Raw genomic sequence first — 57,671 nt, 5'->3', positions numbered from 1 at the left:
CAGGGTTGAAAGAGGGGTTCATCCTGACGGGCGAAAACACACCGGAAGGGATTGCCGATTTCTATCTGCAACGCGGTGTAAAAGCGGTGGTGATCAAAACCGGTGCCGATGGCGCATGGTTTAAAACCGCCAGCGGAAAACAGGGCGCCGTTGCGCCAGTAAAAGTGGAGAACGTCGTCGATACGGTCGGTGCCGGGGATGGCTTCGCCGTGGGTGTAATAAGCGCCCTGCTGGAAGGCAAAACCATGCCGGAAGCGGTGCGCCGCGGTAACGCCATCGGCGCGCTGGCTATCCAGGTGCCGGGCGACAGCGAAGGATTGCCAACCCGTGCGGAGCTGGGCGCGCTGTAACGCCCCCGCCGCCAAACATGATTTACCGCACTGTACCCTACAAACAGGCGGTTACCACCTCAACCACAGAGGCAACCTTATGAACGCTACAAATTCAACAAAACGCTGGCTGTATATCATGCCGATCGTGTTCATTACCTACAGCCTGGCCTATCTCGATCGCGCCAACTTTAGCTTTGCTTCCGCTGCCGGGATTAACGACGATTTAGGCATCACCAAAGGCGTTTCCTCGCTGTTAGGCGCGCTGTTCTTTCTTGGCTACTTCTTTTTCCAGATCCCAGGTGCGGTGTACGCCGAACGCCGCAGCGTACGTAAGCTGATCTTTATCTGCCTGATCCTGTGGGGCGGTTGCGCGTCGTTAACCGGCATGGTGAGTAATATCCCAATGCTTGCCGCCATTCGTTTTATCCTCGGCGTGGTGGAAGCCGCCGTGATGCCCGCGATGCTTATCTATATCAGTAACTGGTTTACCAAATCCGAACGTTCACGCGCCAATACATTCCTGATCCTCGGTAACCCGGTGACCGTGCTGTGGATGTCGGTGGTGTCCGGTTATTTGATTCAGTCCTTTGGCTGGCGCGAAATGTTTATCATCGAGGGCGTTCCGGCGGTGATTTGGGCGTTCTGCTGGTGGGTGCTGGTAAAAGATAAACCCGCGCAGGTGAACTGGCTGTCGGACAGTGAGAAAACCGCGCTGCAAACCCAGCTTGATAAAGAACAACAGGGCATTAAAGCAGTGCGCAACTACAGCGAAGCCTTCCGCTCACGCAATGTGGTGCTGTTATGCCTGCAATATTTCGCCTGGAGTATTGGTGTCTATGGTTTTGTTCTGTGGCTGCCGTCGATTATTCGCAGCGGCGGTGAAAACCTGGGTATGGTTGAAGTCGGCTGGCTCTCCGCCGTGCCTTACCTGGCGGCGACGCTGGCGATGCTTCTGGCTTCATGGGCATCCGACAAGCTGCAAAACCGTAAACTCTTCGTCTGGCCGCTGCTGCTGATTGGCGCGTTTGCCTTTATCGGCTCGTGGGCGGTTGGGGCAAATCATTTCTGGGTTTCTTACTCATTATTGGTGGTTGCTGGCGCGGCGATGTACGCCCCTTATGGGCCTTTCTTCGCCATTATTCCTGAAATGCTGCCGCGCAACGTCGCCGGTGGGGCAATGGCGCTCATCAACAGTATGGGCGCGCTGGGCTCTTTCTGCGGCTCCTGGGTGGTGGGTTATCTCAACGGCGCCACCGGCAGCCCGGCGGCTTCGTACATTTTCATGGGGGTGGCGCTTTTCGCCTCCGTGTGGCTTACTTTAATTGTTAAGCCTGCTAACAATAAGCAGATCCCGGCAGGCGCACCATCACAAGGGAGAACCGCATGAAGCCATCCATCATCCTGTACAAAGCCTTGCCCGATGATTTGCTGCAACGTCTGGAAACGCATTTCACCGTGACTCGCGTGGCGAACCTGAAACCGGAAACGGTGGCGCAACACGCTGGAGCCTTTGCCAGCGCGCAAGGGTTGCTGGGTTCCAGCGAAAAAGTGGACAGCGAACTGCTGGAGAAAATGCCGCAGCTACGCGCCACGTCGACTATCTCGGTAGGCTATGACAACTTTGATGTGGATGCGCTGAACGCGCGTAAAATCCTGCTGATGCACACCCCGACCGTGCTGACGGAAACGGTCGCCGATACCATGATGGCACTGGTACTGAGCAGCGCGCGCCGGGTGGTGGAAGTGGCTGAGCGGGTGAAAGCGGGCGAATGGACATCCGGCATTGGCGCTGACTGGTTTGGTATTGATGTGCACCATAAAACGCTGGGTATTATCGGCATGGGGCGCATCGGCCTTGCGCTGGCCCAGCGCGCGCACTTCGGTTTCGGCATGCCGATTCTTTACAACGCGCGTCGCCACCACACCGAGGCGGAAGAACGCTTTCAGGCTCGCTATTGCGATTTAGACACGCTGCTGAAAGAGTCCGATTTCGTCTGCCTGGTGCTACCGCTGACGGACGAGACGCATCACCTGATCGGCAAGGCACAGTTTGAGATGATGAAAAAATCGGCCATCTTTATCAACGCCGGGCGCGGCCCGGTGGTTGATGAAGCGGCGCTGATCGAGGCGCTGAAAAACGGCGAGATCCACGCCGCCGGGCTGGATGTCTTTGAACAAGAACCGCTGCCGGTTGATTCGCCATTGCTGTCTCTGCCCAATGTTGTGGCGCTGCCGCACATCGGTTCTGCAACACATGAAACACGCTACAACATGGCGGAGTGCGCGGTAGATAACCTGATCGACGCGCTGAACGGCAAGGTTGAGAAAAACTGCGTCAACCCGCAAGTAGCGAACTAATGCAAAGCGCAATAAAAAAGAGGCGAACATGTCGCCTCTTTTTTTGCCTGCACCAGATTACTGCTGTGTGGCAGCGACGGTTGCCGTCCAGGCCTGGTTGAACGCCTGATGCTGCGCCGCCAGCGGCGCAATCAGCGCGTTATACTGACTGGCCTGTTGCGACGTCGGGAACTGAATGCCGTTGGCAACAAAGCTCACCTGCGTGTCCTGTTGAGCAATAAAATCACCCACCTGAACCAGTTGCTGGGTAAATACCTGCGCCGCCGGGATCAACGGTTGCAACGCATTTGCCGGATTAGTGACCACTTTGGTAAACACCTGATCGTAAATCGGTTTCAGATCGTCAGCCTGCTTTAACGCGGCATGCGACGCATCGGCCTGCATTTTTGCGTTTTGCAGTTGCTGGCTCAGCACGCCCAGCGAACCATTAGCCTGGCGAAGCGGTTCACGCTGCGTCATATAATCCTGCGGCACGCGGATAGCATTAACGCTGTCCACCACCGGACGCAGACCGGAGTCCATCGCCTGGTTAACCTGCTGGGAATAGCCATAAATCACGGCATAATCAGAGACAAACGGGCCAAACTGTTTTTTCTGATCCGCCGTCAGCGCAGGCAGTCGTTCGCTGCTGCGCATGGCCGTATTTTGCAGGAAATCGATAAACGCCTTGCGCTGATCGCCCTCTTTGTCAAAACACCCACTCAGGCTTACTACCATTAATAACGCCGCAAGAGACGCGAACCAGCGAGAGCAGGACTTTCCTGTCGCCATTTTGTTACTCCTTTCACCCATAAAAGCGCATACCGGCACACGCGTGCCTGAAGGCTTACAAGGATAGTCCAGGTCTGCTTCGCAAGATACCCCTTCAATGCATTCTTAAACGCGCGAAACCGACCTGGCATGAAATTTTCCGCGAATCGGTACAGATTATTCTTAATCGAAAATTCTGCTGAAGGTTTACAAAAATATACTGAATAAATACAGCCTGAGAGTAATCAAGCAATTAAGCGATATTCCACTGTCAAAAGGTGCATCTCAACTGCAGCAAAACGTTTCGACGCATAAATAATCACTGGCGCAACCACCACACCAGGAATTTTCACGACTATTCTTAATGAGCTGTATCACGATCCCGCTGTGTGATTTTACGAGGAGTGCTCGATGGAATATAAAGATCCAGAATTTGAGCTGCTAAGCAGCCTGGAACAAATTGTTTTTAAAAAAGACGTAACGCAGCCGGTAACCCTGAGCAAAAAGCCGAATTTCTTTAGTGACTTTGAACAATTGCGACGTGGAACCGGGCTTAAAATTGATGACTTCGCTCGTGCCATGGGAGTCTCAGTATCGATGGTGCATGAATGGGAATCACAACGAATAAAACCCACTGCCACCGAGATGAAACTGATGCGTCTGATTCATGCGAACCCAACGCTCAGTAAGCAGTTAATTGAATAAATAGTGATGGTAGAACCCCCGCTAATCCGGGGGTTAATGTCGACCTTACTCCGCTTCGCAGTACCAGCCCTCTTCCCGCCATACCAGACTGTGCGTAAGCGTTAATCCCTGAAGAAATGACGCATCGTGAGACACGACCAGCATCGCGCCAGGAAATGTCGCCAGCGCCGCTTCAATCGCCTGCGTTGACGCCAGATCGAGGTGGTTCGTCGGCTCATCCAGCAGCAGCAACTGCGTGGCATCGCGCCGCCACAGTACGCACGCCAGCGCCGCTTTTAAACGCTCCCCGCCGCTCAGCGCCGCCAGCGGTAACACTACTTTATCTGCCCCCAGTTGCAGTTGCGCCAGCCGGGTGCGCAGCACCCCCTCCTCCATCGGCGTATCGCCAGCATTGAGATGCGCCAGCACCGACAGCGAGAGATCGAGCTGCGATAAGTGCTGATCAAGGTACGCGCAGGTAACCGCGCGCTGATACAGACCGGCGCGGGGAGCCAGCTCGCCGAGGATCACTTTCAGTAGCGTCGATTTACCGCAACCATTCGGCCCGCGCACCGCTACGCGCATTGGGCCATCCATACGCCAGTTAAGCGGAGGAAGCGCCACGTGCGGCAGCAGCAGATTTTCCATCACCAGCACCTGCTTACCGTCGGGAAGGTGGCTGCCGGGCAGCGTAAACAGCACCGGCATCTCCTCTTCCACCCGTTCACGCGCCTGGTTAACGGCGGTATTAAGCGCCTCATTCTGGTCGCGGTGCTGCTTGCGCCAGCTATCGGGCCGCTCTTTCGCCGCGTTTTTGTATTTCACGCGTTCAAACGAGGCGATATTTAACGAATCGACGGTTCGCAGCGTCTGCGCCGAGCGCCGCTGGCTGGCATCATGCTCTTTTTGCATCCTGCTGCGGGTACGACGACGCTCGTTGGCGGCGTGTTCAAGCATTGCCCGCGCGGCTTGCTGTTCTGCATCGCGCTGGCGCTGGTAGTCGTCATAATTGCCGCCATAACTGCGCAACCCACTGGGCGTGAGTTCAAGAATGCGCGGCATCAGCGCCAGTAGCTCGCGATCGTGACTCGCCACCAACGCACCGCCGTTTCGCTGCGCCAGCTGTGCGTAAAACCACTCGCGCCCCTGCCTGTCGAGGTGGTTGGTCGGTTCATCCAGCAGCAAATAATCCGTACTGGCGATAAACGCACTGCATAACAGTGCCCGCACGCGCTCGCCGCCACTCAGGCTCATGGCCGGTCTGTACGGGTCGAAAGTGGGAAGTCTGGCGTCAGAAAAAGCCGCTGCCAGGCGTTCCGGCAGATCCCAGTAGCCTTCAAGTTTGTCGAGATCGTCGGGCTGGTAAGCGGCCTGTTCGACACGCTCGCGGGCCGCGAAAACACCTGTGTAACCCAGCAGTTCCGCAAGCGTGGTATGCGCAGAAACCGCGTGCTGCTGTGCAACATACGTATGCGTGCCGAAGCGTTCGATATGTCCGCTGGCAGGTATGGCTAACCCGGCAAGCAGACGGAGTAATTGCGTTTTGCCCACGCCATTGCGCCCCACCAGACCGCACAGCGACGGTTCAAGGGAGAGGGTAAGCGGGCCAAAAAGCGTATCGCCCGTCGCAAACTGACAGGTGAGCTGATGCAAAATAAAAGCGGGGATCTGGGCGCAATGAGCCATAAGCACTCCTGAATGAAATCAATACATCCCCTGCCAACGCCTGCGCGTTTAGCAAGGATCCGAGTTCATCAGTCGTGTTTGTTCATTTTCAGAGGGTGCTCCGGTGAGACGAGAGATTCGTCGGGGCAAAGAATAGTCGCATCATCGCCCCTCTTCAAGATTAAATTTTCACCATCTCGTCATAAAGAGGCTAATCATTTGCATGTTATTGCCGATGAATATGGTGACTTAACTAAAAGTAGCAGGCCGTGCGTGTAAACCGGGAAGAGAATTTCACAAAGGAAACAACGAAACAGCGCGTTATGTGAAAACACAACGATGCTGAGGCGTTAAGCCGCATTCATCAGGAAAGAGATCCACCCCGGGCGCTTTACATTGTCCTTTTCAGGCAATGAATCACCAGACGAGAATGAATGATGTCGAAATATATCCTGATTGTCGATGACAGCCGCCTGTCACGCATGATTTCACGCCAGTATGTGCTCAGCCTGCATAAGGACTGGGAAATCGACGAAGCCGGAACGGGCGAAGAGGCGATCGAACTGGCATCGGCGCACACACCTTATGCGATTTTGCTGGATGTAAACATGCCGGGTATTGGCGGCATGGAAACCGCGTCGCGCATCCGCCAGACGCACCCTGGCACGCATATCATTCTGCTCACCGCCAACGTTCAGCACTCCATCCAAACCGCTGCGCAAGCGCTCGGTCTCGGCTTTCTGCCAAAACCGCTGAAAGAGCCGCAACTCCACGCGGTGTTGAACAGCCTGGAGGCACATCCATGAGTGAATTGCCGGATATCAGCGAAATTGAAACCGACAGCCTGATGGAGATCTTCAACATTGGCGTTGGTCAGGCCGCCGCCGCGATGAGCAATATCGTCAATGAAGAAGTGCGTATGTCAGTGCCGACGATCCGCTTTACGCCGCGCTCTGAAGCCGCTGAAGAGCTGGGAGCGGGCATAGCATTATTCGGCATTAGCCAGCACTATCAGGGCGCTTATGCCACCGAAGCGATTTTGATGTTTCCGGAAGCCGCCAGTTTTGAAATTGTGCGCATGATGGTGGGTGACCTGATCCCCGCGCATGAGTTGGGCGAGATGGAACGCGAAGCGATGAGCGAAATCGGCAATATTGTGCTCAACGCCTGTGTCGGGACGCTGGCCAATATGTTCCAGCAAGAGCTGCAAGGTTCGCTGCCCGTCGTTCGCGTGGGCAGCAGCCAGCAGATCCTCAATCCAAATAAAGATGACAACGACCCGCTGGTGATGATGCTGCGCATCGATTTTGCGCTTGAGCGCCAGCAAATTCAGGGATACCTCGCCTTTATCCTTGATATGTCCGCGCTGCGCGACTTACGCGAACAGATCCGGCTTTATATCAGCCGCTTAGAAACCGGCAGTGTTCCAGATGGAATGCATTGAAAATGAAAGATAAGTTGTTGTTTGACGCCTTTTCATCCTTAAGCCTCGGTGTGATCATTGTTGATGCACACTACCGTATCGCCCTGTGGAACGCGTGGTTAGAAACGCACACCGGGCGTGCGGCCTGCGATACGGTTGGCGAGGATTTTTTTAGCGTATTCCCCGACCTGGCGTATCACCGTGTCGGCGATGCGATTCGTCAGGCTATTGGCCACAATTTATCTGCCCTGCTTTCGCAATCTTTGCACCGTTCGCCCTTCCCGCTCTACACCGAACCTTCACGCCCTGGCGCGCGCCTGAGCCAGGCGGTCACCATTGTGCCGTTAGGCGATGCGGAACGTTATTGCCTGATTCAGATAGTCGATGTTACCGCCGCCGTGCGCCGCGAATCCCTACTGCGTGACCAGGCGCATGAGCTTTTATCACAATCGCTGTCAGATGGGCTGACCGGTGTGGGTAACCGCCGTTATTTCGACCTTTGTATTGAGCGTGAATGGCGCGCCAGCAAGCGCAATAACAAGCCGCTGTCGCTGCTGTTGATTGATGTTGATTACTTCAAACTTTATAACGACTGCAATGGCCACCAGCGCGGTGACGAGTGCTTGCAGCAAATCGCCACCGCGATGCGTAGCGCGCTGAAAAACCCTGCTGATGTCCTGTTCCGTTACGGCGGGGAAGAATTCTGCACCCTGTTACCGGAAACCCGCTGCGCCGATGCCGTTGAGCTTGCCGAGAAACTGCGCACCAGCGTACAGTTGCTGGATTTGCCCCACGCCAGTTCTCCAGGTGGTATCGTTAGCGTCAGTATTGGCATCGCCAGCCTCTGTCAGAAAAGCCACTCAGAGTACGGGCAGCTTATCCAGGGCGCCGATAATGCGTTGTATGAAGCCAAGCGCGCAGGCCGTAACAACGTTCGCGTCAACGCCACGTTTACGCCGTTCGTCCCTTACCCCGGTGAGCAAAACAGGCCGTAGCCCTGACGCCAGACATAAAAAAACCCGCCGCAGCGGGTTTTTTATTGTCATGACGATTACTGCAGCAGAGAGATATCCGCAACCTGCAGGAACAGTTCACGCAATTTAGACAGCAATGTCAGGCGGTTGATACGCACGTCTTTGTCGTCGGCATTCACCATCACGTTCTCAAAGAACTCATCCACCGGCTCGCGCAACTGCGCCAGCTCGATCAACGCTTCCTGATAACGGCCTTCGGCGAAGTACGGCTGCAGTTTATCGCGCAGCACCACCAGGTTACCCGCCAGCTTGATTTCCGCCGCTTCTTTCAGCACCGAGGCGTGGACGATATCGTTCAGCGTCTCGTCGGATTTTGCCAGGATATTGGAAACGCGCTTGTTCGCTGCCGCCAGCGCCGCCGCTTCGTCGAGCGTACGGAAGTGCGAAACCGCCTTCATACGCGCATCAAAGTCTGCCGGTTTGGTCGGACGACGCGCCAGCACCGCCTGAATGGTATCCACGCTGTAGCCTTCGTCCTGATACCAGGCGCGGAAACGACCCAGCATAAAGTCGATCACATCATCGACCACTTTCGCGTTGGTCAGTTTGTCGCCGTACAGACGCACCGCTTCTTCGGTCAGGGTTTGCAGATCCAGCGCCAGGTTCTTCTCAACGATAATACGCAGCACGCCCAGCGCCGCGCGGCGCAGTGCGAACGGGTCTTTATCGCCTTTCGGATGCTGGCCGATACCGAAGATCCCCGCGAGGGTGTCCATCTTATCGGCAATCGCCAGTGCGCAAGCAATTGGGTTCGACGGCAGTTCATCACCGGCAAAACGCGGCTGATACTGCTCGTTCAGCGCCACCGCAACGTCTTCTGCTTCGCCGTCGTGACGCGCATAGTGCATGCCCATCACGCCCTGGGTGTCAGTGAATTCAAACACCATGTTGGTCATCAGGTCGCATTTGGAGAGCAGGCCCGCGCGCGTGGCGTGATTTACATCCGCGCCAATCTGCCCGGCAATCCAGCCCGCCAGCGCCTGAATACGATCGGTCTTGTCGCGCAGCGTACCCAGTTGTTGCTGGAACAGCACGGTTTGCAGACGCGGCAGATGATCTTCGAGGCGTTTTTTACGGTCGGTATTAAAGAAGAACTCGGCATCCGCCAGACGCGGACGCACCACTTTTTCGTTACCGGAGATAATCTGCTGCGGATCTTTCGATTCGATGTTAGCGACGAAGATAAAGTTCGGCAGCAATTTGCCGTCATTGCCATACACCGGGAAGTACTTCTGGTCACCTTTCATGGTGTAAACCAGCGCTTCCGCCGGAACGGCGAGGAATTTCTCTTCGAACTTCGCGGTCAGTACCACCGGCCATTCCACCAGCGAGGTCACTTCTTCCAGCAGGCTGTCGCTCAGATCGGCATTGCCGCCAATCTTACGCGCCGCTTCTTCCGCATCCGCTTTGATTTTCGCTTTACGCGCGTCGTAATCGGCAATCACTTTGCCGCGCTCCAGCAGAATTTGCGGGTACTGATCGGCGTTGTCGATGGTGAACTCCGGCTCGCCCATAAAGCGGTGGCCGCGAATCACGCGATCGGACGCAATACCCAGAATGGTTGCCGGAATCACGGTGTCGCCCAGCAACAGTGTGACGGTGTGAACCGGACGGACAAAAGTCACGTCCGACGCGCCCCAGCGCATCAGTTTCGGGATCGGCAGCTTGCCAAGCGAGTTAGCAATCATGTTTGGCAGCAGCGTTTCCACGCTTTCGCCTTTGACATGCGCACGATAGAGCAGCCATTCACCTTTGTCGGTGGTCAGACGCTCGGCCTGATCGACAGTGATGCCGCAACCACGCGCCCAGCCTTCAGCCGCTTTGCTCGGTTTGCCTTCAGCATCAAATGCCTGGGCAATCGCCGGGCCGCGTTTTTCCACTTCGCGATCCGGCTGGGAAGCCGCCAGTTTCGCGACTTTTACCGCCAGACGGCGCGGCGCGGCAAACCACTGCACGTCGCCGTGGGTGACACCCGCCGCATCCAGCTCAGCGGTAACGTTGGCAGCGAAGGACTCGGCCAGGCTGCGCAGGGCTTTTGGTGGCAGCTCTTCGGTGCCGATTTCCACCAGGAAAGTTTTCTCAGACATGGCCGCCTCTTATTTATTTCTGTTACACATCGGGAAGCCAAGGGCTTCACGGGAAGCGTAATACGCTTCAGCCACTGCTTTGGTCAGCGTACGGATGCGCAGAATATAGCGCTGACGTTCCGTCACGGAGATGGCTTTACGCGCATCCAGCAGGTTGAAGCTATGGGCGGCCTTCAGAATGCGCTCGTAGGCAGGCAGCGGCAGCGGGTTTTCCAGCGCCAGCAGCTGCTGCGCTTCTTTTTCATACTGCTCAAAGCAGCTGAACAGGAAGTCGACATCCGCGTATTCGAAGTTGTAGGTGGATTGCTCCACTTCGTTCTGATGGAACACGTCGCCGTAAGTGGTTTTACCCAGCGGGCCATCGCTCCAGACCAGGTCGTAAACGCTGTCCACGCCCTGAATGTACATTGCCAGACGTTCCAGACCGTAGGTGATTTCACCGGTAACCGGTTTACACTCCAGACCGCCAACTTGCTGGAAGTAAGTAAACTGCGTCACTTCCATGCCGTTCAGCCACACTTCCCAGCCCAGACCCCAGGCACCCAACGTCGGGTTTTCCCAGTTGTCTTCCACGAATCGAATATCGTGAATGGTCGGATCCATACCCAGCTCTTTCAGTGACCCGAGGTACAGCTCCTGAATGTTATCCGGAGACGGCTTAATCACCACCTGGAACTGATAATAGTGCTGTAAACGGTTCGGGTTTTCGCCATAGCGTCCATCGGTCGGACGGCGGGAAGGTTGCACATACGCGGTTGCCATCGGTTCTGGCCCCAGCGCGCGCAGGCTGGTCATCGGGTGCGATGTACCGGCGCCCACTTCCATGTCCAGAGGTTGAACAATAGTACAGCCCTGACGAGCCCAATAATCCTGTAAGGTCAGGATCAGACCCTGAAAGGTCCTGGTATCAAACTTTTGCATATTCTTTCGTGCTGGATACGTGTGGATTTAAAGGAAGCGCCCAGTATACCCGCTGGCTGCAAGATATACAGTACGAAACGGGTTTGTTTAAGGAAAATTGGGGAAAGCGCGCGCCTTCAGGCGGGAATCTGGAGGTTTAGCGCATCGAAAGGTGTAAAAATTGGCCTTCCGCGTCAAAAGTGCAGACAAACGCTTCCCGGCGCGGCGTCATGCCTCGCATTTCAAAGCTGCCCTGAAATTGTTCAAAACCGGTGACATCAATTTGTTGTACGCCGGTGTTGTAACGCCGTGCGGCGTTTTGTCTGCACGCGTTTTCCATATCCAGCGAATGTTCGGGGCCGGGTCTGGCTTTTTGCGCTTGCTGCGCTGGAATATCGGCAGAGGCGCTGCAGCCTGCTAATAGCAGCACCAGCGCGGGGGCAATACACTTCATCATTTTTATCACTGCCTGCTCGTGGGCTGTTATTTTTAAAGGTGGGGACGCAAATTTTGCAAATCTGCGCAAAACGCACAAGCAAGAGCGGTAAAACTCAGAATTATCTAATGAGACAGGTAGATAATCTTACAGTCTGAGGGAGTTGTCTTTAACGTGAAAACAGAGGAACTGATGCCGTCGAAAATTTACTGGATAGATAATCTGCGAGGGATAGCCTGTTTAATGGTAGTGATGATCCATACCACCACCTGGTACATCACCAATCCTGCCAGCATTACCACTTTCGACTGGAACATCGCCAACATCCTCAATTCCGCTTCTCGCGTCAGCGTGCCGCTGTTTTTTATGATTTCCGGCTACCTCTTTTTTGGCGAACGCAGCGCACAGCCGCGCCACTTCTTGCGCATCGCGCTTTGTCTGGTTTTCTACAGCCTGATAGCCCTGCTCTATATCGTGCTGTTTACCTCAATTAACAGCGAGCTGTCGTTGAAAAATCTGCTGCAAAAACCGGTGTTCTATCACCTGTGGTTTTTCTTCGCCATTATCGTCATTTACCTGGTCTCGCCGCTGATTCAGGTGAAAGCGCTCAGCGGCAAAATGCTGCTGGCGTTAGTGGTGGTGATTGGCATTGTCGCCAACCCGAACACGGTGTCGCAGAAAATCGGCGGTTTTGAGTGGCTGCCGGTCAATCTTTATATTGGCGGGGATACGTTTTACTACATTCTGTACGGTATGCTGGGGCGCGCTATCGGCATGATGGAGACGCAAAAACGGGCATTAAGCTGGGCCTGCGCCGCCCTGTTTTTAGCCGCGGTATTGGTGATTTCACGCGGTACGCTCAATGAGCTGAAATGGCGCGGCAATTTCGCCGATACCTGGTATCTCTACTGCGGACCGATGGTCTTTCTGTGTGCCATTGCGCTGTTTACGCTCATCAAAAACACGCTGAATAGCCGCACGCTGCCGGGGCTGACGCTGATTTCTCACCACTCGCTGGGTATTTACGGTTTCCACGCGCTGATTATTCACGCCCTGCGCACGCGCGGCGTTGAAATCCACGCGTCACCGCTGCTCGATATCGTGTGGATTTTCACCGCCACGCTGCTGGCAAGCCTGGCGCTGTCGATGCTGGTACAACGCCTCGACAAACGCCGTTTCGTCAGTTAATCGCCCGTTGGCGCGCCCGTTGTAGCTGGCGCGGTGAGGAGAACCCCGCAGCAAGCGCGGCCTGTTCGGTGCCGCGCCCTTGCAGCAGATACTGTTCGGCAATCGCCAGCCGCAACTGCTCCAGATAATCACGCACGCTAATCCCGAGATGTTGCTGGAACAGGCGCGTTAAATGCCGGGGGCTGACGTGCGCCCGCTCGGCAATGTCGCTCAGTTGCCAGGCTTTTTGCGGTTCCGCCGTCAGCGCATCTTGCGCGCGATGCACCGCCGGGTGCAGGTGGTTACGATAGCGCAGCCACGGTGAAATTTGCGGATCTTCCCCGGAACGGCGGAACCAGACCACCATTTCCCGCGCGACCGCCAGCGCCGTCTCTGGCCCGCAAAAGCGGTTAATCAGATGCAGCGCCAGATCGATACCGGAGGTGATGCCCGCACTGGTCCAGATGCTGCGATCCTCAATGAAAATACGGTTCTCTTTGACCAGCGCCGCAGGTGCCGCCGCGCGTAAACGGGCAATGACATCATGGTGGGTGGTGCACTGAATGCCGTTCATCAACCCGGCTTTCGCCGCCAGCACCGCGCCGGAACAGACACACATCAACGTAATGCTCTGGCTGTGGATCAGCGGTTGCAGGCGCATCAGCCAGTGACGCACCGCGTTCGCCTGTGGCGTGTCGAATAACCGTGAGGAATCGGATACGCCAGGCAGAACCAGCAGGCTGCCTGCTGGCAGCGACTCCGGTAGCGGCGCGATATTGCCCATCGTCAGACCTATTGACGTTGACACATCGGGCTGCGGACCAATGTAGTGCAGGCGAAACGCATCCCCCGCCAGCGCGAAGGTTTCCGCCGGGCCAGACATATCCAGCGCCAGCACGCCGGGCAACATCACAAACCAGACATCTGTGGTCATTACAGTTCCAGAATTTCGTGGACGGTTTTAATGGCAGCGAAGCGGCCTTCCAGCACGGTTTCGGTGCGATGGCGCAGCGCGTTGCAGTCCAGCGTAACCCCTTTATGCGTCATCGGGAAGGTCAGTGTCGCTTCGCTGACAAAGGTCACGCGATACCCCAGATCTGACGCGACGCGGGCGGTGGTTTCACAGCACTGTTCGGTGCGAATACCGCAAATAATCAGGTGGTTGATATCGCGGCTACGCAACCAGTGATCGAGCCCGGTATCGGTAAAGGCATTGTGTACATGTTTATGAAATGTCACCGCCGCCTGGTGTTTGAGGAACGGCATCGGCGCGACAAAACCGCTCTCCAGCGCAAACGGCCCGCTGTCGGCGACATGAAAGATATCGACTACCGGTACGCCGCGAGCTTCACAGCCAGCAATAAGCGTGGAGATAGCCTGCTGAAACGCGGCGAAATCCGTCTCTTGCCAGTAGTCACGATGGAAAAAAGATTGCTGTGTGTCGATGTTAATCAGCGCGGTGCGGGACATTTCAGGACTCCTTGCTCAGTAAGGTTAATGCTATTGTGGCAAGGAGTTTTGCGTCCGCTAAGACCAAAAAAGGACAACATCATGGTGATTCCAGCCCACCTGAACAGCGGGCCGGATAAGCAGACGAAATCAGGACATCAGTGGCAGTAGCTGCTGATAGATACGCCGGAACGTTTCGCGTCGTGGCGCGTAATGGGCATGTCGGCCAGCATCCGGTGCGTGTTGTTGCTCAACGGGCAGTTGCGGCAGTAACGTCGTCAAAGGCGTTTGCGGATTGACAGCAATTTGCGCCAGCCGCGCCGCGCCCAGCGCAGGCCCCACATCGCCACCGGTACGGTAATCAAGCTGCAATCCGCTGATATCCGCCAGCATTTGCCGCCACCAGGCGCTGCGCGCACCGCCACCGATAAGCGTAATGCTTTGCGGCGTGACGCCACAGGCGTGGACGACATCCATACCATCCGCCAGCGCGAAACCGACACCTTCCAGCACAGCGCGGGCAAGTTCTTCGCGGCCATGCTGATGCGTCAGACCAAAGAACACGCCTTTCGCCTGTGGGTTGTTATGCGGTGTACGCTCGCCGGAAAGGTAGGGTAAAAACCACAGATCCCCGGCGTTATCGTCCGCTTGTTGCGCGACGTTAATCAATGCCGGAACCGACTCCAGCCCCGTTAACTTCACCGCCCAGTCCAGGCAAGACGCCGCGCTAAGCATTACCGACATCAAATGCCAGCGGCCAGGCAGTGCGTGACAAAAACTGTGTACCGCGCTTTCGGGTTTACTGAGGAACCCTTCGCTGACGGCAAAATAGACCCCGGATGTGCCCAGCGACAACATCGCCTGGCCTGCGTCTGCCATACCGACGCCGACAGCCCCAGCGGCGTTATCTCCGCCGCCCGCGACAACCGGAACGACGGGCATCGCCCAGCGCCGGGCGATCTCGGGTAACAATTCGCCGGTAATTTCGCTACCTTCAAACAGCGCAGGCATGTGCGCACGTGAAAGCGAACAGGCAGCCAGCATGTCATCACTCCAGTCGCGTTTCGCCACATCCAGCCACATCGTCCCCGCCGCGTCGGACATGTCGCTGGCGAATACGCCAGACATTTTCAAACGCAGAAAATCTTTAGGCAGCAAGACCTTCGCCACACGAGCAAATATTTCTGGTTCGTGACGCTGCACCCATAGCAGTTTCGGCGCGGTAAAACCGGGCATCATCAGGTTGCCGGTAATCGCACGGGAATTTTTAACCTTTTCTTCCAGCAGTGCGCACTCTTCGCCGCAGCGACCGTCATTCCACAGAATAGCCGGGCGTAGCACCCGGTTATTTTTATCAAGCAACGTCGCGCCGTGCATCTGCCCGGCGAGGCCCATCGCTTTTACCTGCTGTAACGAATGCGTCTCGCCCAATGCCAGAATGGCGCGGTCCGTCGCCTGCCACCATGCTTCGGGATCTTGCTCCGACCACAGCGGGTGCGGTCGCGACACGCTGAGTTTTTCCGTATGCGAGGCCAACACCTCGCCCTGCTCACCGAGCAGAATCGCCTTCACGCCAGAGGTGCCAAGATCGATCCCGATATACATAGTGACCACTCCTTTTTAGTGCGCCGCGTTATCGGCGGCGCAGAACGGTTTACTTATCAAACAGGTAGTAGTTAACCAGATTTTCCAGTTGTTCCTGGTGACCGCTCTGGTGGCGCGGCGCGATATTCTGCTGTTCAGCGTACTTCGCCAGCTCCGCGAGGCTAAGCTGCCCCTGCAAAATTTGCTGGCCCAGCTCACCATTCCAGCCCGCATAGCGTTTCGCCACGCGTTTATCCAGCTCGCCCTCTTCCACCATGCGAGCCGCCACTTTCAGCGCCAGCGCCATGGTGTCCATCGCGCCAATATGGCCATAGAAAAGGTCGTATTTATCGGTGCTCTGGCGGCGCACTTTGGCGTCAAAGTTCAGGCCGCCGGTAGTGAAACCGCCCGCTTTGAGGATTTCATACATCACCAGCGCGTTCTCTTCGACGCTGTTCGGGAACTGGTCGGTATCCCAGCCGAGCTGCGGGTCGCCGCGGTTCGCATCTACTGAACCAAACAGCCCCAGCGCGATGGCCGTGGCGATTTCATGATGGAAGGAGTGGCCGGCAAGCGTTGCGTGGTTGGCTTCGATATTCAGTTTAATCTCTTTCTCCAGACCAAACTGTTTCAGGAAGCCATACACGGTGGCGGCATCATAATCGTACTGGTGCTTGGTCGGTTCCTGCGGTTTCGGCTCAATAAGCAACGTACCGCGAAAACCGATTTTATGCTTGTGCTCAACCACCATGTTCATAAAGCGGCCAATCTGCTCGCGTTCCTGGCGCAGGTCGGTATTCAGCAGGGTTTCATAACCTTCGCGACCGCCCCACAGCACATAGTTTTCGCCGCCGAGTTTGTGGGTGGCGTTCATGGCGGTCACCACCTGCGTTGCCGCCCAACTGAACACTTCCGGGTCCGGATTGGTCGCCGCGCCCGCACCATAGCGCGGGTTGGTAAAGCAGTTCGCCGTACCCCATAACAGCTTCACGCCGCTCTGCTGCTGTTTTTCCGCCAGTACGTCCACCATCTGCGCGAAATTGTTCAGATACTCTTTCAGTGACGCGCCTTCCGGCGAAACGTCCACATCGTGGAAGCAGTAATAGGGCACATTGAGTTTATGAAAAAACTCAAATGCGACATCGGCTTTACGCTTTGCCATCGCAATGGCTTCACCAGGCTGTTGCCATGGGCGATCGAAAGAGCCCACACCAAACATATCTGCGCCGTTCCAGCAGAAGGTGTGCCAGTAGCAGGCAGCAAAACGCAGGTGATCTTCCATGCGCTTACCGAGCACTAGCTCATCCGGATTGTAATGACGAAACGCTAAAGGATTCGTGGTTTTTGGACCTTCAAAACGAACCCGATCCAGCTGGTCGAAATAAGCTTGCATAATGAGCTCCATTGGCGAGTGTACAAATCTGACATTAATACTGGATTCTCTCTCTGAGTCGCTCAATTACGTTATTTCACACTGCTATTAAGAGAATGCACAAACGTGCGCTGGCTCGCAAAATATTGATATCTGCTGCTGCGAGACGCCTTCCTCTTTTTTATGCAAAATCGGTTTTGCTTTTTTTAAAATAAGATCGCGGTCATAAATCAGCAAATAAACCAAAAAACGTAATGCCCGGATAAAAATCTGTAATTGCCAGAGAGGAATTCTGCGTTAAGAATTTGCTCGTCTATAGCAGTGCATGTTTCTTTTATCTCGCCCTTCACCCTACAAAAGGTATTACTATTATGAAGATAAAGAATCTTTGCCTTACACTCTGCGCCTCCCTGCTGCTGGCAAGCGCTTTCGGCCATGCCAAAGAGGTGAAAATCGGCATGGCGATTGATGATTTGCGCCTTGAACGCTGGCAAAAAGACCGCGATATCTTTGTGAAAAAAGCCGAGTCGCTCGGTGCTGACGTGTTTGTTCAATCCGCAAACGGAAATGAAGAAACGCAGATGTCGCAAATTGAAAATATGATCAACCGTGGCGTTGATGTGCTGGTTATTATTCCCTATAACGGCCAGGTATTAAGTAACGTAATAAAAGAAGCCAAACAGGAAGGAATTAAAGTTCTGGCTTACGATCGCATGATTAATAATGCCGACATCGATTTCTATATCTCTTTCGATAATGAAAAAGTCGGGGAATTACAGGCGCAAAGCCTGGTAATCAAAGTCCCACAGGGCAATTACTTTTTAATGGGCGGTTCGCCGGTCGATAATAACGCCAAGTTATTCCGTGCCGGGCAGATGAAAGTATTAAAACCCTATATTGATAGCGGCAAAATTAAAATTGTCGGCGATCAATGGGTCGATGGCTGGTTACCGGAAAACGCGCTGAAGATTATGGAAAACGCCCTCACCGCCAACAATAACAAAATTGATGCCGTGGTCGCTTCCAACGATGCAACCGCTGGCGGTGCAATTCAGGCGCTGAGCGCCCAGGGTCTGGCCGGGAAAGTGGCGATTTCAGGTCAGGATGCCGACCTCGCAGGGGTGAAACGGTTGATTAATGGCAGCCAGACCATGACGGTCTATAAACCAATCACCCAACTCGCTAATACCGCTGCGGAAATCGCCGTCGAACTGGGTAACGGCAAAACGCCAAAAGCGGACGCTTCACTGAATAACGGTCTGAAAGATGTCCCTGCCCGCCTGTTGACGCCAATCGAAGTCACCAAAGACAACATCGACGCTACTGTCATCAAAGACGGCTTCCATCAGAAAAATCAGCTCTAAAACCGTCGGCGCGCCTGCGGGCGCGTCGGCTGCCATCTCTTTCAGGCGCTGTATATCAGCGAATGACGTGGAGCAGCCATGCCTTATTTACTTGAAATGAAAAATATCACCAAAACTTTTGGTGTCGTAAAGGCGATAGATAACGTCAGCCTGCACCTTAACGCGGGTGAGGTGCTCTCGCTGTGCGGTGAGAACGGTTCGGGTAAATCTACGCTGATGAAAGTGCTGTGTGGGATTTACCCGGCAGGCAGTTACGAGGGAGAAATCATTTTTGCGGGCGAAACCCTGCAAGCGAGCCATATCCGCGATACCGAGCGCAAAGGTATCGCCATCATTCACCAGGAGCTGGCGCTGGTGAAACATTTAACCGTGCTGGAAAACATTTTCCTCGGTACGGAAATCACCCGTCACGGCGTGATGGATTATGACCAAATGACGCTGCGCTGCGAAAAATTGCTTAAACAGGTGAGCCTGTCGATTTCGCCAGATACTCGCGTAGGTGATTTAGGGCTCGGGCAACAGCAACTGGTCGAAATCGCCAAAGCGCTGAACAAACAGGTGCGGCTGCTTATCCTTGATGAGCCCACCGCTTCGCTGACCGAGCAGGAAACCGCCGTACTGCTGGATATCATCCGCGACCTGCGTAACCACGATATCGCCTGCGTTTACATTTCCCACAAGCTGAATGAAGTCAAAGCGATATCGGACACCATCTGCGTTATCCGTGATGGCAAGCATATCGGTACGCGTGATGCCGCCGGCATGAGCGAAGACGACATCATCACGATGATGGTAGGTCGCGAACTGACCGCGCTCTACCCCAATGAACCGCACACGACAGGCGACGAGATCCTGCGCGTTGAGCACCTTACCGCCTGGCATCCGGTAAACCGCCATATCAAACGCGTGAACGATATTTCATTCAGCCTGAAGCGCGGCGAGATACTTGGCATCGCCGGGCTGGTCGGCGCGGGGCGAACCGAAGCGGTGCAGTGCCTGTTTGGTGTCTGGCCAGGGCGCTGGGAAGGGCAAATCTTTCTTGATGGCAAAGCGGTACAGATTCACAACTGCCAGCAGGCTATCGACTTTGGCATTGCTATGGTGCCGGAAGACCGCAAAAAAGACGGCATCGTGCCGGTGATGGCGGTGGGCAAGAATATCACGCTGGCGGCGCTTAACCAGTTTACCGGCGCGTTAAGCAGCCTGGACGACGCCGCCGAGCAGGCGTGCATTTTACAGTCGCTCCAGCGGCTAAAAGTGAAAACATCCTCTCCGGAGCTGGCTATTGGTCGCCTGAGCGGGGGCAACCAGCAAAAGGCCATTCTCGCCCGCTGCCTGTTACTTAATCCGCGCATCCTGATCCTTGATGAACCCACGCGCGGCATCGATATCGGCGCGAAATACGAAATCTACAAACTGATTAACCAATTAGTGCAGCAGGGGATCGCCGTCATCGTTATCTCATCTGAGCTCCCCGAAGTGCTGGGATTAAGCGATCGGGTGTTGGTGATGCATGAAGGCAAGCTAAAAGCCGATCTCATCAATCGTAATCTGACCCAGGAGCAGGTCATGGAAGCGGCGCTGAGGAGCGAACATCATGTCGAAAAGCAACCCGTCTGAAATCAAGTTAACTACCGCCTCACCAGGGGCTTTTTCCGGGCTAAAGTCCCTTAATTTACAAGTGTTTGTGATGATTGCCGCCATTGTGGTGATTATGCTGTTTTTCACCGGCATGACCGATGGCGCCTACCTGAGCGCGCGTAATATCTCCAACCTGCTGCGCCAAACCGCGATCACCGGCATCCTGGCGGTGGGCATGGTGTTTGTCATTATCTCCGCCGAAATTGACCTTTCCGTCGGCTCCATGATGGGGTTGCTCGGCGGCGCGGCGGCGATTTTCGACGTCTGGCTGGGCTGGCCACTGCCGCTGACCGTGGTGGTGACGCTGGTGCTCGGCCTGCTGCTCGGCGCCTGGAACGGCTGGTGGGTGGCGTATCGCAAAGTCCCTTCATTTATCGTCACGCTGGCCGGGATGCTGGCTTTTCGCGGCGTGCTGATCGGCATCACCAACGGCACCACGGTTTCCCCCACCAGCGCGGCGATGTCGCAAATTGGCCAAAGCTATTTGCCAGATGGCGTAGGTTTCGGTGTGGGCCTGCTGGGTCTGGTCGCTTTTGTACTCTGGCAGTGGCGCGGACGCATGCGCCGCCAGACGCTGGGCCTGGCGACCTCTCCCTCCACAGCGGCGGTCGGCCGCCAGGCGCTCATCGCGGTGATCGTGCTTGGAGCCATTTGGCTGCTGAATGATTACCGTGGCGTCCCCACGCCGGTACTGCTGCTGGCGTTTTTGCTGCTGGCGGGCATGTTTATGGCAACGCGCACCGCGTTTGGCCGCCGTATTTATGCCATTGGCGGCAATCTGGAAGCGGCTCGGCTTTCCGGCATTAACGTCGAGCGCACCAAACTTGCGGTATTTGCGATTAACGGATTGATGGTGGCGATTGCCGGTTTGATCCTCAGCTCGCGCCTCGGCGCGGGTTCACCTTCCGCCGGGAACATCGCCGAACTGGACGCCATTGCCGCTTGTGTGATTGGCGGCACCAGCCTTGCAGGCGGTATTGGTAGCGTCGCAGGCGCGGTGATGGGCGCGTTTATTATGGCGTCGCTGGATAACGGCATGAGCATGATGGATGTGCCGACGTTCTGGCAATACATCGTTAAAGGGGCCATTTTGCTGCTCGCCGTGTGGATGGATTCTGCCACCAAACGGCGGGCCTGAAAGTTGTGAATTAAGGCGCGATCACACTGCCGGATCTTTTTTATTCATCAGTTTGGTGAATATGATAATGAGATCGGATGGAAAGTCAGGAAGCAAACCAACATGTTTGAGAAGCGCCATCGCATCACGTTGTTATTTAATGCCAATAAAGCCTACGACCGCCAGGTTGTCGAAGGGGTCGGCGAATATTTACAGGCCTCGCAATCCGAGTGGGATATTTTCATTGAAGAGGATTTTCGCGCCCGCATTGAAAATATCAAAGAGTGGCTGGGCGATGGCGTGATTGCCGATTATGACGATCGGGACATTGAGCGGCTGCTGGCGGATGTCGACGTGCCAATTGTCGGCGTGGGCGGCTCTTATCACACACCGGAGCACTACCCGCCAGTGCATTACATCGCAACCGACAACTACGCACTGGTGGAGAGCGCGTTTTTGCATCTGAAAGAGAAAGGCGTTCACCGTTTTGCGTTCTATGGCCTGCCGGCCTCCAGCGGCAAACGCTGGGCGGTAGAACGTGAGCACGCCTTCTGCCAGTTAGTGGCGCAAGAGAAGTACCGCGGCGTGGTTTACCAGGGGCTGACCACCGCGCCTGAGAACTGGCAACATGCGCAAAACCGGCTGGCGGACTGGCTGCAAACGCTGCCGCCGCAGACCGGTATTATCGCCGTGACCGACGCCCGCGCGCGCCATGTTCTGCAAGTGTGTGACCATTTGCATATTCCGGTGCCGGAAAAACTGTGCGTGATCGGCATCGATAACGAAGAGCTCACCCGCTATCTTTCACGCGTTGCACTCTCTTCCGTGGCACAGGGAACCCGGCAAATGGGTTACCAGGCGGCGAAGCTGCTGCACCGTTTGCTGGATAACGAAACCATGCCGTTACAGCGATTACTGGTGCCACCGGTGCGCGTGGTGGCGCGGCGCTCCACGGATTACCGCTCGCTGAATGATCCGGCGGTGATTCAGGCGATGCATTACATTCGCAATCACGCCTGTAAAGGCATCAAAGTGGATCAGGTGCTGGATGCCGTCGGCATCTCGCGTTCAAACCTGGAAAAGCGCTTTAAAGAAGAGGTCGGAGAGACGATTCACGCGGTGATTCATGCGGAAAAACTGGAAAAGGCGCGTAGCCTGCTGATATCAACGTCGCTCTCGATCAATGAAATCTCACAGATGTGCGGCTACCCGTCGCTGCAATATTTCTACTCGGTGTTTCGCAAAGAGTACGACAGCACGCCAAAAGACTATCGCGACCGCTATAGCGAAATCCTTATCTGATACAAAGAAAAACGCCTTCCGGCTGGAAGGCGTTTACAGGACTGACATTACATATGGGCGGCGATTAACTGCTGATTGTCCTGATACATGGCAAACAGGTAGTTGTTGTAGCTCGCACCACGGGTTGAGTAACCCTTCAGCTTGTGAATCATGTTGGTAGCGGTCACTTCCTGATCCGCTTTACGCAATTGCGCACGGGATTTACGGAATGAGGCATAGGCCGTGTGCGTATTCAGGTTGGTGACGTAAGCATCAACCGATTCCTGCAGGGAGTTGAAGTGAGAATAACCTTTCACTTTGCCAGCCCCGTTTTTACAGGCACCTTTCGCACATTTCATGCCAAACAGATTGTTGTTGGTACGCGCCAGTTTTGACGTTCCCCAACCACTTTCCGCCGCCGCCATGGTAGCAACCATGCTGTCCGGGATAATGTCTACACGCTCCAGCAGGGCGTTCCATGGAATACGACGCGTATTCCCGTTCCAGCTGATTTTGTAGCGTTGAGTAATATCCTTCAGACGCGCGCGCTCGGCCGGCGACCATTGGCTGTTGTACTGTTTTGACAGCAACCAGTTACGCTCGGCGGTAATTGCAGAGTTTTTGCTGGTGATATAAGGCATTACCGTCCGGAGAAACGCTTTTTTCCTTGGTGTTCCGGAAGGGTATTTTCGCAAATCAGGAAGTGAACTACTTTTTACACTATTGCGAGAATACTCTTGTTTACTGCTTGCCTGTTTTTTTACGCTTGCCTTAGTGACGTGGGCTTTGTGACTCGCTGTTTCTGTGTGCGTCTTTGCCAGCACCCCACCTGAAAATATCAAGGTGGAAAACATGAGTATCGTGGCCCCAAGTCGTCGCATGGGTATCGATATCATTAGGTCTCCTGGTCGGATATGAACATTCCAACACCTTCTTTTTTGCATGATTTTGAGAGCTGAATCTCAAATCATACCAAAAATAACCTGCAAGAGCACGTACAGAAATAATCCAATTCTGAAATCATGTCACCAGGAAACTGCACACAAAACGGACAATCTCTTATAAATGTGGCGTTTATCGCAAATCCACATCAACGATATGTGCGCTATCGCTCACCCTGCACCCTCCTCCCTGGCGATTACGACCAGGGAGGAGTTTCCCCGCCAGGCGGAGTGGCAAACTGGCTAAAATCGCCATCACTGGGACATCCGATGAAACACTCCGCACTGTTACTGCTGTTGCTTCCCGGCATCGCTCTCGCCGACTGGTCCGCCGCCGGTTTTCCCCCTTTAACTGACGACGGCACCGGTCTTTGGCGCAGCCAGGTCGCGCTGAAAAAAGGTGAGCATCCGATCGCGTTACAGCAGGGTCAGCAATGCTGGCAGCCCGCCAGCGACATCAAGCTGAACCAAATGCTTTCGCTGAAGCCTTGTAGCGGGCGTACGCCGCAGTGGCGGATATTCCGTGATGGCGATTACCAGATACAACTCGATACCCGTTCCGGCACGCCAACATTGCTGCTAAGTGTCAAAAGCGAGGCCAGCGAAACGCCGGTTAACGTTACGCGCCAGTGTCCGGTGCGCGACAATAAGCCGCTGACCGTGCCTGTTGGCAATACTTTCCCGGAAGGCAGCCTGGTACGCGATTTCTACAGCCAGCAAACTACCACGGTACGCGACGGGAAAATCACCCTGCAGCCTGCACCGGAAAGTGACGGTCTTTTGCTGCTGGAAAAAGCGCAGACGCAGGGCGCAGCCCCCTTTCAGTGGCATAACGCCACGGTCTATTTTGTCCTTACCGACCGCTTCGTGAATGGCAATCCCGCCAATGACAACAGCTATGGCCGACATAAAGATGGCATGCAGGAGATTGGCACCTTTCACGGCGGCGACCTGCAAGGGCTGACCAGCAAACTGGATTACTTACAGCAGTTGGGCGTCAATGCGTTATGGATAAGTTCGCCGCTGGAGCAGATCCACGGCTGGGTTGGCGGTGGTACAAAAGGCGATTTCCCCCACTATGCCTACCACGGTTATTACACGCAGGACTGGACGCGCCTCGACGCCAATATGGGCAACGAAGATGATCTGCGTAAGCTGGTTGATGAAGCGCACCGCCGCGGTATTCGCGTGCTGTTTGACGTGGTGATGAATCACACCGGCTATGCGACACTGGCTGATATGCAAACCTTCCAGTTCGGCGCGCTGTATTTGAAAGAAGAAGAACGCAAAAAGATCCTCGGCGAGCACTGGACTGACTGGCGTCCCGCCGCCGGGCAAAGCTGGCACAGCTTCAATGATTACATCAACTTTAGCGATAAAAGCGCCTGGCAAAACTGGTGGGGCAAAAACTGGATCCGCACCGATATCGGCGATTATGACAACCCCGGTTTTGACGACCTCACCATGTCGCTGGCGTTTTTGCCGGATCTGAAAACCGAATCCACCACGCCGTCCGGGCTGCCGGTGTTTTATCGCCACAAACCGGATACGCACGCACGTGAAATCGCAGGGTTTACACCGCGCGATTACCTCACTCATTGGCTAAGTGAATGGGTGCGCGAGTACGGCATTGACGGCTTTCGCGTTGATACCGCCAAACATGTCGAGCTGGCGGCCTGGCAACAATTAAAAACGCAGGCCACGGCGGCGCTCGCCGAATGGAAAAAGGCCAATCCGCAGAAAAAAATCGATGACGCCCCTTTCTGGATGACCGGCGAATCCTGGGGTCACGGTGTGATGCAGAGTGATTATTACCGCCATGGTTTTGATGCGATGATCAATTTTGACTATCAGCAACAGGCCGCCGACGCAGTATCGTGTCTGGCGAATATGGATACCGTCTGGCAACAGATGGCCGACAAACTGCAAAGCTTTAATGTGCTGAGCTATCTCTCCTCGCACGATACCCGGTTGTTCCGCGAGGGCGGCCAGCAAGCCGCAGCGCTTTTGCTGCTGGCCCCTGGCGCGGTGCAGATCTTTTACGGTGATGAAAGCGCACGGCCCTTTGGCCCGACAGGATCGGATCCACTACAAGGGACGCGATCGGATATGAACTGGCAGGATCTCAACGGCAAAAGCGCCGCCAACCTGCGGCACTGGCAAACACTGGGACAGTTCCGTGCTCGCCACCCGGCGCTGGGCATGGGAAAACAGACCACGCTTACGCTACCGCAGGGCTACGGTTTTGTTCGTGAACAAGGTGAGGACAAAGTGATGGTGGTCTGGGCGGGCGCGGCTCGCCACTGAGCCATAAGACAAATATCAGCACAATATATCGCTCAACTGCCATCGATAAGAATTAAGCGTGGAAAAGGCGCGCCGGCGGCGATTTGCACCTCGTCGTCCGGAGCGCTATGGTTAGCCACTTTGATCCGCAGCCCGACAGAGCAGTAGCGATGACATTTTCACTTTTCGGCGACAAATTTACCCGCCACGCAGGCATTACGCGCCTGATGGAGGATCTCAACGACGGTTTACGCACCCCTGGCGCTATCATGCTCGGCGGCGGTAACCCGGCACAAATCCCGGCGATGACCGATTACTTCCGCAACCTGCTTGCAGACATGGTGGAAAACGGCAAAGCGACTGATGCGCTGTGCAATTATGACGGCCCGCAGGGTAAAACGGAGCTACTGACGGCACTGGCAGGTATGCTGCGTGAAGAGTTAGGTTGGGATATTGAGCCACAGAATATTGCACTAACAAATGGCAGCCAGAGCGCGTTTTTCTACTTGTTCAACCTGTTTGCTGGCCGTCGCGCCGATGGAAGCACCAGGAAAGTGCTTTTCCCGCTGGCGCCGGAGTACATCGGCTATGCCGATTCCGGGCTGGAAGAAGATCTGTTTGTCTCCGCGCGCCCCAATATTGAACTGCTGCCGGACGGGCAGTTTAAGTACCACGTCGATTTTGAACACCTGCATATTGGCGAAGAGACCGGCATGATCTGCGTCTCACGCCCGACCAACCCGACCGGCAACGTGATCACCGACGAAGAGCTGATGAAGCTGGATGTGCTGGCGAATCAGCACAACATTCCGCTGGTAATTGATAACGCTTACGGCGTCCCTTTCCCGGGCATTATCTTTAGCGAAGCGCGCCCGCTGTGGAATCCAAACATCATTCTGTGCATGAGCCTGTCGAAGCTGGGCCTGCCGGGTAGCCGCTGCGGCATTATCATCGCCAGCGAAAAAATCATCTCCGCGATCCGCAATATGAACGGCATTATCAGCCTCGCGCCGGGCGGCATTGGCCCGGCGATGATGCGCGAAATGATTAAACGCAAAGATTTGCTGCGCCTTTCTGAAGAGGTGATCAAGCCGTTTTACTACCAGCGGGTACAGGAAACGATCGCCACGCTGCGCCGTTATTTGCCGGAAGAACGCTGCCTTATTCACAAACCGGAAGGGGCGATTTTCCTCTGGCTGTGGTTTAAAGATCTGCCAATCAGCACTGAGCTGCTCTACCAGCGCCTGAAAAAACGCGGCGTGCTGATGGTGCCAGGCGACTACTTCTTCCCGGGCCTGGATAAACCCTGGCCGCACACGCATCAGTGCATGCGCATGAACTATGTGCCGGAGCCGGAGCTTATCGAAGCGGGCGTGAAAATCCTCGCCGAAGAGATTGAGAAAGCCTGGCAGGAAAACTAAAGCGAACACGCTGAATTAAGCCCTCTGTCGAGGGCTTTTTTATCACTCACGAAAACGGGTGCATCAGTACCGAGTTTGCTCTGCCTGACGTCTGCGGATTTAACGCGCGCAGAACTGGCAGCAGCTTTTCTTTACGGTTGGCGGGTTTTCCGCTGCTTTGCGCCATTCATGCCGATTTGCTGGCTAGAGCCGCTGGCTTTGTAGCCGATTCTCACGAAGCTGCACCGGGTTTATGCAACGCAGCGCGTTGGTCGGGCAAGCGTCGACACAGGCCGGGCCGTTTTCGCGATGCTGGCACAGATCGCACTTCAGCGCCTGCGCCCGATTCTCAACGCGCATCACCTGCATGGCACCAAACGGGCAGGCAATCATGCAGCTTTTACAGCCGATACAGCGCGATTGCTCCACCAGCACCACACCGTTGGCCCGCCCGATCGCACCGACCGGACAGACATTCGCGCAGGGCGCGTCTTCGCAATGATGGCAGGTGACGGCGGAGGAGAAATCGCCGGTTTTCACCACGCGGATGCGTGCGGAAAAGGTCGCGGGCTTCACACCCGAGCAGTCCTGGTTATCTTCATGCGACACCACACACGCTACTTCGCAGGTACGGCAGCCAATGCATTTGGCCGGATCAGCGATAATAAAACGGTTCATTCCCCACTCCACCGGGCACGAAAACGACAAGGGTGCCAGAAAAACCGCCGCAATGCTTTGATCGCAAGCGGGAAAGCTGCCAGTTTTGTCATTTGCCTGAACATTTTTGGCAATTTGTAGCACGCGTTCAAAATGCCACTAAAGGTGTGCAGGAGCCGCTCGCCAGCGCATGTTGTGCCTGCTTATTACGTTCCAGAGAATTCGCACCCGTTGCCGGTTTTTTTGCGCTTAACGGCATATTTTCCGTTGAGTTCTGGACGTTATTGCAGGCGATGACCAGCGCTTCCTTGCGGTAAGAAGGTTTTGCGAGGGATGATGCGGCTGGCGAAAAATCGCCAGCCTGAGCGTTGATCACTCTTTGAGAAATAACGCCTTGTCGCGCAGGATGTGGTCATTACCACGGCGACGGGTAAAACCAATGCGGTCAAAATACTCGAGGATTTGAATCGCCAGTTTGCGCCCCACATTCAACGTATCGCGAAAATCCGCCGCGCTGGTAGAGCCGCGCGCTTCATCAAGATCGCGGATCATGCTCGCAAAAGTCACTATGCGATCGTTGCGGTAATAACGATCTTTAACGATCGCCGTAATCAGCCCCTGCTGCGCCGCCTGACGCAGCAGGCCGCGCATTACCTGTTCATCGACGCCAACTTCACGGGCTAAATCCCGCACCCACCAGGGTTCGTCGCCAAACAGCGGTGCGGTTTTTTGCCAAAGCTGCGCCTGCTCGTCGCTGAAACCGGCTTTATGCTCCGGCAAGTGCAGCCAGCCGTGGTGGCTGTGGATATCGCCGCTCTCACGCATGCGTTCAATCAGCGTTAATACCAACGCTTCATCTTCCATCGGCAGCGCCATGCGTCGCAGGCGTTCGCGCCCTGGACCCGGCTCTTCGCGGTGCTGTTCATGGTAAGTCGCCAGCGTGTCCAGCAACTTACGCTGCCAGCGCGCTGCCACCGGCGCATTAAGCAGGTTATCCCCCGCGCGGATAAAACCGGGGTTATCGAGTAGCGCCGCCAGACCGATGCTGCTTAACTGGCGCGCCCAGCCAAATGCACGCAAATCCACCGCCCCGCGCGATAAATGCACGGCCAGCGCCTGGGCGTCATCTTTGACCTGCGCCAGTTCACCAATCCACGCCAGGTAATCTGCCTTGCGCTTGCCGCGACGCGGTGAGTTCAGCGTCACCACGCGTGCGCCCGCCAGCGTGCTGCGTGCGGAGATATCACGCAGCACCAGCAGGTCGTTATCCGCCAGCCACAGCGGCGTATCAAGCACCAGTTCGGCAAGGCCATTTTCCAGCAGCGACACGCGTCCGGTAACGTGGCTGGCAGCATGGTGAATATGCAATGGCTGCCATTGCGTCAGCGGAACGTGGGTTTGCAGCGCGACAATCAGCCGCTCGGTGGGTTCGTCGGGCTGCTGCGACAACAGCCAGTCACCGCGACTGAGCGCCTCTTTTTCCGCATCACCGGCAATATTCAGTGCGATACGCTGCCCGGCATGAGCGTGCTCGACAGGTTGATTCTGCGCATGCAACCCGCGCACACGCATCGGTGTATTCGCCCCGGTCAGCCACAGCGTATCGCCCACGCGGACATCGCCGGAAAGCGCCGTTCCCGTCACCACCAGCCCCGCACCTTTTACCGTGAAAGCGCGATCGAGCGCCAGGCGGAAACGCTGATGCTCCGGATGCGCGCGTTCCGGCAACTGCAACAGATGTTCACGCAGCTCAGCAATGCCGCGCTGTTCCGTAGCGGCGGTAACAAACAGCGTCGCCTGCGGGTAACCAAAGGCCTGGAGCGTGTTTTGGACTTCCGCGCGCACATCGGCAATGCGCGCCTCATCCACGCGGTCAGCCTTCGTTAGCGCTACCGTCAGCGACGGGTTACCGGTCAATTGTAAAATCGCCAGATGCTCGCGCGTCTGCGCCATGACGCCATCGTCACACGCCACCACCAGCAACGCATGGTCAATGCCACCAACGCCCGCCAGCATATTAGAGAGGAATTTTTCATGCCCTGGCACATCAATAAAACCCGGCACGCGGCCATCCGGCTGCGGCCAGTAGGCATAACCGAGATCGATGGTCATACCCCGTTTTTTCTCTTCCGGCAGGCGATCGGCATTCACGCCCGTAATCGCTTCAATCAGGGTGGTTTTGCCGTGGTCGACATGCCCGGCAGTGGCAATAATCATTTCAGCAACATCTCCAGCAAGCGGGATTCATCATCAACACAGCGACAGTCCAGCCACAGGCGACCATCGTAAATACGGCCAATCACCGGCTGCGGCAGTGCCCGCCACTGCGCGGCCAGCGCCTCTACACGACGCCCACCGCCGTCGCGCGGGGTAAAGGTCAATGCCGCGCCTGGCAGCCTGTCGACAGGCAGCGAACCGCTACCAATTTGTGACAGGCAGGTTTCCACGCGCAACTCAAATTCGTGATAACGCGCCGTCAACGCTGCGCATAAGCGCTGCGCCTGCTCGCGAATTTCCGCCTCCGGGCGGGTTAAGTAACGTAGCGTCGGCAGGTTCTCAGTGAGTTTTTCCGGGTGCAGATAGAGGCGTAACGTCGCCTCCAGCGCCGCCAGCGTCATTTTATCCGCCCGCAGCGCGCGTTTTAACGGATGTTGCTGCAACTGCTCAATCAGCGCTTTTTTACCCACGATAATGCCCGCCTGCGGGCCGCCGAGCAGTTTATCGCCGGAGAAACTCACCAGACTCACACCGGCAGCAATCAATGTCTGCGGCATCGGTTCCTGCGGCAAACCGTAGCGGCTTAAATCGACCAGCGAACCACTACCGAGATCAACAATCACCGGTAGCGCATGCTCTTCCCCCAGCACCACCAGTTCCGCTTCATCCACCGCTTTGGTAAAGCCTTCGATATGGTAATTACTGGTGTGGACTTTCATCAGCAGCGCGGTGTTGTCGTTAATCGCCTGGCGGTAATCTTTCGCATGCGTGCGGTTAGTGGTACCGACTTCGTGCAGCACACAGCCCGCCTGGCGCATCACGTCCGGAATGCGAAATGCGCCGCCAATTTCTACCAGCTCACCACGCGACACCACCACTTCGCGGCCAGCCGCCGTGGCCGCCAGCATCAGCAATACCGCTGCGGCATTGTTATTGACGATGCAGGCATCTTCCGCGCCGGTAAGCTGACAGAGAAGATCGGCCAGGGCGCGATCGCGATGACCGCGCCCCGCGCCGTCGAGATCGTATTCAAGCGTCACCGGCGAGCCCATCACCTGCGCGACGGCATCAATGGCGGCCTGCGGTTGTACCGCGCGGCCTAAGTTGGTGTGTAGCACCGTACCGCTCAGGTTAAACACCGGGCGCAGCGCGCTGCTGTCACTTTGTGTCAGCCGCTGTTGCGCCGCTGCCGCCCAATCCTGGCTCCAGTCGGGCAATGTCTGCGCGTCGCGGATCTGCGCGCGCGCCTCGTCCTGAAGCTGGCGCAGCGTTTGCGCCACGCGACTGTGGCCAAAAGTGGTTAATAAAGTGGCGAACGCCTCGTCACGTAACAGACGATCGGTCGAAGGGATCTGGCTGTAAAGAGTAGTCATGAAAAGGCCTGGCTATGAGTTGCCCCCTCCCGTCAGGGGGTTTGACGTGAGGGGATTGTACCGTGACTTGCTCAGGCGAACATCATGCTTATCAAGCCTTCGGCGGTTCGGTGCGGGCGAAACTCTCGCGCTGGAAAAGATTTTCCACCAGCTTTACCAGCAGTGGGCGATCAACACACCAGCCGGGCGAAACATGGCGGAAATTGAGGTAACTAATCGCGCAGGCGATTGCCACCGTCGCCAGATTCAAGTCATCCACGCTCAGCGTGCCGTCTTTAAGATAGCTTTCCAGCGCGTCCAGACCGCGCGAAACCTTTTCCCGCTGGCGTAACAGTTCAGTCTCCGACTGCTGTTCGACCGGGCGCGCCAGCTCGCGAACCGAGACCAGCGCCGCATCCATAATGCCGTCAGCCAGCGCTTCCAGTTGGCGAATTTTCAGTGCCGCTTTGCGATCGGTGGGCAACATCGCCGGGGCGGTATTTAGCAAATCAATGTATTCCGCGATGATCGGCGAGTCGAACCACACTTCGCCATCATCGGTTATCAGCGCCGGTACTTTGCCAAGCGGGTTGTACTGCGCCACGCCATTCACGGCGTTATAAGGCTGCTCATTGATAAATTCGAAGGTGATGCCCTTTTCCAGCAGGATCACCGAAATTTTGCGTACAAAAGGACTGGTATAGCTGCCGATCAGTTTCATTGCCTTCTCCGTTTTCGCCAACAAAAACCTAAGTATGAACGAGCGGGCGCAGATTGTTTCATCAAGATGAAAACTTCTGCCGCTACTGTGCATATCGCAACAGGCAGTGAAAGGAAGTTACAGGTTCTGCAGGTCGTCAAAAACACAGTTTGCTGGCGATCACATTCGGAAAAGTCCTGACGAAAATATCTTGTGATCTATATCACAAATACATAACAAACCATCGCGCATAAAATGTGAATAACATCACACTTACAGGCTCATAACGTTCAGATTTTGCGCTTTGTTCTTTTTTTACACTGATTTTATGTGACAAATATCACACTAAATGGTGGCATACCCCCTACGTTAGTGTGATCTGAGTCACACAAAAGCACACCATCTGGACAGCTACGCGATTCGGTGCGAGATTTCGCCTCACAGATAACCCAGGTCCGGCTACCTCTGCCGCCACGTTAACAAAAAACCTCGGGCTTCCGGCCTGTGCGATAGCAAACATAAGAAGGGGTGTTTTATGTCATCCGATATCAAGATCAAGGTGCAAAGCTTTGGTCGTTTTCTCAGCAATATGGTGATGCCGAATATCGGCGCGTTCATCGCGTGGGGGATCATCACCGCATTGTTTATTCCTACAGGGTGGTTGCCGAACGAGACGCTGGCAAAACTCGTTGGCCCAATGATTACTTATCTGCTGCCGCTGCTCATCGGTTACACCGGTGGTCGTCTGGTGGGCGGCGATCGTGGCGGCGTAGTCGGCGCGATCACCACCATGGGCGTTATCGTTGGTGCGGATATGCCGATGTTCCTCGGCGCAATGATCGCAGGCCCGCTTGGCGGCTGGGCGATTAAACACTTTGATAACTGGGTCGACGGTAAGATCAAATCCGGTTTCGAAATGCTGGTGAACAACTTCTCCGCTGGCATCATCGGTATGATCCTCGCCATCCTGGCGTTCCTCGGCATTGGTCCTGCGGTTGAAGTGCTGTCCAAAGTTCTGGCGGCGGGCGTTAACTTCATGGTTGCGCACGAAATGCTGCCGCTGGCGTCTATTTTTGTCGAACCGGCGAAAATCCTGTTCCTCAACAACGCCATCAACCACGGTATCTTCTCACCGTTGGGTATCCAGCAATCGCATGATCTCGGCAAGTCCATCTTCTTCCTGATCGAAGCGAACCCGGGTCCGGGTATGGGCGTGCTGCTGGCGTACATGTTCTTTGGTCGCGGTAGTGCTAAACAGTCTGCTGGCGGCGCGGCTATCATCCACTTCCTGGGTGGTATCCACGAAATTTACTTCCCATATGTACTGATGAACCCGCGTCTGCTGCTTGCTGTTATCCTCGGCGGTATGACTGGCGTGTTCACCCTGAGCGTGCTGAACGGCGGCCTGGTTTCTCCGGCTTCTCCGGGTTCCATCCTGGCCGTGCTGGCAATGACACCAAAAGGCGCGTACTTCGCGAACCTGGCGGCTATCTTCGCTGCACTGATTGTCTCTTTCGTTATCTCTTCCATCCTGCTGAAAACCAGCAAAGTGAAAGACGACGAAGACCTGCAAGAAGCAACCCGTCGTATTCACGAAATGAAAGCAGAGTCTAAAGGCGCTACCCCGCTGGCGGCGGGCGACGTGACCAACGACCTGAGCCATGTGCGTAAAATCATCGTCGCTTGTGACGCCGGTATGGGTTCCAGTGCCATGGGCGCGGGCGTGCTGCGTAAGAAAGTACAGGATGCGGGTCTGACCAACATCTCTGTCACCAACAGCGCCATTAACAGCCTGCCGTCTGACGTTGACCTGGTGATTACGCACCGCGATCTGACCGAGCGTGCCATGCGCCAGGCACCACAGGCGCAACACATTTCGCTGACTAACTTCCTCGACAGCGGCCTGTACACCAACCTGACTGAACGTCTTGTTGCCGCACAGCGCCACACTGACAACGAAGCCAAAGTCACCAGCAGCCTGCAAGATAGTTTCGATGCTCCGAATAGTAACCTGTTCAAACTGAGCGCAGAGAATATCTTCCTTGGTCGCACCGCGAGCAACAAAGAAGAAGCCATCCGTTTTGCCGGTGAGCAACTGGTCAAAGGCGGCTACGTTCAGCCGGAATATGTCGATGCCATGCTGGAACGCGAAAAACTGACCCCGACCTATCTGGGTGAGTCCATCGCGGTACCGCACGGCACAGTGGAAGCGAAAGATCGCGTGCTGAAAACCGGCGTGGTGTTCTGCCAGTACCCAGAAGGTGTCCGCTTCGGTGAAGACGAAGATGACATCGCCCGTCTGGTGATTGGCATCGCGGCACGTAACAATGAGCACATCCAGGTCATCACCAGCCTCACCAACGCGCTGGATGACGAGACCGTGATTCAGCGTCTGGCGAACACCACCAGCGTTGAAGAAGTGCTGGCACTGCTCGGCAAGTAATCGGTTTTCCTCCCTCTCCCCACGGGGAGAGGGCTAGGGTGAGGGGAAATATTTGCGGTTCCTCACCCCAGCCCTCTCGGGTAAAAACATTGATGAAGGTTAAGACTATGAAAGCATTGCATTTTGGCGCAGGTAATATCGGACGTGGCTTTATCGGCAAGTTGCTCGCCGACGCGGGGATTGAACTGACGTTCGCCGATGTGAATCAGGTGGTGCTCGACGCCCTTAATGCCCGTCATAGCTATCAGGTGCATGTGGTTGGTGAAAAAGAGCAGGTCGATACCGTCTCCGGCGTTAACGCCGTGAGCAGCATTGGCGACGAGGTTATCGACCTGATTGCGAGCGTTGATCTGGTGACCACGGCGGTCGGTCCGGTGGTGCTGGAACGCATCGCCCCGGCTATCGCCAAAGGTCTGGCAAAACGTAAAGCACAGGGCATTAACACGCCGCTGAACATTATCGCTTGTGAAAATATGGTGCGCGGCACCACGCAGTTAAAAGGCCATGTTATTGCCGCGTTAGCGGACGCCGACAAAGCCTGGGTTGAAGAGCATGTTGGCTTCGTGGATTCCGCCGTTGACCGTATTGTTCCGCCGTCTGCATCCGCTACCAACGATCCGCTGGAAGTGACGGTGGAAACCTTCAGCGAGTGGATTGTCGACAAAACCCAGTTCAAAGGCACGCTGCCGAACATTCCGGGCATGGAATTAACTGATAACCTGATGGCATTTGTTGAACGTAAGCTCTTCACGCTGAATACCGGGCATGCTATAACCGCGTACCTTGGAAAACAGACCGGCCATCAAACCATTCGCGACGCCATTCTGGATGCCAGCATCCGTGCGGTTGTGAAAGGCGCAATGGAAGAGAGTGGCGCGGTGCTGATCAAACGTTATGGCTTCGATGCCGACAAGCATGCTGCGTATATTCAGAAAATCCTGGGCCGTTTTGAAAACCCTTATCTGAAAGACGATGTTGAGCGCGTAGGTCGTCAACCGCTGCGTAAACTGAGCGCGGGCGATCGCCTGATCAAACCGCTGCTCGGCACGCTGGAGTACAACCTGCCGCACGCGAACCTGGTGAAAGGCATTGCCGCTGCTATGCATTACCGCAGCGAGCAGGATCCGCAGGCGCAGGAGCTGGCTCAGCTTATCGAAGAGAAAGGCCCGCAAGCCGCGCTGGCGCAGGTTTCAGGCCTGGATGCTAACAGCCCGGTCGTTAACGAAGCCGTCAGCGCCTATAACGCCAGGGCATGATGCCGACGATGGCGCGGGAAACCCCGCGCCAGTTAACGAAATTGTCAGATATGCAGGCAATAATGGAAAAAACGCAGGCTTTCGAAAACCGTGTTCTCGAGCGTCTGAATGCTGGCAAAACCGTGCGAAGCTTTTTGATCGCCGCCGTTGAGTTACTCAACGAAGCTATCAATATTCTGGTGTTGCAGGTATTTCGCAAAGATGACTACGCGGTGAAATACGCTGTAGAGCCGCTGCTTGACGGAGATGGACCGCTGGGCAATTTGTCCGTGCGTTTAAAGCTGATTTACGGTCTGGGTGTCATCTCCCGCCCGGAATACGAAGACGCCGAGCTGTTGATGGCGCTGCGTGAAGAGCTCAACCACGATGGCACAGAGTACGCGTTTACCGATGATGAGATCCTCGGGCCGTTTGGTGAGCTGCACTGCGTTGCCGCCCTGCCGCCAACGCCGGTGTTTGATACCAGTGACACAAGGCTTTTGGCCATGCAAAAACAGCGCTACCAGCAAGTCGTGCGTTCAACCATGGTGCTCTCTCTGACCGAGCTTATTTCCCGTATCAGCTTAAAAAAAGCATTCCAGAAATAACCTTCGCCATAAATACTGTATCCTTATCGTTTTACTCCCCAACGAATTGAGCCCCATGAAAGAAGTCGAAAAAAACGAAATCAAGCGTCTGAGCGACCGCCTCGACGCGATTCGCCACCAGCAGGCGGATCTCTCCTTAGTTGACGCAGCGGAAAAATACGCGGAACTGGAAAAAGAGAAAACCACGCTGGAAAGCGAAATCGCCCGTCTGCGTGAGCAGTACACGCAAAAGTTGAGCAAAGAAGCGCAGAAACTGATGAAAATGCCGTTTCGCCGCACCATCACCAAAAAAGAGCAGGCCGACCTCGGCAAGCTGAAAAAAAGCGTCCGTGGTCTGGTGGTTGTCCACCCGATGACCGCGCTGGGCCGCGAAATGGGCCTCGATGCAATGACCGGCTTCGCCAACAGCGAGTTCTGATCCTCGCTTTAACAACCCTGGCCGCCTGCTAGCGCCAGGGGTTGTTAAATTGGCCCTACCAATTCCTGCTGTTCCTTTCTCTGGTTCACAAATCCATCAAATCCCGTCACAGATATATTGCTTGTCGGCAACATCTGGATAACCATTCGTTATCACAACCCCTACACAACCCAACTGGCAGGACCACTTTTACAAAACATGTGACGCAGAGCTAAGCGCAGACTTGCCGCTCGCCGGTTTTGTTGTGGTTCTCAGGAGACCTGCATGAATCTCTGGCAACAGAATTACGACCCGGCTGGCAACCTTTGGCTTTCCAGCTTAATTGCCTCGCTACCGATCCTGTTTTTCTTTTTTGCGCTGATAAAGCTCAAACTGAAAGGCTATGTCGCTGCCAGTTGGACTGTCGTTATCGCCCTTGGCGTGGCGCTGCTGTTTTACCGTATGCCGCTCGATCACGCGCTGGCCTCGGTGTTTTATGGTTTTTTCTACGGATTGTGGCCGATTGCGTGGATCATTATCGCCGCCGTTTTTGTCTACAAAATCTCGGTCAAAACCGGGCAGTTCGACATCATTCGCTCTTCGATTTTGTCGATTACCCCAGACCAGCGTCTGCAAATGTTGATTGTCGGCTTCTCTTTCGGCGCGTTTCTGGAAGGGGCTGCCGGATTTGGCGCGCCGGTCGCCATTACCGCCGCGTTGCTGGTGGGTTTAGGTTTTAACCCGCTGTATGCTGCGGGCCTGTGTCTGATCGTTAACACCGCGCCGGTCGCCTTTGGCGCAATGGGCATTCCAATTCTGGTGGCCGGGCAGGTTACCGGGCTGGACAGCTTTGAAATCGGCCAGATGGTTGGCCGCCAGTTACCGTTCCTGACCATTATCGTGCTGTTCTGGATCATGGCGATTATGGATGGCTGGCGCGGCATAAAAGAGACCTGGCCGGCGGTGATTGTCGCGGGCGGCTCGTTTGCTATCGCCCAGTATCTGAGTTCCAACTTTATCGGCCCGGAACTGCCGGACATCATCTCGTCGCTGGTTTCGCTGGTCTGCCTGACGTTGTTCCTCAAGCGCTGGCGTCCGGTGCGCATCTTCCGCTTCGGCGATATGGGCGCATCGCAGGTCGATCTCGATTTGAAACGTACCCAATACAGCGGCGGGCAGATCCTGCGCGCCTGGTCGCCATTTCTGTTTTTGACCACTACCGTGACGCTGTGGAGCGTGCCGCCGTTTAAGGCGCTGTTTGCCCCTGGCGGTGCGCTGTATGACTGGGTATTCACCATTTCTGTACCACACCTCGACAAGCTGGTCGCGCGGATGCCGCCAGTGGTTAGCGCCGCTACGCCTTATGCTGCGGTGTATAAATTTGACTGGTTCTCCGCCACCGGCACCGCCATTCTGTTCGCCGCCATTTTGTCGATTATCTGGCTGCGCATGAAGCCGAAGGATGCCGTCACGACGTTTACCAGCACGCTGCGTGATCTGGCGCTGCCGATTTACTCGATTGGTATGGTGCTGGCGTTCGCCTTTATCTCTAACTATTCCGGGCTGTCATCCACGCTGGCGCTGGCACTGGCGCATACCGGTAGCGCCTTCCCGTTTTTCTCGCCATTTCTCGGCTGGCTGGGGGTTTTCCTGACCGGTTCAGATACCTCATCCAATGCGCTGTTCGCCGCGCTGCAAGCCACGGCGGCGCAGCAAATTGGCGTGTCGGATGTGCTGATGGTGGCGGCGAATACCACCGGCGGCGTTACCGGCAAGATGATTTCGCCGCAGTCGATCGCCATTGCCTGTGCGGCGGTGGGGCTGGTGGGTAAAGAATCCGACCTGTTCCGTTTTACTGTTAAACACAGCCTGATTTTCACCTGCATGGTGGGGGTGATCACGACACTTCAGGCCTATGTACTGACCTGGATGATCCCATGAAAGTGTTACCCAGACGCCTGACAGACGAGGTTGCCGATCGTGTGCGGGCGCTGATTGCCGAACAACAACTGGAAGCGGGCATGAAACTGCCCGCAGAACGCCAGCTTGCCGTACAGCTTGGCGTGTCGCGCAACTCGTTGCGTGAAGCGTTATCGAAACTGGTTAGCGAAGGCGTGCTGCTCAGCCGTCGCGGCGGCGGTACGTTTGTGCGCTGGCAGCATGATGACTGGTCGGAGCAAAACATCGTCCAGCCGCTGAAAACGCTGCTGCATGATGACCCGGATTACAGTTTCGATATTCTTGAAGCGCGCCACGCCATTGAAGCCAGCACCGCCTGGCACGCGGCGATGCGCGCCACCGAGGCCGATAAAGAGAAAATTGTGCTGTGCTTTGAGGCCACACAATCCGACGATCCGGATCTCGCTTCGCAGGCCGATGTGCGTTTCCATCTCGCCATCGCTGAGGCCTCGCATAACGTGGTGTTATTGCAAACCATGCGCGGGTTCTTCGACCTGCTGCAATCCTCGGTAAAACAGAGCCGCCAGCGCATGTATCTCGTTCCCCCCGTTTTTTCACAACTGACCGAACAGCACCAGGCGGTGATGAACGCCATTCTTGCCGGAGACGCCGATGGCGCGCGCCAGGCGATGATGGCGCACCTCGGTTTCGTGCATACCACGATTCGCAAATTCGATGAAGATCAGGCTCGCCAGGCACGCATCACCCGCCTGCCCGACGAGCAGCACACTCACCCCAGGGAGAAAAAAGCATGATTATTTCAGCAGCCAGCGACTATCGCGCGGCGGCTAAACGCATTTTGCCGCCGTTCTTGTTTCACTATATCGATGGCGGCGCGTATGCCGAATACACCCTGCGCCGCAACGTTGAAGACCTGTCCCAGGTGGCGCTGCGCCAGCGGGTGCTGAAAGACATGTCTGAACTGAGCCTCGAAACCACATTGTTTAATGAAAAGTTATCGATGCCGGTGGCGCTGGCCCCGGTTGGCTTGTGCGGCATGTACGCCCGGCGCGGTGAAGTGCAGGCGGCGGGCGCGGCAGATGCGAAAGGCATTCCGTTTACGCTCTCGACAGTTTCCGTCTGCCCGATTGAAGAGGTCGCGCCGACGATTAAGCGCCCGATGTGGTTCCAGTTATATGTGCTGCGCGATCGCGGCTTTATGCGTAACGCGCTGGAGCGGGCGAAAGCCGCCGGCTGCTCCACGCTGGTATTCACCGTGGATATGCCAACACCTGGCGCGCGCTACCGCGATGCCCACTCCGGTATGAGCGGCCCGAATGCGGCGCTGCGCCGTTACCTGCAATCGGTGCTGCATCCGCAGTGGGCGTGGAATGTCGGCGTTAATGGCCGCCCGCACGATCTAGGGAATATCTCCGCCTATCTCGGCAAACCGACCGGGCTGGAGGATTACATTGGCTGGCTGGCGAAGAACTTCGATCCGTCGATTTCGTGGAAAGACCTGGAGTGGATCCGCGAATTCTGGGATGGCCCGATGGTGATCAAAGGGATCCTCGACCCGGAAGATGCCCGCGACGCGGTGCGCTTTGGCGCAGACGGCATTGTGGTTTCTAACCACGGTGGCCGCCAGCTCGACGGTGTGCTCTCTTCTGCCCGCGCGCTTCCGGCGATTGCCGATGCGGTGAAAGGCGATATCACGATCCTGGCTGACAGCGGCATCCGTAACGGGCTGGATGTAGTGCGCATGCTGGCGCTTGGCGCAGATTCCGTCCTGCTGGGCCGCGCGTATCTGTATGCGCTGGCGACGCATGGCCGCCAGGGTGTGGCGAATTTGCTCGATCTGATTGAGAAAGAGATGCGCGTGGCGATGACGCTGACCAGTGCGAAATCGATTCGCGACATCAGCAAAGATTCGCTGGTCCAGGGGCTGAACCAGTTACCTGCCGCGCTGGCACCGTTGTCGCATGGCGACGCCGCCTAGAGAGTGCTATTCTGCCCCCGCTATTAAGGGGGCAGTATGTTAAACATCGTTTTATTCGAACCTGAAATCCCGCCAAACACCGGGAATATCATCCGTTTGTGCGCCAATACCGGTTTTCGTCTGCATATCATTGAACCGATGGGCTTCACCTGGGACGACAAGCGTCTGCGTCGCGCAGGGCTGGATTACCATGAGTTTGCTGCGGTAAAACGCCATCATGATTACGCCGCCTTTGTCGACGCCGAACAGCCGCAACGCTTATTTGCTCTCACCACCAAAGGCACGCCAGCACACAGCGCGGTGAGCTACCAGGATGGGGATTATTTGATGTTTGGCCCGGAAACGCGCGGCCTGCCAGCGGCTATCCTTGACGTGCTGCCGCCGGAGCAAAAAATCCGCATTCCGATGATGCCGGACAGCCGCAGCATGAACCTGTCGAATGCGGTGTCGGTGGTGGTGTATGAAGCCTGGCGCCAGCTCGGTTACCCGGGCGCGGTGCTGCGTAGCTGAAGGGGAATAGACGGATGACGGTGACACGTTAATCCGCCCTGCGGATAACGATGCCTGCCATGACGGACGCATTTATTTTTCTACGCTACTGGCGAAACGAGCAGCGCGGTAAACCGGCGCGAACACAAAATCCAGAAGGATTATTCGCTTCGCGCCTCCAGCTGGTGCTCAACACGCTGTCGCGTCTTGCTCGCAGCCCTGACTCAGACTGGCGAGCAAAATAACCAGGCAATTAAATCCCGTCGCCGTACTCGAACCCGTGATTTATCCCGTTGAAATGCTGATCCATATCCATTGACGGTTTATCGCTTTCTGGCTTACCGACAATGCGCGCCGGAACGCCTGCAGCCGTGGTATGCGGCGGCACCGGTTGCAAGACCACCGAACCCGCGCCAATCTTCGCGCCGCGACCCACTTCGATGTTGCCGAGAATTTTGGCACCGGCGCCAATCATCACCCCTTCGCGGATTTTCGGATGGCGATCGCCGCTGGTTTTGCCGGTCCCGCCGAGCGTGACCGATTGCAGAATCGACACGTCATCTTCAATAACTGCCGTTTCGCCCACCACGATGCCGGTGGCGTGGTCGAGCATTATCCCGCGGCCAATTCGCGCCGCCGGGTGAATATCCACCTGGAAACTGACCGACACCTGATTTTGCAGGAAAATCGCCAGCGCCTCGCGCCCCTGCGTCCACAACCAGTGCCCAATGCGGTATGCCTGTAGCGCGTGGAAACCTTTCAGATAGAGCAGCGGCGTTGAGTATTTATCCACCGCCGGGTCGCGCGTGCGTACGGCCTGAATATCACAGGCGGCGGAGGCGATCATTTCCGGGTCCGCGGCGTAGGCTTCTTCGACAACTTCACGAATGGCGATCGCGGGCATAATCGGCGAGGCAAGTTTGTTCGCCAGCATATAGCTCAGCGCGCTGCCCAGGTTTTCATGCTTGAGTAATGTCGCGTGGTAAAAACTGGCCAACATTGGCTCGCACTCCGCCAGTGCCCGGGCTTCGGCTTTGATATTTTTCCAGACCAGATCCAGTTCTTCACACGGCATTGCTTACTCCAGACGTGATAAGACGACAGGCTGGTCTGCGCCAGCCTTATCGTGAGTTCAAAAAGAGTCCCTGCGACTAAGGGGTTAGTGCTCTTCCTTGCGGGCACGACCTAATAGGGTCAATGCTGCCTCGCGTGCATTTTTTCCGCAATACAATACCTGATAAATTTCCTCGGTTATTGGCATTTCGACGCCAAACCGATGCGCCAGCGCGCGCACTTCTTTGGTATTGCGGTAACCTTCAACCACCTGGCCAATCTTGTCCTGGGCGCTTTGCACGTCCATGCCCTGGCCAAGCATCATGCCAAAACGGCGGTTGCGCGACTGGTTGTCGGTACAAGTCAGCACTAAATCGCCTAAACCCGCCATGCCCATAAAGGTGGCAGGATCGGCGCCCAGCGCGGCACCGAGACGTGACATTTCAGTCAAACCACGGGTGATCAGCGCCGTACGCGCATTGGCCCCAAAGCCAATGCCGTCGGACATGCCCGCGCCAATCGCAATGACGTTTTTCACCGCGCCGCCCAGTTGCACGCCGATGAAATCCGGGTTGCTGTAGACACGAAAACTTTTGCCGCAGTGAAGGAGCTGCTGTAAATCTTCGGCGAACTGGGGATCAGCAGAAGCGAGGGAGATCGCCGTTGGCAAACCCGCCGCCAGCTCTTTGGCAAAGGTCGGGCCGGAAATCACCGCCAGCGGAATATCCGGACCTAACACTTCACGCGCCACCTCTTCAAGCAGACGCCCGGTTTCGGCTTCCAGCCCTTTTGTCGCCCAGACGATACGCGCATCATCGCGCATGAGCGGCTTGATTTGTGCCAGCACATCGCCAAAGACGTGGCTTGGCACCACCACCAGGATATTACGGCTGGCGGAAAGCGCGCGGGCAAGATCGCTCTCTAATTGCAGCGTATCGGGGAAAGGCACATCGGGGAGGAACGCGGCGTTGCAACGGTCGTGTTGCAGGGTCGCGATATGTTTTGGGTCATGGCCCCACAGCACAACCGGGTGGCCATTTCTTGCCAGCGTGATGGCAAGAGCGGTGCCGTAAGAGCCGGCACCGATCACAGTCATTGCAGCATTAAGTGCGTTCATCAGGCATCCTGATGTTGTTCGGCACCTTCGCCAGTCTGCTGTTGCAGGTAGTTCATGAACAACGCATCAAAGTTCACTGGCGCAAGGTTCAGTTGCGGGAAAGTACCGCGGGAAACCAGGCTGGTGATGCACTCGCGGGCATACGGGAACAGAATGTTCGGGCAGTATGCACCCAGGCAGTGCGCCATCTGCGTTCCTTCGATACCGTCGATAGAGAAGATACCGCCCTGCTGTACTTCGCACAGGAAGCCAGTTTCTTCGCCCAGGGAAGCGGTCACGGTAACGCGCAGAACCACTTCATAAACACCTTCCGCCAGCTGAGTGGAGGCAGTGTCGAGATCCAGTTTCACTTCCGGCTGCCACTCTTTCTGGAAGATGTGTGGCGCATTCGGCGCTTCGAAAGAGATATCTTTCGTGTAGATACGCTGAATCTGGAAAGTCATTTCGGTGTTGTTTTGTTCAGACATGAGTGAATAACCCTTAAGTGTTGTAGTGCTCTAAAAGCATTAACGCAACAGCGGATCCAGCCCGCCACGCGCGTCCAGCGCATATAAATCGTCGCAGCCGCCAATGTGCTGCGCATCAATAAAAATCTGCGGAACCGTCGTACGGCCACTACGTTGAATCATCTCTTCACGTTTTACCATGTCGCCGTCGATCGGCAGCTCAGCAAACGCGACACCTTTGCTTTTCAGCAACGCTTTTGCGCGGTGGCAAAACGGGCAAGTCGCTTTCGTGTAGATCTCAATATTGGCCATATCTCTTCTCCGATGTTTACCCGTGGGTAAATTATTTACCGCGAACTAACGGCAGGTTTTCGCCCATCCAGCCAGAGATACCGTCTTTCAGCACAAAGACCTTCTCGAAACCGGCTTTCACCAGCTCGTTCGCCGGGGTCTGGGCCTGCATGCCGGTACCATCAACAACGATAATCGGCGCGCTTTTGTGTTTTTCAAGCTCACCTACATTATTGGCTTTGATCTCGTTTGGCAGCAAATTCACCGCGCCTGCGATGTGACCTTTACGGAAATCATCACGCTGACGTAAGTCCACTACCACGGCATCTTCTTTATTAATGAGGCGCGTAGCTTCGCCGCGAGAAATCACTTTCACTTTAGACGCAATGCCCTTGAAAGTGGTAAACAGCACAGCACCGAATAACGCAATCCAGGCGATACACAGGATTGGGTTGCGGCCAATAAATTGCATAATTTCTTGCATCTGGGGTTACAACTCCGGACTTAGTGATTAAAAACCAGCAAGGAGTATACCTGCGCAGTGTGGCAAATACAGCCAGCGAGCATGACGGAATGCATTTTCTGCGGAGTGTTACAGAAAAAATTAAAGACTCGCGGCGCAAACAAGGGGCTGGTCAGCCGCTTTCTTTGATCTTCTGCGGCTATTTTATCGATTCAGCTGTAGTAAAATTACGCAAATTTTTTTGTCTTCTGAGCATGAGGTTGTCGCAATGTCGGTTTCTAAAAAACCTATGGTACTGGTGATTCTGGATGGCTACGGCTACCGTGAAGACCAGCAGGATAACGCTATTTTCAACGCCAAAACCCCTGTAATGGACAAACTGTGGGCAACCCGCCCGCATACGCTGATTGACGCGTCAGGTCTCGAAGTCGGCCTGCCGGATCGCCAGATGGGCAACTCCGAAGTCGGCCACGTCAACCTGGGCGCAGGGCGTATTGTTTACCAGGATCTGACTCGCCTGGATAAAGAGATCAAAGAACGCACGTTCTTTAGCAACTCGGTGCTAGCCGGTGCGGTAGACAAAGCGGTTGCCGCTGGCAAAGCGGTGCACATTATGGGGCTGCTCTCCGCAGGCGGCGTGCACAGCCATGAAGACCACATTCTGGCGATGGTGGAGCTGGCTGCGGAACGCGGCGCGGAAAAAATCTATCTGCACGCTTTCCTCGATGGTCGCGACACACCGCCGCGCAGCGCAGAATCTTCACTGAAAAAATTCGAAGACAAGTTCGCCGCACTGGGTAAAGGGCGTGTTGCGAGCATTATTGGCCGTTATTTCGCCATGGATCGCGACAACCGCTGGGAGCGCGTGGAACAAGCTTACAACCTGATGACCGAGGCCAAAGGCGAATTCACCTTTGATAGCGCCGTTGCGGGTCTGCAAGCGGCTTACGCTCGCGATGAAAATGACGAGTTTGTAAAAGCGACGGTCATCCGCGCCGCAGGACAGCCCGATGCGGCAATGGAAGATGGCGACGCACTGATTTTCATGAACTTCCGCGCCGATCGCGCACGCGAAATTACCCGCGCATTCGTTAACGCAGACTTCGACGGTTTCGCGCGTAAGAAAGTGGTTAAGCTTGGCGATTTCGTCATGCTGACCGAATATGCCGCCGACATCAAAACCGCCGTCGCCTATCCACCGGCCTCTCTGGCGAATACGCTCGGTGAGTGGATGGCAAAACACAACAAAACCCAGTTGCGTATTTCCGAAACGGAAAAATATGCCCACGTCACCTTCTTCTTTAACGGCGGCGTAGAAGAGCCGTTCCCGGGCGAAGACCGCATTCTGATCAACTCGCCGAAAGTGGCGACTTACGATCTGCAACCGGAAATGAGCTCCGCAGAGCTGACCGAGAAACTGGTGGGTGCGATCACCAGCGGTAAATACGACACCATTATTTGTAACTACCCGAACGGCGATATGGTCGGTCATACCGGCGTATTTGAAGCCGCTGTCGCCGCTGTTGAAGCGCTGGATCATTGCGTTGCCGAGGTGAGCAAAGCGGTGGAATCCGTCGGTGGCCAGATGCTGATCACCGCCGACCACGGTAACGCGGAACAGATGCGTGACCCGTCAACCGGTCAGGCGCACACTGCGCATACCAACCTGCCGGTGCCGCTGATCTATGTCGGCGACAAAGCGCTGAAAGCCGTTTCCGGCGGTAAACTTTCCGACATCGCGCCGACAATGCTGACGCTGATGGGCATGGAAATCCCGCAAGAGATGACTGGTAAGCCGCTGTTCATCGTGGAATAATCGCTCCCCATGAGGGGAAAGGCGATTTTTTCAATTACATGGGTCGGGATCCGACCCTTTCTTTGCGCCAGCGCACTCAGCGCTGGCGCATTGCTGTGCGCCGTTTCCGCCCATGCGGATGACCGCGATCAGCTCAAATCGATTCAGGCCGATATCGCTGAAAAAGAGCGTGCGGTACGCCAGCAACAACAGCAACGCGCGGGCCTTCTTGCCCAGTTAAAGGCACAGGAAGAAGCCATCTCTGCCGCCACTCGCCAACTGCGGGAAACGCAAAACACCCTCGCTCAGCTCAATAAGCAGATCGCCGAGATGAACGCCTCGATTGCCAAACTGGAACGTCAGCGCACCACGCAGGAACACAACCTCGCGGCGCAGCTTGATGCGGCGTTCCGCCAGGGGCCACATACTGGGATCCAGCTGATTCTAAGCGGTGAAGAGAGCCAGCGCGGCCAGCGTTTGCAGGCCTACTTTGGTTATCTCAACCAGGCGCGCCAGGAAACCATCGCTCAGTTGAAGCAGACGCGCGAAGAAGTCGCCACGCAAAAATCTGAGCTGGAAGAGAAGCAGAGCCAGCAACAAACGCTGCTGTATGAGCAAAAAGCGCAGCAGGCCAAACTTGAACAAGCACGCAGTGAGCGGCAGAAAACCCTTTCTGGTCTGGAATCCTCCATTCAGGAAGGCCAGCAACAGCTCAGTGAAATGCGCGCCAACGAATCCCGGTTGCGCGATCGCCTCGCCCGCGCGGAAGCGGCAGCCAAAGCCCGTGCCGAACGTGAAGCCCGCGAAGCGCAAGCCGTGCGTGACCGCCAGAATGAAGCCAGCCGTAAAGGCACCACCTATAAACCTACCGAGAGCGAACGCTCGCTGATGTCCCGCACCGGCGGTTTAGGTTCGCCGTCAGGTCAGGCCGTCTGGCCGGTTCGCGGCCCGTTGCTGCATCGTTATGGCGAACAACTGCAGGGTGAGCTACGTTGGAAAGGGATTGTTATCGGCGCGTCGGAAGGCAGCGAAGTGAAAGCTATCGCCGACGGGCGCGTGATCCTCGCCGACTGGCTGCAAGGCTATGGCCTAGTGGTGGTGGTTGAACACGGCAAGGGCGACATGAGTCTTTACGGTTACAACCAGAGCGCGCTGGTAAGCGTAGGCACCCAGGTTCGCGCCGGTCAGCCGATAGCCCTCGTAGGGAGCAGTGGCGGTCAGGGCCGGCCTTCACTCTATTTCGAAATTCGCCGTCAGGGTCAGGCGGTCAATCCACAACCGTGGTTGGGAAGATAAGGTTTGCTTCAATTTCGTCGTATTGTTTTGACGCTCGCCAGTGTGCTGGCGTTTTCCGCTCCGGTATTCGCCGGGAAACTGGCCATCGTGATCGACGATTTCGGCTACCGTCCACAAACTGAAAATCAGGTGCTGGCCATGCCGCAGGCGGTTTCCGTCGCGGTGCTGCCCAATGCAACGCATGCGCGGGAAATGGCGACCAAAGCGCACAACAGTGGCCATGAAGTGTTGATCCATCTTCCAATGGCACCTTTGAGTAAACAGCCGCTGGAAAAAGACACGCTGCGCCCGGAAATGAGTAGCGCAGAGATAGAGCGCATCATCAGCGACGCCGTCAACAAAGTGCCATATGCAGTCGGGCTGAATAATCATATGGGCAGCGCCATGACGTCAAGCCTGTTTGGCATGCAGAAAGTGATGCAGGCGCTCGAGCGCTATAACCTCTATTTCCTTGATAGCATGACCATCGGCAATAGCCAGGCACTGCGCGCCGCTTCCGGCACCGGAGTGAAAGTCATTAAGCGTAAGGTGTTCCTCGACGATACGCAAAACGAAGGCGATATCCGCCGTCAGTTTGACCGCGCCGTACAGTTAGCGCGCCGCAACGGGTCCGCCATTGCGATTGGTCATCCACACCCCGCTACCGTTCGCGTATTACAGCAAGCACTCTCCAGCCTGCCTGCCGATATTACGCTGGTGCGCCCAAGCAACCTGCTCAATGAACCGCAGACAGATACCTCAACGCCCAACGCCACGCCGCCGGGTGGCACTGTTCAGCCACCGCGTAATCCGTTCCGCGGCGTAAAACTGTGTAAAGCGAAGCGCAAACCGGAACCGGTGTATGCCAGCCGCTTCTTTAGCGTAATCGGTGAAAGTGTGGGTGAAAGCACGCTGGTGCGTTATATGCAGAATCAGTGGCAAGGGTGGAAAACAACCCACCCTTAAGCATTAAAAAGGCGCCCACTGGCGCCTTTTTCGTCATTAATCCCAGCGCAGAATCACTTTGCCGGACTGTCCTGAGCGCATCGCGTCGAAGCCCTGCTGAAACTCATCAATGCTGAAACGGTGGGTAATGATCGGGGAAAGATCCAGACCAGACTGGATTAACGCCGCCATCTTATACCAGGTTTCAAACATCTCACGGCCGTAAATCCCTTTGATAAACAGCCCCTTGAAGATGACTTTAGTCCAGTCGATAGACATATCGGATGACGGAATCCCCAGCATCGCAATACGGCCACCGTGGTTCATGGTGTCGAGCATCGTACGGAACGCAGGTGGCGCGCCGGACATCTCCAGACCCACGTCGAACCCTTCGGTCATGCCCAGGTCTGCCATCACATCCGCCAGATTCTCTTTGGCGACGTTAACCGCGCGGGTCACACCCATTTTGCGCGCCAGATCGAGGCGGTACTCATTCACATCGGTGATCACTACATGGCGTGCGCCAACGTGTTTTGCCACCGCCGCCGCCATAATCCCAATCGGGCCTGCGCCGGAGACCAGCACATCTTCGCCGACTAAATCAAAGGAGAGCGCCGTGTGCACCGCGTTACCAAACGGATCGAAAATCGACGCCAAATCATCAGAAATATTGTCGGGGATTTTGAAAGCGTTGAACGCCGGGATCACCAGGTATTCAGCAAAACACCCAGGACGGTTGACGCCCACACCCGTGGTGTTACGGCACAGGTGCGTACGCCCGGCACGGCAGTTACGGCAGTGGCCGCAGGTAATGTGGCCTTCGCCGGAAACGCGATCGCCAATTTTAAAGCCTTTCACTTCCTGGCCGATGCCCACCACTTCGCCGACATATTCATGCCCGACCACCATCGGCACAGGAATGGTTTTTTGTGACCAGTCGTCCCAGTTGTAGATATGCACGTCAGTGCCGCAAATCGCGGTTTTGCGAATTTTAATCAGCAGATCGTTATGACCAACGTCCGGCTCCGGTACGTCGGTCATCCAGATGCCTTCTTCCGCTTTCAGTTTGGATAACGCTTTCATCTCACGCCCTCAGGCAATCACACCCAGTTGTTTACCAATGCGGGTAAAGGCAGCAACCGCACGCTCAATTTGTTCAGGCGTATGCGCCGCAGACATTTGTGTGCGGATACGCGCCTGACCTTTCGGTACCACCGGGAAGAAGAAACCGGTGACATAGATCCCCTCTTTTTGCAGTTCGCGTGCGAAGTTCTGCGCCACTACCGCATCACCCAGCATCACCGGGATAATGGCGTGGTCTGCACCTGCCAATGTGAAACCTGCGGCGGTCATTCTTTCGCGGAACAGACGGGCATTTGCCCACAGGCGATTGCGCAGCTCAGCGCCGGATTCCAGCATTTCCAGCACTTTAATAGACGCAGCAACAATGGCTGGCGCCAGTGAGTTGGAGAAAAGATACGGGCGGGAACGCTGACGCAGCCACTCCACCACCTCTTTACGCGCCGCGGTGTAACCGCCGGACGCACCGCCAAGCGCTTTGCCCAGCGTGCCGGTGATGATGTCCACGCGCCCCATCACGTCGCAATATTCATGTGTACCGCGACCATTCGCGCCAACAAAACCGACCGCGTGAGAATCATCGACCATCACCAGCGCGTCATATTTATCCGCCAGATCGCACACGCCTTGCAGGTTAGCGATCACGCCATCCATGGAAAACACGCCGTCAGTCGCAATCAGCACATGACGCGCCCCCGCTTCACGCGCCTCTTTCAGGCGGGCTTCCAACTCCTGCATATCGTTGTTGGCATAGCGGTAGCGCTTCGCTTTACACAAACGTACACCGTCGATGATGGAAGCATGGTTCAGCGCATCGGAAATGATGGCGTCTTCCGCGCCGAGCAGCGTTTCAAACAGGCCGCCGTTCGCATCGAAGCAGGAGGAGTAAAGAATGGAATCTTCCATACCGAGGAAGTCGGCCAGCTTCTTCTCCAGCGCTTTGTGGCTGTCCTGCGTGCCGCAGATAAAGCGCACTGAGGCCATACCGAAACCGTGACTGTCCATACCGGCTTTCGCGGCAGCAATCAAATCAGGGTGGTTGGCAAGGCCAAGATAGTTATTGGCGCAGAAGTTAATGACATGGTCACCATTGGCCACGGTGATATCAGCCTGCTGGGCCGACGTAATAATGCGTTCTTCTTTAAACAACCCTTCCGCACGCGCGGTTTCCAGGTCGTTCGTTAACTGTTTATAAAAATCCCCACGCATCGCAATTCTCCAGACAGGGCAAATTTCGGCACATATTACCGAAAGGTATACGGTGATACGAGATGACACAGCATCCATTCTTCATTTTGTAGCATAAATCACGCATAGCCATATCGTTCACTGGGTGAATGGCTGAAGGGTCGTCAATGTGATGATATGATAAGAGACATTAGTGTCTGAGATCGTCTCAACGCTCCACTTTTCAAAGGTACAGTTATGATCATCGTGACCGGCGGCGCGGGTTTTATCGGCAGCAACATCGTTAAGGCCCTGAATGATAAAGGCATCACCGATATTCTGGTGGTGGACAACCTGAAAGACGGCACCAAATTCGTCAATCTGGTCGACCTGCACATTGCCGACTACATGGATAAAGAAGATTTCCTGATCCAGATTATGTCTGGTGAAGAGTTCGGTGATATTGAAGCCGTATTCCACGAAGGTGCGTGTTCATCCACCACTGAGTGGGATGGCAAGTACATGATGGATAACAACTATCAGTACTCCAAAGAGCTGCTGCACTACTGCCTGGAGCGCGAAATCCCGTTCCTGTACGCGTCTTCTGCCGCGACTTACGGTGGCCGTACTTCGGACTTTATCGAATCCCGCGAATACGAAAAGCCGCTTAACGTTTACGGCTACTCAAAAATGCTGTTCGACGAGTATGTGCGCGGCATCCTGCCGGAAGCGAACTCACCGATCGTCGGCTTCCGCTACTTCAACGTGTATGGTCCGCGCGAAGGGCACAAAGGCAGCATGGCGAGCGTGGCTTTCCACCTCAATACCCAGTTGAACAACGGCGAAAGCCCGAAACTGTTCGAAGGTAGCGAAAACTTCAAACGCGATTTCGTCTACGTGGGCGATGTTGCGGCAGTGAACCTGTGGTTCTGGGAAAACGGCGTTTCCGGTATCTACAACCTGGGCACCGGTCGCGCAGAATCTTTCCAGGCTGTGGCCGATGCGACGCTGGCTTTTCACAAAAAAGGCAGCATCGAATACATTCCGTTCCCGGACAAACTGAAAGGCCGCTACCAGGCGTTTACCCAGGCGGATCTGACCAACCTGCGTGCGGCAGGTTACGACAAACCGTTTAAAACTGTCGCCGAAGGCGTAACCGAGTATATGGCCTGGCTGAACCGCGACGCGTAAGTATGAAAATTTTGGTCATTGGCCCGTCCTGGGTCGGCGACATGATGATGTCGCAGAGTCTTTACCGCACGCTTAAAGCGCGCTTTCCCCAGGCGATAATCGATGTGATGGCACCCGCGTGGTGCCGTCCACTTTTGTCACGCATGCCGGAAGTCAACGAAGCGATCCCGATGCCGCTCGGCCACGGTGCGCTGGAAATTGGCGCGCGCCGTAAGCTGGGCCACAGCCTGCGCGAGCGCCGTTATGACCGTGCCTACGTGCTGCCTAATTCGTTTAAATCCGCTCTGGTACCGTTCTTTGCCAACGTGCCGCACCGTACCGGCTGGCGCGGTGAAATGCGTTACGGTCTGCTCAATGACGCTCGCGTACTGGATAAACAAGCCTGGCCGTTAATGGTGGAGCGCTATGTGGCGCTGGCCTATGACAAAGGTGTGATGCGCTCGGCACAGGATCTGCCCCAGCCGCTGCTGTGGCCGCAGTTGCAGGTTAACGACAGCGAAAAATTACAAGTTTGCGAGGCGTTTGCTATTTCTGCAGAACGCCCGCTGATTGGTTTTTGCCCAGGCGCAGAGTTCGGCCCGGCCAAACGCTGGCCGCACTACCATTACGCAGAGCTGGCAAAGCAACTGATTGACGAAGGCTACCAGGTGTTGCTGTTTGGTTCGGCAAAAGATCACGAAGCGGGCAACGAGATTCTGGCTTCGCTGAGCACAGAGCAGCAAGCCTGGTGCCGCAATCTGGCCGGTGAAACGCAACTGGAGCAAGCCGTTGTGCTGATTGCCGCCTGTAAAGCGGTGGTGACCAATGATTCCGGTTTGATGCATGTCGCTGCCGCGCTTAACCGCCCGCTGGTGGCGCTTTACGGGCCAAGCAGCCCGGATTTCACCCCGCCGCTGTCGCACAAAGCCCGCGTGATCCGCCTGATTTCCGGCTACCACAAAGTGCGCAAAGGCGACGCAGCCGAAGGCTATCATCAGAGTTTGATCGACATTACTCCGCAGCGCGTGCTGGAAGAGCTGAACGCGCTGTTGCTGGACGCGGAAGGATAACCGATGCGGGTATTGATCGTTAAAACCTCGTCGATGGGCGATGTGCTGCATACACTGCCCGCGCTCACCGACGCCGCGCAGGCGATTCCCGGCATCCGTTTTGACTGGGTGGTGGAAGAGGGTTTCGCCCAGATCCCCTCCTGGCACGCCGCCGTTGAGCGCGTTATTCCAGTGGCGATCCGCCGCTGGCGCAAAGCCTGGTTTTCCGCCCCCATTGCCGCCGAGCGTAAAGCCTTTCGCCAGGCGGTACAGGCTGAGCGGTACGACGCGATTATTGATGCGCAAGGGCTGGTGAAAAGTGCCGCACTGGTCACCCGGCTGGCACACGGTGTGAAGCATGGTATGGACTGGCGCACCGCGCGCGAGCCCTTAGCGAGCCTGTTTTACAATCGCCGTCACCACATTGCTAAACAGCAACATGCGGTTGAGCGCACCCGCGAATTATTTGCCAAAAGCCTCGGTTATACCAAACCGCAAACGCAGGGTGATTACGCCATCGCCCGCCATTTTGCCGTCGCCGACGCGGCGCATTCGCCCTATGCCGTGTTCTTACACGCCACCACCCGCGATGATAAACACTGGCCGGAAGCACACTGGCGCGAGTTACTTAATTTGTTGGCAGATAGCGGCTTACGCATAAAGTTACCGTGGGGGGCGCCGCATGAAGAAGCCCGCGCGAAACGGCTGGCGCAAGGGCTGAATTTTGTCGATGTCTTGCCGCGGATGAGCCTTGAGAATGTGGCACGAGAACTGGCCGGCGCGCGGTTTGTCGTCTCAGTTGATACCGGTTTAAGCCATCTTACCGCTGCGCTGGACAGGCCGAACGTCACGCTTTATGGCCCAACGGATCCTGGTCTTATCGGTGGCTACGGGAAAAACCAAACCATTTGCCGCCCGGAAAACTCTTCGCAGCTGAGCAGCCTTTCTGCCGCTGCGGTTTATCGCCAATTACAGCCTTTGCTGACAGCTGAGCGTGTCCATGTCTGATTTTTTCTCACCCGAACGCCCGCCGAAACGGGTGCTGATTATCAAGTTGCGTCACCACGGTGATGTCTTGCTGACCTCGCCGATGTTTACCGTACTGAAGAAAAACTGGCCCGGCGTCGAAGTGGATGCGTTGGTGTACGACGATACTCAGGCGATGTTAACCAACCATCCGTATATCGATCAGGTGCATACCATCGGGCGCAAATGGCGCAAACAGGGCTGGCTGAAACAGTTAAGCCTCTATCGCGGCCTGCGCAACCGACTAAAGGCGCGCAATTACGATGTGCTGATAAACCTCACCGAACACTGGCACGGCGCGCGTCTGGCGCGCAAGCTGAAACCCCGCGTCTCTGTCGGCTTCAAACCGGATAAGCGCGACGGCCTCGCCCGCTGGCGCTGGGTGAAATCTTTCACCACGCTCTACCCGGCAATTCAGGATAACAGCCGCCATATGGTGGAAGTGAACCTGGACGCCCTGCGCCGTATTGGCATCCACCCGGCCAGCGCAGAGGACAAACGCACGTTATTTACGCCAGGTGAGGAAGCGGAAAACACCATTTTGCAAAAACTGGCGGGTTTTGGCCTCACCAGCAAATCCTACATTCTGGTGCACCCGACATCGCGCTGGATGTTCAAAGCCTGGCAAATCGACAAGCTGGCGGCGACTATCGACACGCTGGCAGCCCGTGGCTTACCGATCATTCTCTCGGCCGCGCCGTCGAAAGAAGAGAGCGACTATATGGATAAGCTGCGCGCCGCATTGACGCAGCCGGTGTTTGATTTAAGCGGGCAACTGAATCTGAAAGAACTGGGCGCGTTGATGAAACACGCGCGGCTCTTCTTCGGCGTGGATTCCATGCCAATGCACCTGGCCAGCGCCGTGGGTACGCCCACCGTCGCCATTTTCGGCCCGACGGGCGCGATAAAATGGGCACCGTGGGGTGTCACTTACCGGGTCATTACCGCCGGTTTCACCTGCCAGCCTTGCGGCAAAGCGGGCTGTGGCGACAGCCAGGTTTCTGATTGCATTACCGCTATTACGCCTGCGCAGGTGCTCGGCGCGATTGATACCTTATTGCTGGAAACCCCCGCATGAAGCTGGCTATCGTCAGACAAACCTATAACCCGAATGGCGGCGCAGAGCGTTTCGTTTCCCGCGCCTTAAATGTGCTGGCACAGGATACATCGCTGGATGTCACGCTGATCGCCCGCGAATGGGAAAACGCTGCTGGCTGGCACACCCTGACGGTCAATCCACCGTTTCGTAACCGCAAAATGCGCGAAGCGGGTTTTGCTGACGCCGCAGCGGCGCACTTTGCCGATTTCGACATTGTGCAGAGCCATGAGCGCATTCCCGGTGCGACCATTTTCCGCGCCGGGGATGGCGTACACGCCACCTGGCTTGAGCAGTACAACCGTATTCTGTCACCGCTAAAACGCTGGTCGCAGAATTTCAGCCCCTATCACCACTACATTTTGCAGGCAGAGCGCCAGATGTTCGCTCATCCTGCGCTGCGCAAGGTTATCTGTAATTCGCGGATGGTGCGCGATGATATCGCCCGCCGTTTTCAGTTGCGCGACGACCAATTGACGGTGATTTATAACGGCGTCGATACTACCCATTTTCACCCCAGCGTGCGCGAGTTGCCCCTGCGAACGGCGCTGGGCATTCCTGCCGACGCGCCGGTGCTGGCGTATGTCGGTTCCGGTTTTACCCGCAAAGGCGTCGCGACGGCGCTGCGTGCAATTGTCGCACATCCGTCCGTGTGGCTGCTGGTTGCCGGACGCGATAAACACGCCCGTAAGTTTGAAAAGCTGGCGCGCCAGTTGGGCGTGGCGAAGCGTGTGCGTTTTCTTGGCCCGGTGGCGGATATTCGCCAGGTCTACGGTTCGGCGGATGCGCTGATCCTGCCAACGCTCTACGATCCGTTCCCGAATGTCTGCGTTGAAGCGTTGGCTTGCGGGCTGCCGCTGTTCACCAGCCCAGGCTGTGGTGCTGCTGAATGGGTGGTCGAAGGGGAAAACGGCTGGGTGCGCGATGCGCTGGATAGCGAGGGTTACAGCGCGTCTGTCGGTGAGTGGCTGGCTGGCCGTACGCGCGACGTAGATTATGCGGCGGCGGCGCGCGCCACCGCAGAACCCTGGACGCTGGAGCGGATGGCCCAGGAGTTGCAGACGCTTTATCGCGACCTGCTGCGCTGAGTAGCGTCGGCAAACACCTTTTCCATCGCCGCCAGCATACATTCACGCGTTAAGTGGGCGCACAGGTAATCATAACCCTGTTGCGCCAGCGTATCGCGTAGGGCGGCATCGTCAACCAGGCGAACAATCGCACCGCGCAGGGCTTCCACATCGCGCTGTGCCACCAGCAAACCAGTTTGTTCATTGATAATGGCATCTGCCGTGCCCCCCGCATCGGTGGCGATAGTCGCGATGCGGCAAGCCAGCGATTGCAGTACGCCTTGCGGTACACCTTCCATATCGTGCGACGGACTTAACGCAATATCGAACGCCGGAAACCACTGCGAAGGATTGCTTTGATGGCCCACCATCAGCACGCGATCCTGCAAACCTAGCTGAACGAGTTCCTGTTCCAGCGTCGCCCGATGTGGCCCTTCACCGACAATCGCCAGTTTGATCGCCGGGTCGTTAATTTGTGCCAGCGCTTTTAGCAGCACGCTATGCCCTTTGTTCGGGCGCAAATGGGACACCACACCCAGCCACAGGGCGCCCTGCGCTAACCCGCATTGTTCACGCGCAGCCGTTTTATCCGCCGGATGAAAACGTCGGGTATCAACACCGCTTGGCACCGAGGTGGTTTGTTCCAGCGGCACACCGATATCGACCATCTGATAGCGCAGCGCTTCTCCGGTACTGACGATATGCGCGCAGGCACGGCGGAACAGCCAGCGCGTAGTCCAGTTATTGCGCGGTGTACCGGAAGCGTGGCGGGTACGCACCAGCGGCACCGGGCGCGACAGCGTGAGGTTCGCCAGTGCCACCAGCCAGGTATCGGCGGAATTATGGCTGTTAATCACATCAATGCTGTCGCGGTTCGCGCGCAACCAACGGCGCAGCGCAAGCAGGTTGGCGATATTCTTGCGTTTCAGCGGCATGGTCACCACCGTTAGCCCGGCATCGCTCGCCATCTGGTGCAGCGGCGCCGTTTCCGGACACAGGATAGTCACTTGATGGCCGCGCTCCAGCATGCCTAACGACTCATTGATAATTCGCAGCGGCTGCCCGCCTTTCCCGCCATCTGCTTCGGTGTGAACAATATGCATAGATTTCCTGTGACCTGGCTTACAAACGCCATAAATGGGGCATTATATACATCGGTAGCGCCGAAGTGCACGGCGAGCTATTTCCAGGAGAAAGCCCTGGTTACAAAGAAGCCACTTCTTAACATAATTTTTCTATGGTAGTTTTCCCCGGGTTTCATCACACTGCCCTGGCGATCCTGGGGAATGCATTCTGGAACGTTAATTTGCCGATAAGGCCACAAATTTATTAATCAGCCTGAGAATTATGACTAAAACTCGCAC

General features: G+C 55.9%; 54 protein-coding genes (2 of these 54 running past the window's edge). 32 read left to right on the top strand and 22 right to left on the bottom strand.

From position 1 onward, the window contains the following. The 3 genes from C813_RS23815 to ghrB form a co-directional block, all read left to right on the top strand. Positions 1–350: the 3' end of a sugar kinase gene (locus C813_RS23815; RefSeq protein ID WP_017458233.1), read on the top strand. 592 nt of this gene lie to the left of the window's left edge; only the last 350 of its 942 coding nucleotides appear in the window; the start codon falls outside the window, past its left edge; its stop codon occupies positions 348–350. A 79-nt stretch (positions 351–429) separates the two neighbouring features. Beyond that, on the top strand, positions 430–1,719 hold the full coding sequence (locus C813_RS23810; protein ID WP_017458232.1) for an MFS transporter: 1,290 nt from the start codon (positions 430–432) through the stop codon (positions 1,717–1,719). Next, the gene (gene ghrB / locus C813_RS23805; RefSeq protein ID WP_017458231.1) at positions 1,716–2,690 is read left to right on the top strand and encodes a glyoxylate/hydroxypyruvate reductase GhrB; all 975 of its coding nucleotides are present in this window, start codon (positions 1,716–1,718) and stop codon (positions 2,688–2,690) included. The genes C813_RS23810 and ghrB overlap by 4 nt, the downstream gene beginning before the upstream one ends. Before the next feature lie 57 nt (positions 2,691–2,747). Here the strand turns inward: ghrB and C813_RS23800 are convergent, their stop codons facing one another. Continuing rightward, positions 2,748–3,461 (bottom strand): DUF3053 domain-containing protein, encoded by a 714-nt coding sequence (locus C813_RS23800; protein WP_017458230.1) that lies wholly within the window; start codon positions 3,459–3,461, stop codon positions 2,748–2,750. Between the two features lie 390 nt (positions 3,462–3,851). Here C813_RS23800 and C813_RS23795 point away from each other — a divergent pair, with 390 nt between their 5' ends. Then, positions 3,852–4,145, top strand: a complete 294-nt coding sequence (locus C813_RS23795; protein WP_017458229.1) for an HTH-type transcriptional regulator — start codon at positions 3,852–3,854, stop codon at positions 4,143–4,145. Positions 4,146–4,190: 45 nt separating this feature from the next. Here C813_RS23795 and C813_RS23790 read toward each other — a convergent pair whose 3' ends face one another. After that, positions 4,191–5,810: an ABC-F family ATP-binding cassette domain-containing protein gene (locus C813_RS23790; RefSeq protein WP_017458228.1), complete on the bottom strand. Its 1,620-nt coding sequence runs from the start codon at positions 5,808–5,810 to the stop codon at positions 4,191–4,193. Between the two features lie 413 nt (positions 5,811–6,223). On the opposite strand from C813_RS23790, the gene C813_RS23785 reads away from it, so the two are divergent. From C813_RS23785 to C813_RS23775, 3 genes are read left to right on the top strand one after another with little or no spacing between them, the layout of a single operon-like run. After that, positions 6,224–6,595: a response regulator gene (locus C813_RS23785; RefSeq protein WP_017458227.1), complete on the top strand. Its 372-nt coding sequence runs from the start codon at positions 6,224–6,226 to the stop codon at positions 6,593–6,595. Then, positions 6,592–7,233: a chemotaxis protein CheC gene (locus C813_RS23780; RefSeq protein ID WP_017458226.1), complete on the top strand. Its 642-nt coding sequence runs from the start codon at positions 6,592–6,594 to the stop codon at positions 7,231–7,233. Before C813_RS23785 ends, C813_RS23780 begins: the two co-directional genes overlap by 4 nt. Positions 7,234–7,235: 2 nt before the next feature. After that, positions 7,236–8,207, top strand: coding sequence for a GGDEF domain-containing protein (locus C813_RS23775; protein ID WP_017458225.1), 972 nt, complete (start codon positions 7,236–7,238; stop codon positions 8,205–8,207). 56 nt (positions 8,208–8,263) lie between these two features. Here the strand turns inward: C813_RS23775 and glyS are convergent, their stop codons facing one another. From glyS to C813_RS23760, 3 genes are all read right to left on the bottom strand, one after another. Continuing rightward, entirely contained in the window at positions 8,264–10,333 is a 2,070-nt protein-coding gene (glyS, locus tag C813_RS23770) for a glycine--tRNA ligase subunit beta (RefSeq protein ID WP_017458224.1), read from the bottom strand. Positions 10,334–10,342: 9 nt separating this feature from the next. Next, on the bottom strand, positions 10,343–11,254 hold the full coding sequence (gene glyQ / locus C813_RS23765; protein WP_017458223.1) for a glycine--tRNA ligase subunit alpha: 912 nt from the start codon (positions 11,252–11,254) through the stop codon (positions 10,343–10,345). A 136-nt stretch (positions 11,255–11,390) separates the two neighbouring features. Further along, positions 11,391–11,690 carry a YsaB family lipoprotein gene (locus C813_RS23760; protein ID WP_017458222.1) on the bottom strand — a complete coding sequence of 100 codons (300 nt, stop codon included), beginning with the start codon at positions 11,688–11,690 and terminating at the stop codon, positions 11,391–11,393. A 171-nt stretch (positions 11,691–11,861) separates the two neighbouring features. On the opposite strand from C813_RS23760, the gene C813_RS23755 reads away from it, so the two are divergent. Next, a complete protein-coding gene (locus C813_RS23755) occupies positions 11,862–12,857 on the top strand; it encodes an acyltransferase (protein WP_017458221.1) in 996 nt (331 codons plus the stop codon). Here C813_RS23755 and C813_RS23750 read toward each other — a convergent pair. The 4 genes from C813_RS23750 to xylA all read right to left on the bottom strand — a co-directional run bounded on the left by C813_RS23750 (position 12,850) and on the right by xylA (position 17,262). Beyond that, the gene (locus C813_RS23750) at positions 12,850–13,770 is read right to left on the bottom strand and encodes a GlxA family transcriptional regulator (RefSeq protein ID WP_017458220.1); all 921 of its coding nucleotides are present in this window, start codon (positions 13,768–13,770) and stop codon (positions 12,850–12,852) included. The genes C813_RS23755 and C813_RS23750 overlap by 8 nt on opposite strands. Then, positions 13,770–14,306 carry an isochorismatase family protein gene (locus C813_RS23745; RefSeq protein WP_017458219.1) on the bottom strand — a complete coding sequence of 179 codons (537 nt, stop codon included), beginning with the start codon at positions 14,304–14,306 and terminating at the stop codon, positions 13,770–13,772. Before C813_RS23745 ends, C813_RS23750 begins: the two co-directional genes overlap by 1 nt. 129 nt (positions 14,307–14,435) lie before the next feature. After that, the gene (xylB, locus tag C813_RS23740; protein ID WP_017458218.1) at positions 14,436–15,890 is read right to left on the bottom strand and encodes a xylulokinase; all 1,455 of its coding nucleotides are present in this window, start codon (positions 15,888–15,890) and stop codon (positions 14,436–14,438) included. Positions 15,891–15,939: 49 nt separating this feature from the next. Continuing rightward, positions 15,940–17,262 carry a xylose isomerase gene (gene xylA, locus C813_RS23735; RefSeq protein WP_017458217.1) on the bottom strand — a complete coding sequence of 441 codons (1,323 nt, stop codon included), beginning with the start codon at positions 17,260–17,262 and terminating at the stop codon, positions 15,940–15,942. Between the two features lie 350 nt (positions 17,263–17,612). Here xylA and xylF point away from each other — a divergent pair, with 350 nt between their 5' ends. The 4 genes from xylF to xylR all read left to right on the top strand — a co-directional run bounded on the left by xylF (position 17,613) and on the right by xylR (position 22,665). After that, positions 17,613–18,605, top strand: a complete 993-nt coding sequence (gene xylF / locus C813_RS23730) for a D-xylose ABC transporter substrate-binding protein (RefSeq protein WP_017458216.1) — start codon at positions 17,613–17,615, stop codon at positions 18,603–18,605. 78 nt (positions 18,606–18,683) lie between these two features. Next, positions 18,684–20,225 carry a xylose ABC transporter ATP-binding protein gene (locus C813_RS23725; RefSeq protein ID WP_017458215.1) on the top strand — a complete coding sequence of 514 codons (1,542 nt, stop codon included), beginning with the start codon at positions 18,684–18,686 and terminating at the stop codon, positions 20,223–20,225. After that, a complete protein-coding gene (gene xylH, locus C813_RS23720) occupies positions 20,203–21,384 on the top strand; it encodes a xylose ABC transporter permease XylH (RefSeq protein ID WP_017458214.1) in 1,182 nt (393 codons plus the stop codon). The genes C813_RS23725 and xylH overlap by 23 nt, the downstream gene beginning before the upstream one ends. Positions 21,385–21,486: 102 nt before the next feature. Beyond that, positions 21,487–22,665 carry a D-xylose utilization transcriptional activator XylR gene (xylR, locus tag C813_RS23715; protein WP_017458213.1) on the top strand — a complete coding sequence of 393 codons (1,179 nt, stop codon included), beginning with the start codon at positions 21,487–21,489 and terminating at the stop codon, positions 22,663–22,665. A 47-nt stretch (positions 22,666–22,712) separates the two neighbouring features. On the opposite strand, the gene C813_RS23710 is transcribed toward xylR, so the two are convergent. Continuing rightward, positions 22,713–23,540, bottom strand: a complete 828-nt coding sequence (locus C813_RS23710; RefSeq protein WP_017458212.1) for a protein bax — start codon at positions 23,538–23,540, stop codon at positions 22,713–22,715. A 315-nt stretch (positions 23,541–23,855) separates the two neighbouring features. Between C813_RS23710 and C813_RS23705 the strand changes: the two genes are divergently transcribed. Next, on the top strand, positions 23,856–25,892 hold the full coding sequence (locus C813_RS23705; RefSeq protein WP_017458211.1) for an alpha-amylase: 2,037 nt from the start codon (positions 23,856–23,858) through the stop codon (positions 25,890–25,892). Positions 25,893–26,041: 149 nt separating this feature from the next. Next, positions 26,042–27,292, top strand: a complete 1,251-nt coding sequence (gene avtA, locus C813_RS23700; protein WP_407656257.1) for a valine--pyruvate transaminase — start codon at positions 26,042–26,044, stop codon at positions 27,290–27,292. A gap of 183 nt (positions 27,293–27,475) precedes the next feature. Here avtA and C813_RS23695 read toward each other — a convergent pair whose 3' ends face one another. Then, positions 27,476–27,949 (bottom strand): 4Fe-4S dicluster domain-containing protein, encoded by a 474-nt coding sequence (locus tag C813_RS23695; RefSeq protein WP_017458208.1) that lies wholly within the window; start codon positions 27,947–27,949, stop codon positions 27,476–27,478. A gap of 32 nt (positions 27,950–27,981) precedes the next feature. Here C813_RS23695 and C813_RS47060 point away from each other — a divergent pair, with 32 nt between their 5' ends. Beyond that, the gene (locus C813_RS47060) at positions 27,982–28,245 is read left to right on the top strand and encodes a hypothetical protein (protein ID WP_148661076.1); all 264 of its coding nucleotides are present in this window, start codon (positions 27,982–27,984) and stop codon (positions 28,243–28,245) included. Between the two features lie 55 nt (positions 28,246–28,300). Here C813_RS47060 and selB read toward each other — a convergent pair whose 3' ends face one another. The 3 genes from selB to C813_RS23675 all read right to left on the bottom strand — a co-directional run bounded on the left by selB (position 28,301) and on the right by C813_RS23675 (position 32,218). After that, entirely contained in the window at positions 28,301–30,145 is a 1,845-nt protein-coding gene (gene selB, locus C813_RS23685; protein WP_017458206.1) for a selenocysteine-specific translation elongation factor, read from the bottom strand. Next, positions 30,142–31,518, bottom strand: coding sequence for an L-seryl-tRNA(Sec) selenium transferase (gene selA / locus C813_RS23680; RefSeq protein ID WP_017458205.1), 1,377 nt, complete (start codon positions 31,516–31,518; stop codon positions 30,142–30,144). Before selA ends, selB begins: the two co-directional genes overlap by 4 nt. 91 nt (positions 31,519–31,609) lie before the next feature. Further along, positions 31,610–32,218: a glutathione S-transferase gene (locus C813_RS23675; RefSeq protein ID WP_017458204.1), complete on the bottom strand. Its 609-nt coding sequence runs from the start codon at positions 32,216–32,218 to the stop codon at positions 31,610–31,612. Positions 32,219–32,732: 514 nt separating this feature from the next. Between C813_RS23675 and C813_RS23670 the strand changes: the two genes are divergently transcribed. The 8 genes from C813_RS23670 to trmL all read left to right on the top strand — a co-directional run bounded on the left by C813_RS23670 (position 32,733) and on the right by trmL (position 41,288). Beyond that, a complete protein-coding gene (locus C813_RS23670) occupies positions 32,733–34,640 on the top strand; it encodes a PTS mannitol transporter subunit IICBA (RefSeq protein ID WP_017458203.1) in 1,908 nt (635 codons plus the stop codon). A 107-nt stretch (positions 34,641–34,747) separates the two neighbouring features. Further along, positions 34,748–35,896, top strand: a complete 1,149-nt coding sequence (mtlD, locus tag C813_RS23665; protein ID WP_017458202.1) for a mannitol-1-phosphate 5-dehydrogenase — start codon at positions 34,748–34,750, stop codon at positions 35,894–35,896. Further along, positions 35,896–36,483: a mannitol operon repressor MtlR gene (gene mtlR / locus C813_RS23660; RefSeq protein WP_025263796.1), complete on the top strand. Its 588-nt coding sequence runs from the start codon at positions 35,896–35,898 to the stop codon at positions 36,481–36,483. Before mtlD ends, mtlR begins: the two co-directional genes overlap by 1 nt. Before the next feature lie 55 nt (positions 36,484–36,538). Beyond that, the gene (locus C813_RS23655; RefSeq protein WP_017458200.1) at positions 36,539–36,901 is read left to right on the top strand and encodes a YibL family ribosome-associated protein; all 363 of its coding nucleotides are present in this window, start codon (positions 36,539–36,541) and stop codon (positions 36,899–36,901) included. Positions 36,902–37,165: 264 nt separating this feature from the next. Continuing rightward, positions 37,166–38,821 carry an L-lactate permease gene (gene lldP / locus C813_RS23650; protein WP_017458199.1) on the top strand — a complete coding sequence of 552 codons (1,656 nt, stop codon included), beginning with the start codon at positions 37,166–37,168 and terminating at the stop codon, positions 38,819–38,821. Further along, positions 38,818–39,594 (top strand): transcriptional regulator LldR, encoded by a 777-nt coding sequence (gene lldR, locus C813_RS23645; RefSeq protein WP_017458198.1) that lies wholly within the window; start codon positions 38,818–38,820, stop codon positions 39,592–39,594. Before lldP ends, lldR begins: the two co-directional genes overlap by 4 nt. Continuing rightward, entirely contained in the window at positions 39,591–40,778 is a 1,188-nt protein-coding gene (lldD, locus tag C813_RS23640; RefSeq protein ID WP_017458197.1) for an FMN-dependent L-lactate dehydrogenase LldD, read from the top strand. Before lldR ends, lldD begins: the two co-directional genes overlap by 4 nt. Before the next feature lie 36 nt (positions 40,779–40,814). Then, positions 40,815–41,288, top strand: a complete 474-nt coding sequence (trmL, locus tag C813_RS23635) for a tRNA (uridine(34)/cytosine(34)/5-carboxymethylaminomethyluridine(34)-2'-O)-methyltransferase TrmL (RefSeq protein ID WP_017458196.1) — start codon at positions 40,815–40,817, stop codon at positions 41,286–41,288. 232 nt (positions 41,289–41,520) lie between these two features. Here the strand turns inward: trmL and cysE are convergent, their stop codons facing one another. The 5 genes from cysE to C813_RS23610 form a co-directional block, all read right to left on the bottom strand. Then, on the bottom strand, positions 41,521–42,342 hold the full coding sequence (gene cysE / locus C813_RS23630; protein WP_017458195.1) for a serine O-acetyltransferase: 822 nt from the start codon (positions 42,340–42,342) through the stop codon (positions 41,521–41,523). Between the two features lie 84 nt (positions 42,343–42,426). Further along, positions 42,427–43,437: an NAD(P)H-dependent glycerol-3-phosphate dehydrogenase gene (gene gpsA, locus C813_RS23625; protein ID WP_017458194.1), complete on the bottom strand. Its 1,011-nt coding sequence runs from the start codon at positions 43,435–43,437 to the stop codon at positions 42,427–42,429. Then, complete coding sequence (gene secB, locus C813_RS23620) at positions 43,437–43,904, bottom strand: protein-export chaperone SecB (RefSeq protein WP_017458193.1); 468 nt, start codon at positions 43,902–43,904, stop codon at positions 43,437–43,439. The genes gpsA and secB overlap by 1 nt, the downstream gene beginning before the upstream one ends. A 39-nt stretch (positions 43,905–43,943) precedes the next feature. Beyond that, positions 43,944–44,195, bottom strand: coding sequence for a glutaredoxin 3 (grxC, locus tag C813_RS23615; protein ID WP_017458192.1), 252 nt, complete (start codon positions 44,193–44,195; stop codon positions 43,944–43,946). Between the two features lie 31 nt (positions 44,196–44,226). Beyond that, on the bottom strand, positions 44,227–44,658 hold the full coding sequence (locus tag C813_RS23610) for a rhodanese-like domain-containing protein (RefSeq protein ID WP_017458191.1): 432 nt from the start codon (positions 44,656–44,658) through the stop codon (positions 44,227–44,229). A 247-nt stretch (positions 44,659–44,905) separates the two neighbouring features. Here C813_RS23610 and gpmM point away from each other — a divergent pair, with 247 nt between their 5' ends. Genes gpmM through C813_RS23595 form a run of 3 tightly spaced genes read left to right on the top strand, consistent with a single transcriptional unit; the run spans position 44,906 to position 48,673 of the window. Further along, entirely contained in the window at positions 44,906–46,453 is a 1,548-nt protein-coding gene (gene gpmM, locus C813_RS23605) for a 2,3-bisphosphoglycerate-independent phosphoglycerate mutase (RefSeq protein WP_017458190.1), read from the top strand. 9 nt (positions 46,454–46,462) lie between these two features. Beyond that, positions 46,463–47,728, top strand: a complete 1,266-nt coding sequence (gene envC, locus C813_RS23600) for a murein hydrolase activator EnvC (RefSeq protein ID WP_017458189.1) — start codon at positions 46,463–46,465, stop codon at positions 47,726–47,728. A gap of 3 nt (positions 47,729–47,731) precedes the next feature. Then, complete coding sequence (locus C813_RS23595) at positions 47,732–48,673, top strand: divergent polysaccharide deacetylase family protein (protein WP_017458188.1); 942 nt, start codon at positions 47,732–47,734, stop codon at positions 48,671–48,673. Between the two features lie 36 nt (positions 48,674–48,709). On the opposite strand, the gene tdh is transcribed toward C813_RS23595, so the two are convergent. Both tdh and kbl read right to left on the bottom strand, forming a co-directional pair. Next, positions 48,710–49,735: an L-threonine 3-dehydrogenase gene (tdh, locus tag C813_RS23590; RefSeq protein WP_017458187.1), complete on the bottom strand. Its 1,026-nt coding sequence runs from the start codon at positions 49,733–49,735 to the stop codon at positions 48,710–48,712. Between the two features lie 9 nt (positions 49,736–49,744). Next, on the bottom strand, positions 49,745–50,941 hold the full coding sequence (kbl, locus tag C813_RS23585; RefSeq protein ID WP_017458186.1) for a glycine C-acetyltransferase: 1,197 nt from the start codon (positions 50,939–50,941) through the stop codon (positions 49,745–49,747). 216 nt (positions 50,942–51,157) lie between these two features. On the opposite strand from kbl, the gene rfaD reads away from it, so the two are divergent. From rfaD to C813_RS23560, 5 genes are read left to right on the top strand one after another with little or no spacing between them, the layout of a single operon-like run. After that, positions 51,158–52,090: an ADP-glyceromanno-heptose 6-epimerase gene (gene rfaD / locus C813_RS23580; RefSeq protein WP_017458185.1), complete on the top strand. Its 933-nt coding sequence runs from the start codon at positions 51,158–51,160 to the stop codon at positions 52,088–52,090. A 2-nt stretch (positions 52,091–52,092) separates the two neighbouring features. After that, complete coding sequence (gene rfaF / locus C813_RS23575; protein ID WP_017458184.1) at positions 52,093–53,139, top strand: ADP-heptose--LPS heptosyltransferase RfaF; 1,047 nt, start codon at positions 52,093–52,095, stop codon at positions 53,137–53,139. Between the two features lie 3 nt (positions 53,140–53,142). Beyond that, positions 53,143–54,126 (top strand): lipopolysaccharide heptosyltransferase RfaC, encoded by a 984-nt coding sequence (gene rfaC, locus C813_RS23570; RefSeq protein ID WP_017458183.1) that lies wholly within the window; start codon positions 53,143–53,145, stop codon positions 54,124–54,126. After that, the gene (gene rfaQ, locus C813_RS23565) at positions 54,119–55,222 is read left to right on the top strand and encodes a putative lipopolysaccharide heptosyltransferase III (protein ID WP_017458182.1); all 1,104 of its coding nucleotides are present in this window, start codon (positions 54,119–54,121) and stop codon (positions 55,220–55,222) included. The genes rfaC and rfaQ overlap by 8 nt, the downstream gene beginning before the upstream one ends. Further along, positions 55,219–56,328 (top strand): glycosyltransferase family 4 protein, encoded by a 1,110-nt coding sequence (locus C813_RS23560; RefSeq protein WP_017458181.1) that lies wholly within the window; start codon positions 55,219–55,221, stop codon positions 56,326–56,328. Before rfaQ ends, C813_RS23560 begins: the two co-directional genes overlap by 4 nt. Here the strand turns inward: C813_RS23560 and C813_RS23555 are convergent. Further along, on the bottom strand, positions 56,307–57,410 hold the full coding sequence (locus tag C813_RS23555) for a glycosyltransferase family 4 protein (RefSeq protein WP_017458180.1): 1,104 nt from the start codon (positions 57,408–57,410) through the stop codon (positions 56,307–56,309). The two genes, C813_RS23560 and C813_RS23555, sit on opposite strands and share 22 nt — an antisense overlap. Before the next feature lie 244 nt (positions 57,411–57,654). Between C813_RS23555 and C813_RS23550 the strand changes: the two genes are divergently transcribed. Then, on the top strand, positions 57,655–57,671 hold the 5' end (the start) of the coding sequence (locus tag C813_RS23550; RefSeq protein WP_017458179.1) for a hypothetical protein. The gene runs 1,351 nt beyond the window's last position; the window shows 17 of its 1,368 coding nt (coding positions 1–17); the start codon lies at positions 57,655–57,657; its stop codon lies beyond the right edge, outside the window.

The organism is Kosakonia sacchari SP1, assembly GCF_000300455.3.
GTDB classification, from domain to species: domain Bacteria; phylum Pseudomonadota; class Gammaproteobacteria; order Enterobacterales; family Enterobacteriaceae; genus Kosakonia; species Kosakonia sacchari.
Note: the sequence above shows the minus strand (reverse complement) of the source record. Positions and strands in the feature narration are given on the sequence as shown.

Coding starts and splice junctions, on each gene's coding strand:
- glyS (WP_017458224.1), bottom strand. CDS start 10,333: ATGTCTGAGAAAACTTTCCTGGTGGAAATCGGCACCGAAGAGCTGCCA.
- C813_RS23750 (WP_017458220.1), bottom strand. CDS start 13,770: ATGACCACAGATGTCTGGTTTGTGATGTTGCCCGGCGTGCTGGCGCTG.
- kbl (WP_017458186.1), bottom strand. CDS start 50,941: ATGCGTGGGGATTTTTATAAACAGTTAACGAACGACCTGGAAACCGCG.
- C813_RS23775 (WP_017458225.1), top strand. CDS start 7,236: ATGAAAGATAAGTTGTTGTTTGACGCCTTTTCATCCTTAAGCCTCGGT.
- C813_RS23705 (WP_017458211.1), top strand. CDS start 23,856: ATGAAACACTCCGCACTGTTACTGCTGTTGCTTCCCGGCATCGCTCTC.
- glyQ (WP_017458223.1), bottom strand. CDS start 11,254: ATGCAAAAGTTTGATACCAGGACCTTTCAGGGTCTGATCCTGACCTTA.
- C813_RS23810 (WP_017458232.1), top strand. CDS start 430: ATGAACGCTACAAATTCAACAAAACGCTGGCTGTATATCATGCCGATC.
- C813_RS23785 (WP_017458227.1), top strand. CDS start 6,224: ATGATGTCGAAATATATCCTGATTGTCGATGACAGCCGCCTGTCACGC.
- cysE (WP_017458195.1), bottom strand. CDS start 42,342: ATGCCGTGTGAAGAACTGGATCTGGTCTGGAAAAATATCAAAGCCGAA.
- rfaQ (WP_017458182.1), top strand. CDS start 54,119: ATGTCTGATTTTTTCTCACCCGAACGCCCGCCGAAACGGGTGCTGATT.
- xylF (WP_017458216.1), top strand. CDS start 17,613: ATGAAGATAAAGAATCTTTGCCTTACACTCTGCGCCTCCCTGCTGCTG.
- rfaD (WP_017458185.1), top strand. CDS start 51,158: ATGATCATCGTGACCGGCGGCGCGGGTTTTATCGGCAGCAACATCGTT.
- C813_RS23610 (WP_017458191.1), bottom strand. CDS start 44,658: ATGCAAGAAATTATGCAATTTATTGGCCGCAACCCAATCCTGTGTATC.
- lldR (WP_017458198.1), top strand. CDS start 38,818: ATGAAAGTGTTACCCAGACGCCTGACAGACGAGGTTGCCGATCGTGTG.
- mtlR (WP_025263796.1), top strand. CDS start 35,896: ATGCCGACGATGGCGCGGGAAACCCCGCGCCAGTTAACGAAATTGTCA.
- C813_RS23745 (WP_017458219.1), bottom strand. CDS start 14,306: ATGTCCCGCACCGCGCTGATTAACATCGACACACAGCAATCTTTTTTC.
- xylH (WP_017458214.1), top strand. CDS start 20,203: ATGTCGAAAAGCAACCCGTCTGAAATCAAGTTAACTACCGCCTCACCA.
- gpsA (WP_017458194.1), bottom strand. CDS start 43,437: ATGAACGCACTTAATGCTGCAATGACTGTGATCGGTGCCGGCTCTTAC.
- ghrB (WP_017458231.1), top strand. CDS start 1,716: ATGAAGCCATCCATCATCCTGTACAAAGCCTTGCCCGATGATTTGCTG.
- C813_RS23560 (WP_017458181.1), top strand. CDS start 55,219: ATGAAGCTGGCTATCGTCAGACAAACCTATAACCCGAATGGCGGCGCA.
- C813_RS23725 (WP_017458215.1), top strand. CDS start 18,684: ATGCCTTATTTACTTGAAATGAAAAATATCACCAAAACTTTTGGTGTC.
- tdh (WP_017458187.1), bottom strand. CDS start 49,735: ATGAAAGCGTTATCCAAACTGAAAGCGGAAGAAGGCATCTGGATGACC.
- envC (WP_017458189.1), top strand. CDS start 46,463: ATGAGGGGAAAGGCGATTTTTTCAATTACATGGGTCGGGATCCGACCC.
- C813_RS23655 (WP_017458200.1), top strand. CDS start 36,539: ATGAAAGAAGTCGAAAAAAACGAAATCAAGCGTCTGAGCGACCGCCTC.
- avtA (WP_407656257.1), top strand. CDS start 26,042: ATGACATTTTCACTTTTCGGCGACAAATTTACCCGCCACGCAGGCATT.
- selB (WP_017458206.1), bottom strand. CDS start 30,145: ATGATTATTGCCACTGCCGGGCATGTCGACCACGGCAAAACCACCCTG.
- lldD (WP_017458197.1), top strand. CDS start 39,591: ATGATTATTTCAGCAGCCAGCGACTATCGCGCGGCGGCTAAACGCATT.
- C813_RS23755 (WP_017458221.1), top strand. CDS start 11,862: ATGCCGTCGAAAATTTACTGGATAGATAATCTGCGAGGGATAGCCTGT.
- selA (WP_017458205.1), bottom strand. CDS start 31,518: ATGACTACTCTTTACAGCCAGATCCCTTCGACCGATCGTCTGTTACGT.
- C813_RS23695 (WP_017458208.1), bottom strand. CDS start 27,949: ATGAACCGTTTTATTATCGCTGATCCGGCCAAATGCATTGGCTGCCGT.
- xylA (WP_017458217.1), bottom strand. CDS start 17,262: ATGCAAGCTTATTTCGACCAGCTGGATCGGGTTCGTTTTGAAGGTCCA.
- C813_RS23780 (WP_017458226.1), top strand. CDS start 6,592: ATGAGTGAATTGCCGGATATCAGCGAAATTGAAACCGACAGCCTGATG.
- C813_RS23795 (WP_017458229.1), top strand. CDS start 3,852: ATGGAATATAAAGATCCAGAATTTGAGCTGCTAAGCAGCCTGGAACAA.
- C813_RS23675 (WP_017458204.1), bottom strand. CDS start 32,218: ATGAAACTGATCGGCAGCTATACCAGTCCTTTTGTACGCAAAATTTCG.
- secB (WP_017458193.1), bottom strand. CDS start 43,904: ATGTCTGAACAAAACAACACCGAAATGACTTTCCAGATTCAGCGTATC.
- C813_RS23555 (WP_017458180.1), bottom strand. CDS start 57,410: ATGCATATTGTTCACACCGAAGCAGATGGCGGGAAAGGCGGGCAGCCG.
- C813_RS23790 (WP_017458228.1), bottom strand. CDS start 5,810: ATGGCTCATTGCGCCCAGATCCCCGCTTTTATTTTGCATCAGCTCACC.
- C813_RS23670 (WP_017458203.1), top strand. CDS start 32,733: ATGTCATCCGATATCAAGATCAAGGTGCAAAGCTTTGGTCGTTTTCTC.
- rfaF (WP_017458184.1), top strand. CDS start 52,093: ATGAAAATTTTGGTCATTGGCCCGTCCTGGGTCGGCGACATGATGATG.
- C813_RS23710 (WP_017458212.1), bottom strand. CDS start 23,540: ATGATATCGATACCCATGCGACGACTTGGGGCCACGATACTCATGTTT.
- C813_RS23800 (WP_017458230.1), bottom strand. CDS start 3,461: ATGGCGACAGGAAAGTCCTGCTCTCGCTGGTTCGCGTCTCTTGCGGCG.
- mtlD (WP_017458202.1), top strand. CDS start 34,748: ATGAAAGCATTGCATTTTGGCGCAGGTAATATCGGACGTGGCTTTATC.
- grxC (WP_017458192.1), bottom strand. CDS start 44,195: ATGGCCAATATTGAGATCTACACGAAAGCGACTTGCCCGTTTTGCCAC.
- gpmM (WP_017458190.1), top strand. CDS start 44,906: ATGTCGGTTTCTAAAAAACCTATGGTACTGGTGATTCTGGATGGCTAC.
- trmL (WP_017458196.1), top strand. CDS start 40,815: ATGTTAAACATCGTTTTATTCGAACCTGAAATCCCGCCAAACACCGGG.
- lldP (WP_017458199.1), top strand. CDS start 37,166: ATGAATCTCTGGCAACAGAATTACGACCCGGCTGGCAACCTTTGGCTT.
- C813_RS23760 (WP_017458222.1), bottom strand. CDS start 11,690: ATGATGAAGTGTATTGCCCCCGCGCTGGTGCTGCTATTAGCAGGCTGC.
- rfaC (WP_017458183.1), top strand. CDS start 53,143: ATGCGGGTATTGATCGTTAAAACCTCGTCGATGGGCGATGTGCTGCAT.
- xylB (WP_017458218.1), bottom strand. CDS start 15,890: ATGTATATCGGGATCGATCTTGGCACCTCTGGCGTGAAGGCGATTCTG.
- xylR (WP_017458213.1), top strand. CDS start 21,487: ATGTTTGAGAAGCGCCATCGCATCACGTTGTTATTTAATGCCAATAAA.